A 57,285-nucleotide genomic window follows, 5' to 3' on the forward strand; every position below is an offset into this window, starting at 1 on the left:
AGGATCAGAAAGCTTGTTTGAATCGATGTATTTCATCCGCAGATTATGCACGAATGCTAAGAAATCCGGAGTGCAAATATTAACCAAAAAGAAGATCGTTTTTTGATTTATGAAAGAGATCTATTGATCTTCACGATTTGATCAAAGACACCACCATTTTCAAAATGTTTTTTCTGTACTTTGCTCCAACCGCCAAACTCTTTATCAATAGTCACTAATTTTAAAGGTTTAAAAACATTTTTATATTTTGCCAGTACCGCAGCATTACGTGGACGATAATAGTTCTGTGCTGCAATGGTTTGACCTGCAGGTGAGTACAGATAATTTAAATACGCTTTGGCTAAATTTTCATTGCCATCCTTCTTGGCATTTTTTTCTACTATCGCAACAGGCGGCTCGGCCAAGATAGAAAGTGAAGGGGTCACGATCTCAAACTTACCCGGCTGTTCACGAACTGCCAAATGTGCTTCATTTTCCCAAGCCAATAACACGTCACCAATACCACGTTCAGCGAATGTAGTTGTTGCACCACGTGCGCCTGAGTCGAGGACTTTGGTTTGCTTATAGATTTGGCGGACAAATTCTTGGGCTTTTGTATCATTACCACCTGCTTGATGTTTGGCCCAAGCCCACGCTGCTAAATAGTTCCAACGCGCACCGCCCGATGTTTTTGGGTTCGGGGTAATAATGTCGACACCTGGTTTAATTAAATCGCCCCAGTCTTTAATGCCTTTCGGGTTGCCTTTATGCACTAAGAACACAATGGTCGATGTATATGGCGTTGAGTTTTGTGGGAATTTCTTTTGCCAGTCTTTTGCAACTAAACCACGTGCAGCAATTTCATCAATATCTGCAGCCAAGGCCAAAGTGACGACATCGGCATCTAGACCATCAATAACTGCACGAGCCTGTTTACCTGATCCACCATGAGATTGTTTAAAGTTAATGTCTTGGCCTGTGGTTTTTTTCCAGTAAACACTAAAGTCTTTATTGAAGTTGTCATACAATTCACGGGTTGGATCATATGACACATTTAAGAAATCTTTGGCAGATGCACTGAATGCTGTGGCAGAAATGAATGCAGCCAAAACTCCAAGTTTTAATTTAGATAGATTCATGTTGTCCTCAATTTTTATACATGTTTTGTTGGATGAGGCAAGAATATCTGTAGTTTTTATGCAGAAAAAATAATTAAAAAAGAATTTAATATGAACAAAAAAGAAATATATGCTGAACGATTATTTTTTAAAATAAAGAGATGTAATTGGGATGACGACGTATGCAGTGTTTTAAAAATGCGCAGCAAATAGAACAAGTTGATTTACTTGATCGAGCCTTTCACTATGGCGATGGCTGTTTTAGCACGGCACGTATTCGCCAAGGACAAATAGAACTTTTAGCTTTGCATATTGCACGATTAAAACTGAGTAATGAGCGATTAAAGCTAAATGCAGATTTAAGCCTCATTGAAGACACTCTAAAATTGTTACGTAAACAAGATGTCGTCAATGGCACTTTGAAAATCGTGTTGAGTCGTGGTATCGGTCAGCGTGGCTATAGTTTACCTGAGCATCCAGCAGATGTTTGGGTGTTTTATTACCCCAAAGCTGTTGCAGATTTTGAGTACGAAAATGTCGAAAGTGGTGTATTACATCAAGCCATTGGGTTAACCATGCCAAGTTTGGTGGGCTTGAAGTCCTTAAATCGATTAGAACAAGTCATGCTCAAAGCAGAGTTGGATCAAACCCCATGGGGGGAAGCTTTGGTGACGGATGTGCAAGGTACAGTTGTCGAAGGTGTGAGCAGTAATTGTTTTATTCGTACAAATGAAGGATGGATTACGCCCGAACTTCGTTATAATGGCGTGCATGGTGTCATGCGTGCAGAAATTTTAAAACGGATGCAGCAGCATCAGATTCCATGTACTCAACGTCACGTCAATATGGATGAAATTACGCATTTTCAGAGTGTTTTTTTCTGCAATGCTTTAAGTCCCATGAAAATTGCATCAACTCTGAATGGAGTTGAGTTAGATGTTCAAGCTTGTATTGAACTTTTCCGAACACTTCAATTAAGTCAGATTCGTTAATATGTCCACCGCGTCTAAAAAAACAAATAAGAAAAAATCTGCCAAAGCAGGTTTTCCATTTAAAGCATGTTTGGTTGTGCTACTTGGTATCGTTGTACTTGCGGCGATCTTACTGTGGTCGAGTTTATTTAAAGCCTATCCTGTGGAAGGCAAAAAGCAAATGTTGGCGATTGGTGCAGGGGATACCTATTCAGGATTTATTGACCGACTGGCCAAAGAGAAACAAGTTCATTTTCCTATTATTTTGAAGTTGTACCAAAAATTCATGATCAATGACACCTTGAAAGCGGGTGTATATGAAATCCATGAAGGCATGAGCGTACGTGAAGTCATGAAACTGATTTCTAACTCTGAAAATGCGCAAATGAATCGAATTTTAGTGATCGAAGGGACGACATTTAAGCAACTCATTGATGCTTTAAAAAATGACCCATTGGTAACGCATGACATTAGCAATCTGCCTTATTCAAAGATTTTGCAGGAACTAGGTATTCCTTATTCACACCCAGAAGGTTTATTTGCTCCGAATACTTATTTCTTTGCAAAAGGCGAGTCTGATCGCAAAATTTTGAAGGATTTGTATAACCGACAAATCAAAGCATTAGATCAGGCTTGGAATAATCGAGCTCAAAATTTACCTTATAAAGATAAATATGAAGCCTTGATCATGGCATCGATTATTGAAAAAGAAACCAGTCTTGATCGTGAGTTAGAGCAAGTATCAGGTGTGTTTGTCCGTCGTTTACAACAAGGCATGCGTTTACAAACAGACCCTACGGTTATTTATGGCATGGGCGATAAATACCAAGGTAATATCACTCGCCAAGATCTACGTACACCTACAGCGTATAATACGTATACGATCAACGGCTTACCGCCTACACCGATTGCTTTGCCAAGTCAAAAAGCTATTGAAGCCGCGATGCATCCAGATGCGTCAAATAACATCTATTTCGTGGCTACAGGTAACGGTGGTCATAAATTTAGCAGTAATTTGTCAGACCATAACCGAGCGGTACAAGAGTATTTATCTGTAATTCGTGCGAAAAACTAAGGAGTGAGCATGTTTATTAGTTTTGAAGGCACGGAAGGTGTGGGTAAAACTACACTCATTCGTAAATTACATGATCATTTCCAAAATTTGGGTAAAAATGTCGTACTTACACGTGAGCCGGGTGGTACACCTATGGCTGAACAAATTCGTGCATTACTTCTGGCCGTCAATCATGATGAAGCAATGAGTGATGATACAGAGTTGTTACTTATGTATGCTGCACGCGCACAGCATTTGGCGCGCGTGATTTTACCTGCATTGGCAGAAGGTAAAATCGTTTTATGTGATCGTTTTGCCGATTCGAGTTTTGCTTATCAATGTGCAGGACGTGGTTTAGATCGTGACAAGCTCAATGTCTTAAATGCAAGTTTTGTTGCGCGTATACCGGATATTACTTTTTGGCTTGATGCACCGATTGAAACAGGAATGTTAAGAGCAAGAGAGCGTGGTGCTTTAGACCGTTTTGAACAAGAGAAAGCAACTTTCTTTGAGAAAGTAAGATCAGGTTTTGCTGAGATTCATCAAACGCACCCTGAACGAATGAAACGCCTTGACGCAACCCAAACACCTGAGCATGTTTTCCAACAGGCATTATCGCATCTACAGCAGATCTAAAATGCCATAGTATTTGTTAGGCAATTGATTTAAAAATCATTCATAGCAAAAGTTATGGATGATTTTTTATGCATGCTACAAAACAGGAGATTATCAATTTCCTTAAGACTGAATTTGCGCCAAGCTTAAAGCATTGCACTATCGTTGAAGTTGGTGAAAAGGCTGCCACTTTAATTTGGCATGTGACTGAAAAAGATTTGCGGCCTGGCAATACTGTTTCAGGCCCGACTATGATGACTTTGGCGGACTTTGCGCTATATGTGGCTATATTGGGGGAGATCGGGATTGTAGGACTGGCGGTCACGACCAATATGAATATTAATTTTTTAAGAAAACCCGAAGCCAATCAAGATTTAATAGGCGAGTGTCGATTGCTGAAAGTGGGCAAAAGTATAATTTATGGTGAGGTGTTGGTGTATTCAGCAGGTGTGGGTGAGCCTGTTGCACATATAACAGGGAGTTATTCGATTCCTCCGCAGCGACATTGAACTGAAAATATGCAGTTGATCCATTAGATTGGATTAAAATGCAGCAGTCTGTCTAAATAAATTGTGCATTGGTTGGTGAATTTTCTGCGTAGTGTATTTTTATTTGCATAATTTCAAGAGCTTAGTGGAAATCAATCAACTCATAAGTGTTATTTTAAATCTATAATTGAATCACAGATTTGATTGGTTAAATACATGACTGCTACTGCACATGAAGTTGTTCGGCTCTTTCAGGAGCATGCATATCCTTTGTCAGAAAAATTGACAGAAATGTTGAATGAGCATTACTCACATCAAACTGAACGACGTGGCTGTGGCTATACCCAAGCCACACGTGTGTTAGCTGAATATATTAATGTGCCGCGTGCATCACATGAATTTCAAGATCTCAAACTTTTTGATCAATATGACACGCATGGTTTACGCAAAATTTTAGATCATAGTCGTGCTTATCATTTAGATTTGTCTAGTTGGCGTCATCTAGATTTAAATCAAAATTTAAATCAAAATATTCAGCAATTGAAACAATCCCCAGGCTTTTACGAGGTTTTACAGAAAGAATTACATCTTCAAAAAAGTTTGCGTCAAATCCAGCAACATGCAAATTTGGAAGAAAGTCAGCTTATTTGTTCCTTGATTGAAGATGTGATTTTGCCAAAATCCTCGATTGAAAACCAAATTGTTGAAGTGCAAGCACTGGTTGATAAGCCAAAAGTTGGCTCATGTCCAATGGCTGAAAATTTCTTTTTGAAAATTGCACATCGACGTGTATTACGTAGCGGTGAAATTAATATTTTTGTAGATGAATACGGTCAGCCCTTATTTATGGAAAAGTTAAATATGGGGGATAACCATTCTTGTATCAGCTTGAAACCTGTACTCATGAATGGTGTTCGTATTCCAGCGGGTTCACTTTTTTCCGTCGATTATGATCCAGAACAATTAGTTGAAAAACGACAAAATCGTGAGTTTAAAGGTTTTGTGATTCCTTATCAGGCCATTTCTGGTTGGTGGTTTTTACGCTTAACGACTTTGGCTGTGTCGCCACAAAATCGAAAACGTGCATTCAGTACGCATTTTCAGCAGCAAGTGGATAATGGTCTGTATAGTCCAGGTACGACTGAGCTTCAGCAATTAATAGATGTGGCAATAGCGCAACTTTGAGTGTTTCCATCATGTTAGATGTATGCTTTTCGCCAAAATATTTTGCTCATACCCATACCAATAGTATGGAAAAATTATTAGCAGTTGGAACAGCTTTAGAACAATGGCAGAACATCCGAATACACGAACCTGAGTGTATTGACGCTGAAATTTTAAGCCAAGTGCATGATCCTGCTTATGTGGACGCATTTATGACAGGGCAGCCCACTAAGCTTGCGACCTTTTCAGGTTTTAAGCCTTGGAATACTCAGCTTCGAGATGCCGTGCTGAGAATAAATGCAGGGCAGTTGATGGCAGCAGAAATGGCTTTGCAAAAAGGCATTGCAGCAAATGTTGCACAGGGTTTTCATCATGCAGTGTATGAATATGGCGGATCATTTTGCACATTCAATGGTTTGGCTTTGGTGGCACAGCAGAATCCGAATAAAAAAATCTTTGTACTCGATTGCGATCAACATGGGGGGAATGGCACAGCTGAGTTTACTAGACGGTTAGATAACCTTTTTAATTTTAGTATTTATGGGCTACATTTTGGTTGTCCTACTTATGAACGTTCTTTAACTCGGCATGTGCATAAAGATCGTGGAAATTTCGCACAATATACTTTGGCTATACATGAAGGAATACAGCAAGCTAAAGCATGGGGTGCAGATTTAATTATTTATCAAGCAGGGATGGATTGTCATCAAGCTGACCCTTTTGGTTCATCATGGTTTAGCACCGCTTTGATACAGAAACGCGAAGAAATGGTCTTCAATTTGGCTAAACGTGCAGATATTCCGCTGATGTTTGTATTGGCTGGGGGCTATCAAAATATGAATGATCTTGTAAATCTGCACTTAGAAACTTTCAAAGCGGCATTACATATTTATGGGTAGTAAAATCAAAAAAAAGCCGACATCATGTGCGGCTTCTTTTTTAATTTAAAAGTTTTAAGAGACTAACTCAGTATTAACTACAGGGCAATCAACCGTGAAATCGGGTGGACTTAACACCGTTTTACGTAGTTCGTCTGCTTGTTCAGGATAGTCTAAAGTGAAATGCAGACCACGAGACTCTTTACGTTCCATTGCACAGCGCACAATCATTTCTGATACCAATACTAAGTTACGGAGTTCAATCAGATTTTTACTGACTTGGTAATCTTGGTAATACTCGGTGATTTCACGCTTAAGCATTTCAATGCGGTGTAGGGCACGTTGGAGGCGCTTGGTTGTTCTGACAATACCCACGTAGTTCCACATGGTTTGGCGAAGCTCGTCCCAATTTTGCAAAATTACCACGTCTTCATCAGGGTTGGTCACTTGCGAGTCATCCCATTCTGGGACATGAGGCGCCTGATAAGTTCCTTGATGCTGTGCTGTGATATGTGCTGAAGCACTCATACCATAGACAAAACATTCCAGTAAGGAGTTACTCGCCATACGGTTTGCACCATGTAGGCCGGTATAAGAGGTTTCCCCAATGGCATATAGGCCTGGAACATCGGTCTGACTGTTTTCATCGACCACAACGCCACCACAGGTGTAGTGTGCTGCCGGAACCACCGGAATCATTTCTTTGGTAATATCAATACCGAGTTCCATTAAGCGTGCATACAATGTTGGAAAATGTTCTTTGACAAATTCTGCAGGTTTATGGGTGATATCAAGCCAAACATGACGGATTCCTAGACGTTTGATTTCATAATCAATCGCGCGCGCTACGATATCGCGTGGTGCTAATTCGGCACGCTCATCAAAGCGCAGCATAAAGCGTTCACCATCTGGAAGACGTAAATAGGCACCTTCGCCACGCATCGCTTCGGTAATTAAGAAAGAGCGAGCTTGAGGATGATATAAGCAGGTTGGATGGAATTGGTTAAACTCCATATTGGCAACACGGCAGCCTGCACGATACGCCATGGCAATACCATCACCCGTCGCAATGTCGGGATTTGATGTATATAAATATGCTTTCATGGCACCACCACAGGCAAGGGTAGTGAAGGGTGCTAAAAAGGTATGTACTTTTTCGGTTTTTTCATCTAAAGCATACAGACCGAGAGCACGGTTTTCAGTTTCAGGATTTAATTTTTGTGCGGTGATTAAATCGATTGCAATAAAATTTTCAAAAATATGAATATTGGCTTTTTCTTGCGCACGTTCAACCAATGTTGTGGAAATAGCACGACCTGTGGCATCTGCTGCATGGATAATCCGCCGTTGAGAGTGACCACCTTCACGTGTCAGATGTAACTGTTCTTGTTCGTCTAAAGTAAATTGCACACCCTGATTCAGTAGAAAATCGACAGAAGATTTACCACCTTCAACGGTTTGTTTTACCGCCGCCATTTCACATAAATGCGCACCGGCAATCATGGTGTCATTGATATGCTGTTCAATGGAATCTGTTTTATCGAGGACGGCAGCAACACCACCTTGGGCATAATATGTGCTGGCATCCGTCAGCGTCGATTTAGCTAAAACAGCAATATTAAAATGATCTGGTAGCGATAGGGCTAAACTTAGGCCTGCACCGCCACTTCCCACAATAATTACATCAAATTGATGTATCGTGTTTAAATTAGACATGTCCATCAGCTAATTTTAAAAATGTCCGATCATCACAACTGTTTTTGCCTAAAAACGCAATGACTATAAATTAACTAAATAATGAAAAATATTCATAGATCTGTAATATTTAAGGAATGTTTAAGATTGTTTATCATAAATAATCATCAAACATTTTATTACGAAGCTTAGACTTGCATTGTGATAAAAACTAACGTATTTCAAATGATAAGCACAATTGAGTGAATGCTAACAATGAATAAATCGTATTTACAAAAGGGACTCTATGCAGCTGTGTTTACGGTTGCTAGCGTGCAGACTCAGGCAGCGGGTCCTGTTGATTTTTCCAATTTGGTTGAACAAGTCAGCCCAGCTGTCGTAAGCGTGAATGTGGTTAAAAAGCTTAGTCAAGAAGAGCTTTTGCAGCAACAAGTCCCAGAAATATTACGACGCTTTTTTGGTAATCAGGTCGTTATCCCGCAGCAAAAAATGCCGCAAGAAAAGACCGGTTATGGAAGCGCATTCTTTATTAGTAAAGATGGTTATCTATTAACTAATCACCATGTGGTAGAAGATGCATCGAAAGTCACCATCGTATTGAATGACCGCCGTGAAATTGATGCCACCGTTGTGGGTAGTGATGAGCGGACTGATGTGGCTTTGCTAAAGGTGAAAGGTTCAAATTTTCCAGAGCTACGCACAGGTAATGTTGACCGTTTACGTGTAGGTGAGCCAGTGTTGGCTATTGGTTCACCATTTGGTTTTGACTATTCAGCTTCGGCAGGGATTGTCAGTGCGAAAATGCGCAATATGATGGGAGAAACCTCGGTTCCATTTATTCAAACCGATGTGGCATTGAACCCCGGAAACTCAGGCGGCCCTTTATTTAACCAGTCTGGTGAAGTGGTTGGGGTGAACTCTCGTATCTTTAGTGGTACGGGTGGTTATATGGGTTTATCGTTCTCGATTCCTATTGATGTGGCGATGGATGTTGCAGACCAATTAAAGAAAAACGGCAAGGTGACACGTGCTTACTTAGGTGTTATGCTGCAAGATATCGATCGGAATCTTGCTGAATCCTATAACCTTTCAAAACCTGAGGGCTCATTGATTACTCAAGTTGCACCGAATTCACCCGCAGCAAAAGCTGGCTTTAAAGCGGGTGATGTCATTTTGAAATTTAATGGCACACCAATTTCACGTACAGGCGAACTGCTGAATTATCTCAATCGTACAGGTCCTAATCAAAGTATTCAGCTTGAAGTATTACGTGATGATAAACGCCAAAACATTTCAGCAACCTTGATCACTGCACCAGATGATACGCCTGCAAAAGCTGAAATTGCACCTGTGAAAAAAGGCCCGGTGATTGGGGTGTCAATTCGTAATTTAACTGCAGATGAATTAAAACAACTGAGTCTAAAAGGCGGTGTCTTAATTCAAGATGTACGTGCAGGAGGTATAGCTTCACAAGCAAGAATTCAGCCGGGGGATGTTGTCACCCAAGTTAATAATAAAGTCGTAAACAATGCTGAAGATTTTGTGAAAGTTATTTCTGAGTTGAAAAATGGTAGCATTGCACGTGTTTCTTTGATTCGTCAGGGACAGCGTGCGATTGTGGGCATGCGTATTCAGTAATGAGTTACTAAATGAAAACCACTCCAAGCGAGTGGTTTTTTAACTTTAGCGTTTTTGCAATTCACCCTTAGATAAAAATGGGTAGACTGTGGGCCACAATTTAAAATTTGCAGGACGCTATGAGCGATATCTTTGATTTAAAAATTACAGTTCAAGCTGAACATATCGACACATTAAATCATGTGAATAACGTGGTGTACGTCAGTTGGATGCAAGATGTCGCGACAGCACATATTGAAGCTTTGGGTTTAGGCTTAAAAGAATATATTGAATTGAAGCATGCCATGGTCGCTGTTGAGCATCATGTGCAATATCGTAAAGCAGCGCTCGAAGGTGAGGAGATTATTTTACGAACTTGGCTAAATGATATCAATGCATTGTATTCGTTTCGGCAGTATGTATTTTATCGCCCTAAAGACAAAGCGATATTATTTACAGGCAATACACAGTGGGCATGCATTGAAATTGCTACAGGCCGTCCAAAGCGCATGTCGCCAACATTTACCCAAGCTTATCAACCCATCGCAGATAGCATAAATCCGCTTGATTTTAGTGCTTATGATTTCTGATTTTTAATTGAAACCTCATATTAAAGCGAAGACTAGTTAAGTTCTACACGCAGGATAAGTGCTTAGCATAAAAGCAATGCATTATTTTCGATACTTTGAAAAATCCATCTGCTATAATCCTCGGCAATTTCTATTCGGCTTTTGCTATGCATAAAGAATTGCATGCATAGCGCTTTTATTTTTCCAAGGTAGCCCATGGCGCAAGCTAAAAAATCTGTTGATATAAAAAACATTCGTAACTTCTCGATCATTGCGCATATCGACCATGGTAAGTCGACGCTTGCCGACCGATTTATTCAAACTTGTGGTGGCCTGCAAGATCGTGAAATGCAGGCACAGGTTCTAGATTCTATGGAATTAGAACGTGAGCGTGGTATTACGATTAAAGCTACGTCTGTGACTTTGTATTACACTCATCCTAACGGTGAAGAATACCAGCTTAACTTTATTGACACACCTGGGCACGTTGACTTTTCTTATGAAGTTTCACGTTCACTTGCTGCATGTGAAGGCGCATTATTGGTTGTCGATGCTGCACAAGGTGTAGAAGCCCAGTCTGTTGCTAACTGCTATACAGCAATTGAACAAGGCTTAGAAGTCCTACCTGTTTTAAATAAAATCGATTTGCCGCAAGCAGAGCCAGAGCGTGTTATTCAAGAAATTGAAGACATTATTGGTATCGAAGCGACTGAAGCACCTACATGTTCAGCTAAAACCGGTCTAGGCATTGAGGGGGTGCTTGAAACACTAGTCAATGTCATTCCTGCACCCGAAGGCGATCGTAATGCACCATTACAAGCCTTAATTGTTGACTCTTGGTTCGACAACTATTTGGGCGTGGTTTCTTTAGTTCGTATTAAAGAAGGTCGTGTGCGTAAAGGCGATAAAATGTTGATGAAATCAACTGGTCAAACGCACATCATCACCTCAGTAGGTATTTTTAATCCTAAACATACAGAAACTGACATGCTCGAAGCAGGTGAAGTTGGTTTCGTGATCGCGGGTATTAAAGATATTTTTGGTGCTCCAGTTGGTGATACGATTACCTTGGCAACTACACCAGAAGTTCAAAGCTTACCGGGTTTCAAAAAAGTGAAACCACAGGTCTATGCAGGTTTATTTCCAATCGATTCAAGTGAATTTGAACCGTTCCGTGAGGCGCTGCACAAACTGCAAATTAATGACTCAGCGTTGTTCTTTGAACCTGAAAGTTCAGATGCACTTGGTTTTGGCTTCCGTTGTGGCTTCTTGGGTATGCTGCACATGGAAATTGTACAAGAACGTTTAGAACGTGAGTATGATCTGGACCTGATTTCTTCAGCACCAACCGTAATTTATGAAGCGGTGATGAAAAATGGTCAAACCATTTACATCGATAGTCCTTCTAAAATGCCGGATGGTTCAACAGTTGAAGATTTACGTGAGCCAATTGCTGAATGTCACATTTTAGTACCGCAAGAATACTTGGGTAATGTGATGACTTTATGTGTTGAACGTCGCGGCGTTCAAAAGAATATGAAGTTTATGGCGAACCAAGTGGCCATTACGTTTGAAATCCCAATGGCTGAAGTAGTTATGGATTTCTTTGATAAATTGAAATCATGTTCACGCGGTTTTGCATCGTTAGACTATAACTTTGTGCGTTTTGAGAGTTCATCTCTAGTTAAGGTAGATGTGTTAATCAACGGTGAAAAGGTTGATGCCTTGGCCATGATTTGCCACCGACAAGATGCTCGCCATCGTGGTATTGCACTTGTGGAAAAAATGAAAGATTTAATTCCACGTCAAATGTTCGATGTGGCTATTCAAGCAGCGATTGGTGCACAAATCATTGCACGTTCAACTGTAAAAGCGATGCGTAAAAACGTTTTGGCTAAATGTTATGGTGGTGACGTGTCGCGTAAGAAGAAACTTCTTGCGAAACAAAAAGAAGGTAAGAAACGTATGAAACAAGTGGGCAGCGTCGAAATCCCACAAGAAGCGTTCCTTGCTGTATTGAAAGTAGAAAGATAATAAATAGAGGTTTATGAGCTCATGGATTTTGACTTTAATTTGATCCTTGTTCCTGCCACAGTCATTTTTTTCTTAATTTGGTTGTTGGATAAGTTTGTCTGGAAGCAACGGCAGACCAAAGGTAAGGGGAATGAAAATGTCGTTATCGCATGGGCTTATGATTTCTGGCCGATTCTAGCGATAGTTTTGGTGATGCGTTCATTCTTATATGAGCCATTTAATATTCCATCAGACTCTATGGTTCCAACTTTAGAGACAGGTGATTTTATTGTGGTGAATAAATATCAGTATGGCGTACGATTACCTATTATTAATAAAAAAATTATTGATGTCGGTGAACCTGAGCGTGGTGATGTCATTGTATTTCGTTATCCACCACAACCAACCATCAGCTATATTAAACGAGTGGTCGGTTTACCAGGTGATCATATTATTTACGATCATGGTCAACTGAGTGTGAATGGTCAAAAGGTGGCAAAAGTTCCTGTAGAATTTAGCCGTGAAAAAGATCAACTTGATACACCTACATCGATTTATCATAAAGAAACCATGGGTAAGCATACGTTTACTATGCGTGAGCTTGAAGGCGTCAATGTTGCGCGCCAAGCACCATTTATCAACTATGTTGAAAATGGTAAATATTCAACAGAAAATGGTTTATATTGGGAGGTTAAGGTTCCTGAAGGTCACTATTTCGCGATGGGGGATAATCGTGATCAAAGTGCGGACAGTCGTTTTTGGGGCTTTGTGCCTGAAGAAAACCTCACTGGACGTGCTTTTTACAAGTGGATGCATAAGGAACCTGGTTTAAAACTGCCTTCATTTAGTCGTAATGGCAGTATTGATTAGTCTTACATCAGGAAAATAAAATGAGACATCAACGGGGAACGTCTTATATCGCAATTTTAATTGCTGTGATTGGTTTTGCTTTTTTAGCTAAAGTTGTTATTGCGGTTTGGGGACCGTATCTCGATAACAAAATGATTAATGGGTTAATCGAGGAGCAGTTAAAAAGTGGACCTGCGAATATTAGTCCAAGTAAATTTGTTCAAGAAATGGATAAAAGATTTTCAATGAACAGTATTCGCGATGTTAGTTTTAAAGATATTGCTCAAGTCTCTAATGAAAAGGGGCTTGAAGTAAAAACGGATTATGAAATAAGAAAACCTTTCTTATTGAATATTGATATTGTGTTGAAGTTCGAGAAAAGTTTTGATCAAAGCTCAGTCCAAGCTAAATGAAGCTCGTTTAGCAAGTCGTATCGGTTATCAGTTTAAACAACCTGAATTGTTACAACTGGCCTTGACCCACCGATCGGTGAGCCATAAATACAATTATGAACGCCTAGAATATCTGGGCGATTCATTGTTGGGTATGATAATTGCCAATTATCTGTACCATGCCTACCCGCATGAAAATGAAGGGCGTCTAACGCGTATGCGTGCGACACTGGTTCGTCAGGAAGCGCTAGGAAAAATTGCCAATGACTTAAAACTCAGTCAAGAATTAATCTTGAGTACAGGTGAGTTGAAATCTGGCGGTCATCATCGTGAGTCTATACTTGCGGATACCGTTGAATCGATCATTGGTGCAATCTATGTCGATTGTCAGGATTTAAAAATTCTGGAACCGATTGTTCTTAAATGGTATGTGCCATATTTAGATCATATTGAACCAACTGATCAACTGAAAGATCCTAAATCACGTTTGCAAGAGTATTTACAAGCACGTAAAAAACCTCTCCCGGTTTACGAGGTTGTAGATATTCAGGGTGATGCTCCGAACCAACATTTTAAAGTTGAATGTACAGTTGAAGGGCTCCCTGTTAAATACGGTGAAGGTTCAAGCCGTCGCTTTGCTGAACAAGCTGTAGCGGCAGAAATATTAGAAATTTTGGAGAAAAAGTCTTAATGACTACTCATTCCGATCACGTAGATGCTGATCACGAGTCGCAAGGCGACAGTAACGATTTAATTAGTCAGTTTTTTAGTGCACAAGGAACTGAAATTCCTGCCGATTTTAAAAGTGGTTTTGTGGCGATTGTTGGTCGTCCAAACGTGGGTAAATCAACGTTAATGAACCATATTTTGGGTCAAAAACTTTCAATTACGTCTCGTAAACCACAAACGACTCGTCATAAAATTGTAGGTATCGACTCACGAGAAAAGTCTCAAGCGGTATTCGTGGATACGCCAGGGATGCACAAAAAAGAAGTCCGTGCCATCAATAAAATGATGAACCGTGCGGCGCATTCTGCACTTCGTGATGTGAACTTGGTTTTGTTTGTGATTGATGCAGACAAATGGACACAGAATGATGATTTAGTGTTAGAAAAGCTAAAAAATGCCGATATGCCAGTGATTCTTGTGATCAATAAAATTGATACACTAGAGAATAAAAACCATGCATTACCATTGATACAAGAGCGTGCAAAATTAATGAATTTTGCAGAAATTGTTCCTGTATCAGCATTACGTGGTGCAAATTTAGATCATTTGCGCAGCACGATTGAGAAATATTTACCATTCCAACCACCACTGTATTCACTTGAGCAATTGACTGATCGTTCAGAGCGTTTCCTTGCCTCTGAAATTATCCGTGAAAAAATCATGCGTCAATTGGGGGAAGAGCTTCCTTATGATCTAACCGTTCAAATTGAGTCGTTTAAAACAGAAGAAGCAACAGTTAATCCAAAAACTGGTCGTCCTAAAGCGGCGTGTACCTATATTGATGCGACGATTTTTGTCGATCGCTCTGGCCAAAAAGCCATTGTTATTGGTGAGAAGGGTGCCAAACTGAAGAAAATCGGTATGGATGCACGTGTAGATATGGAAAAAATGTTCGAGCAAAAGATCATGTTGACGCTTTGGGTGAAAGTCAAAGGCGGTTGGTCTGATGATGAGCGTGCATTGAAAAGCTTAGGTTATAGCGATATCTAATCGTTAAATAACAAACTTTGAGGGAAGAGTAATGATGAAAGTATTAGCTGTAGTGGCATGTGTTTTGTTTCTACAAGGGTGTATTCATAAAATCGTTACTGTTCCTGTCAAAGTGGCTTATAAAACCACAAAAGGCGTGGTCAAAGGGACCGCTGCAGTTGTAGGTGCAGTCATTCCAGATGGGGGTGATGATGAAGAAGACGAAAAGAAAAAGAAAGACAAGGATTAATATCTTAAATCATGCGTAATGAGATACTGCATGGTTATTTAATTCACCATCGTAAATATCGTGAAAAAAGTCATATCGTGCACTTGTTTACGCAGGAGCATGGCCGAGTTGATGGTATTCTCAGGCAAACACCTCCGCCTCAGTATCAACCGATCTGCTTGCAAGCCTCCGGCAAGTCTGAGCTTAAAAATTTCAGTAAACTTGAAATTGTAAATCAACCCATATTCTTTTATGGGGATGCTTTTTTTTCAGGTTTTTATTTGAATGAAGTCTTATTGAGGTTATGTCCCTTAGAGGTCGAGATGCCAGAGACATTTGCTCAATATGCGCATACCTTAGAACAACTCCAATGCATGTCTGCGCAAGAAAATCCTGACCTGTTTTTGCGACAAATCCTTAGACAGTTTGAGCATGAGCTACTTGAAGAGTTGGGTTATGCGCTGGATTATTCAACTGATGCAAATCAACAGCAAATTCAGCTTCATGAAAATTATCAATTTCATTTAAATGAAGGTTTTCAACCTGTCATTAAAGCCTCACGCGCAACATTGTCAGGTCAACATATTTTAAGTATGTGTGATTATGAAAAAGGTGGGGAATTTAATTCTGAACAGTTACAATTACTGTCTAAGTTGTACCGACAAATGATTACTTCCTTGCTTGGCGATCGTCCATTAAAAAGTCGTCAATTGTGGATACAGAATTCTCAAACTCAACGTCATTAGGAAAGAATTATGGCAGCTTTGCTTGGTGTAAATATTGACCATGTGGCAACACTACGAAATGCACGTGGGACAACTTATCCAGATCCTGTGAATGCCGCAATTATTTGTGAGCAAGCGGGGGCGGAAGGGATTACGCTACATTTACGTGAAGATCGTCGCCATATTAAAGATGATGATGTTCGTCGTATGCGTTCTGTATTAAAAACCCATATGAATCTTGAAATGGCAGTGACCAATGAAATGGTTGAATTTGCCAAAGAGATTCAGCCGCATCATGTATGCTTTGTTCCTGAAAAGCGTGAAGAAGTCACGACTGAAGGCGGTCTAGATGTTGTTGGGCATTTTGAAGATGTAAAAAATGCGACTCAAGCACTCGCAGCGATTGGTTGCGAAGTTTCATTATTTATTGATGCTGACTTTGCTCAAATTGATGCGGCGATTGCCTGTGGCGCGCCAACGATTGAGTTGCATACAGGTGCATATGCAGATGCTGAAACACCTGAAGCGCAGAAAGCAGAGCTGGAGCGTATCATTCAAGGTGCTGAATATGCGGCATCTAAAGGATTGATTGTGAATGCTGGTCATGGCTTAAATATTGAAAATGTCACTCCGATTGCGCGCATTGCGCAAATTCATGAATTGAATATTGGTCACTCGATTATTGCTGATGCTCTATTTATTGGATTGGCACAGTCTGTGAAACAAATGAAAGCTGCGATTAAAGCCGCACGTTAATTTTTTAAGTAAAGTATATGTCAAATATTGATTATGATGCCCTAATGAAGCCAGTCATTGGCTTCTTGGGGTGTGAAACACCAAAAGCATGGCTAGATGAAGCTTTAAATAATTTGGATATCCTAATGCAGGATCATGCCAATTGTGAAAAGAAAGCTGCAAGTACAGCAATGAATTTGATGTTTCGTTATAGTTTTTTCTCTGATTTACAAATCAAACTAGCACAGCTAGTTCGTGAAGAAATGCTGCACTATGAGCAAGTGCTGGAACTGATGGCAAAACGTGGTCAGGAATGGACTGCAATCAGTGCTGGTCGGTATGCAGGTGGTCTACGCAAAGAAGTACGGACTTATGAGCCAGAAGCGTTAATTGATATCTTGGTGATTGGTGCATTCGTTGAGGCACGGTCATGCGAGCGTTTCTATGCGCTTGCACCACATGTGGATGAAGAGTTGGGGCGTTACTACCGCTATTTGCTAAAGTCTGAATCACGCCATTATGAGGACTATTTAGCATTAGCTATGGACGTAGCGACGACCAATAAGCTAAAGAACCCGAAAGAAGATATTCAGATGCGTATTGAGCATATTCGTGAAGTTGAAAAAAATCTGATTAGCAGCCCAGATGAATTATTTCGCTTTCATAGTGGTGTGCCCGTTAAAGCAGCCTGATAAAAGAGTCCTCCAGAATGGGGGATTTTTTATGCATATAAATCAAGTGATAATAAGAATTATTTACAATATGCTTGGGTGAATCTAAAATGAAACGATCTCTATGAATCAAACAATTTAAGCTCTCTTATTCAATATGAAATTACAATTCACTTTACTCTGTTTCGCTTTGTGTGCGGTTGGTCAGGCTGAAGCGCATTATCCTTATGTTGCGCCTCTAAACTATCAAACATTTAATAATCACAGTGCCATTCTTTCAGGTTTTTATGACAATCCATTTGTTTCTGAAATAGCTATTAAAAACTTTAATTTCCATGTGCATACACCGTCAGGTGATAAGCTACATTTAACGGAAACTGATTGGGCAAAAACGCAAACAGTCAGCAGCTATAGTTTAGAAAATAAGCAAGATGGCACGTATCGTATTCGCGGTGAAAAGCAGGGAAGTACAGCGCGTTTTGCTTATGATCAAAAGCAGTGGAAAGCGTTAATCAATGGTGTGCGTGATCCTCAAAAAACTGCGAATGCAAATGTCATTTATACAGCCGAGTTGACTAAAAAGTCGCAAATCAAAAGTATTCAAACGCAGGAAATCATTGAAACTTTTGTATCACGCCGTGCAACCTCTACACATGTGGTGAATCATTTACATGATGGCTTTGATGTGCAATTTAAAACCCATCCAAATGCTATAAAGCATAATGAGCCTGTGCAACTGAAAGTGCTAGATCAGAAAAAAGCGGTTGCGGGTTTACAGGTTGAAATTTTGCAGCAAACCACGGATTACAGCCGTGAAGGAAAAGTTTATAAAACGCTTAAAACTGATCAAGATGGAAATTTGAATTTTAACCTATCAGATCGTGGTCAGTATTTGCTGAAAATGGATTATCAACAGCCTTTTGAAATGAAGGAACACGCATTAAAACGATATAAATATACTTTGAGTTTTAATGTGATTTAAAGAGAAAAAGCTCTGCGATTTGCGGAGCTTTTTTATGAAAATGATTTAGCTATCTTTAGGTTCAAGATAAAACATCGATAAACCTATCAATAAAATTAAACTGGTTTGAGTGAAAAAGTGTTTATTAAAACCACCATAATATTGCTGCGAATAGCCTGCAATCAGTAAACAACCCGTTAAATAAAGCAATCGATAATATCGGCTCTCAAAACAATAACAGACACTTGCAAAACATAAAATCAGGCAGCCAATCACCATATAATGGATATCCCAAATGATGGTGTTGATTGCAAATAAAAGTGCTGAAAGTGCGCCGATAGATAAATTACGCAGGCTTTCAAACCCTTGAAAAATGTGCATCAAAGCTAATATGAAGAATGGCAATAGAGCAAGTGCATATTTTATTCTTATACTGTTTTGCGTCATGAGCATAAAATTTTGCTGTTTCTCAACAATGGGGCTAGTACTGATGCTTAGCCTAAGCCATTGCAGGGTTAAGTGTTCAGGGATGTTGGCTTTAACTAAAAATTTGAGAGTGGCTTGTGGTGGAATAATATAATTTTCTTGGAATTCATGGCCATAAAACATCCATGACTTATTGGTCTCTAGTGTGTGATATTGCGTATTTTTTTGAGTTGAGATGTTAAAAAGTTGTCCAGTTGCATTTAACCCAGCTTTCATACATGGTGTTTCTTTCTCGTGAACAATACATAACGGCAGTACCGAAATTTCAAGATCTTTTCGAGTTTGTTGCTGACCTGCAAAATCGATATGAACATATAACTGATCAGATTGGTTTTGCAGCGTAATCGGTGTGCTTGACCAATATAGTCCTTCTGTCATCTCGTTCAATACAGATTCAGATATTTCGGGAATAGTATTGTGATTTTGAAACTGCTGAGGTGGAATCAACCATTGTAGCTTGCTGTCAAGAAGGGTGTTCGATTCACTATTATATAAATTGGGTGGTGTTTTGAAATGTTGCTCAATTTCACTTTCGGGTGTGCAGCTCACCAAATAAATTGCAAATGGGCTGATAAAAATTAAAAGAAAAATGAATGCAGTGAGATAGTGTTTTAAGGCAGTTTTATTTGATTCAGCATCAACTTGAATGAACATTTTTTTATTTTAATGACAATGACTTATAGATTATATGTAAATCATAGTCATTAAAAAAGCCCATTTAAATAAATGGGCTTTAGAATTTGGCTCTCCAACCTGGGCTCGAACCAGGGACCTGCGGATTAACAGTCCGTCGCTCTACCGACTGAGCTATTGGAGAATCTGAATGCGATTATAAGCAGATTTTGAAGAGGGTCAAGCTAAAAATACCAATATGAGGAGAAATGCGTGATAGATGTTTTTTATTTGAACAAAAAGAAGGATTTTTTAGAAAAAATGAATCTTAGGCTTGCAAAGAAAAAATTCAATTGATAGTCTGAATGCAACAACAGAGCGTTTAAACATATGTTTAAACAGTGTGGATTTAAACCCAACTTGCCAGCACTAAAATGGCTAAACAGGAGAAAGCGAATGAATACGCTGACTATTTCTCAGATTTTTTCAAATTTTTCTTTTTACCAAGAAAACTATCTTTCCATTATTAGTAATCAAGAGCAATATCAAACACCTGTCGAAGGTGCGTACGTTGACGTTTGGCCTTTGGGTCGACGTGACTTGGCATTGGGTGATTTATTACAACTGTGGTTTAGTGAAAAATGGTTGATCAACACGCCATGTCATTTACGTTTTGAACATCAAGATGATGGCCGTCGTGTGCCTTTGCAACGCAAGCAAGATTTGTATTTATACCAATTGGCCGGTAATGCGTTATCAGGCTCAAATCGTTCTAAAGTATGGTCTATTTCAGAACAACAAGAACTTCGTGTTGAGTTAGATAGTGCTTTAAAATATTACTGCTTTCAAAAGGGCAGTAATCGCATTGATCTAAGCGAAGGCCAATTAATTCGCGCCTTACATTCAGCAATTTAAGTTTGAATCATCATCTGCTCGCATTGAATTGCGAGCAGAAAAATAAAATATTAAGGACGTATAATCATGCAGGTTGCAGTTGCATGTGCATAAAGTTTGCCATTGTCATCAATAATTTTCCCTTCAGAAATCCCTAAATTTTTACTGATATTAATGACTGTTCCTATAGCAGTAAGTTCAACATTCTTTGGGATTGGGCGACACATTTTTATATTTAAGTCGATGGTGCCATAACCTACACCTGCCTCTAATAGCGTGTGAATGGCACAACCTGTCACCGAGTCGAGTACCGTAGCAGTAAAGCCACCATGCACGCTGCCTAGCGGATTTATGTGTCGTGCATCTGCTTTAGCCTTAAAGCTAATACTGCCCTCAGATACTTCATAAGGCTGCATAGGAATAGTTTCGCTAATACTTGCTGGAGGAATTTGGCCTTGCATCATTGCCTTTAAAATTTCTAGTCCAGTCATTTCTTTGATGTTCATTGGTAGATCTCTGGATAGGTTAGTTTTGTGGTTGTTCTGGGTTCTAAAATGAAACTTATTTAAATAACATAGCTGAAAATGTAAAAAGAATGCAAACCAAGGATTTGAATATGAAGGTTAGTTTTAGGTTTTATCGTTTGGTTTTTTAATATTTAAGTCGATTTGAAGGAAGTCAAATGGGCTGGATGAGCTTTGTTATTTAGTTTGAACCGCGAAAAAAATTGATCAAAAGCGTGTTGAAGTGAAGAGTATTAATTTATTCTTTTGATGAGTATAAAAAACCCGCGATATTCGCGGGTTTTTTTTTTGATTTGATCTTTAGATCAAATTATTTTTCAGCAGCAATTGAAGCAATCGCAGCGTCTACGCCTTCGATTGAATCAGCAGCTTTCTTGATACGTGCAAGCGCATCTACAAGAACTTCGTCTGCAGTTGCATAAGAAATACGCATATAACCACCTAGACCGAACGCATCACCAGGAACTACTGCAACACCAGTTTCTTCCAATAACCATGCAGAGAATTCTGTGCAAGATTTTAAACCTTTTGCACGAATCAATGGACGGATGTTTGCGTATGCATAGAATGCACCATCAGCAGGAAGGCAAGTAATACCGTTGATGTCGTTCAAGCCTTTCACAACTAGGTCGTGACGGCGTTTGAATGCTTCAATCATTGGCTCAAGAACGTCTTGAGGGCCATTCAATGCAGCTTCAGCAGCAACTTGTGAAATAGAAGTTGGGTTTGAAGTTGATTGAGATTGGATTTTTTTCATCGCACCAATAAGTTTAGCAGGGCCCGCTGCGTAGCCAATACGCCAGCCAGTCATTGCATAAGCTTTAGATACACCGTTAAGAACGATTACGCGATCGTAAAGGTCTGGTGCAACTGTTGCGATGTTGTAGAATTCGTCGTCCCAACGGATTGGTTCGTACATATCATCAGAAGCAACTAAAACTTCTGGGTATTTACGTAGAACGTCAGCTAAAGCAAGTAATTCTTCTTTAGTGTAGATCATACCTGTTGGGTTAGAAGGGCTGTTTAGAACCACTAAACGAGTTTTGTCAGTGATTGCAGCTTCTAATTGAGCAGGCGTAATTTTGAAACGTTGGTCTTCACCACATTTCACGATTACAGGAGTACCTTCAGCAATGATCACCATGTCTGGGTAGCTTACCCAGTAAGGAGCAGGGATAATTACTTCGTCACCTTTGTTTAACAAAGCAAGTGCCAAGTTAAAGAAAGATTGTTTACCACCACAAGAAACCAAGATTTGGTTTGCAGCGTAATCAAGGTTATTGTCGCGTTTTAATTTAGCAATAATTGCTTTTTTAAGACCTGGAGTACCGTCAACAGCTGTATATTTAGTGAAGCCATTGTTGATAGCAGCAATTGCAGCATCTTTGATGTGTTGTGGGGTATCGAAATCCGGTTCACCTGCGCCTAAACCAATTACGTTTTTACCAGCAGCTTTTAATTCAGCAGCTTTGTTAGTAACAGCAAGTGTAGGGGACGGTTTGATGCTATTTACACGATCAGACAGACGTACGTCCACGGCAGTATTCCTTCTTATAGGGATTAAAAAATAAAAAGCACACTATCTTAGCTTAAATGCACAGTAATGGGGAGTGGCAAAATCAACAATGTGCAAAAAAGTGTGATATTCCATCCTAACCCTATAATTGAGAAAATTTACATTGAGTTACTTAAATTTTTAATCAAATTTTATGGCAAATTCTTAAAGTCACGGACAAAAATAAGGCCTAAAAAAGGCCACAACATGTGTGACCATTTTTAATAAAATTTTGTGCTTCAAATACTTTGCTTATTGAACAAAACGCGATAAATCTTCTTCAGGACGAGCAGTTAGCACTTCTACACCATTTTTTGTTACAAGTAGCGTATGTTCGTACTGTGCAGACAAGCTATGATCTTTAGTAACGACAGTCCATTTGTCGCCAAGAAGTTTGGTTTTCCAGTCACCACCGTTCACCATTGGTTCGATGGTAAAGGTCATGCCTTCTTCTAAGATCATGCCTGTATTGGGTTGACCGTAGTGTAAAACTTGTGGTTCGTCATGGAAAACGGTACCAATACCATGACCACAATATTCACGTACAACGCCAAAACGTTCTGACTCAACATATTGTTGAATAGCATGGCCGATATCACCCATGGTTGCGCCTGGTTTTACCACCGCCATACCACGGTACATGGCTTCTTGGGCAACTTTGCATAAACGGTTCGCTAAAATAGTGGTTTCACCACCGACGATATACATCATGTTGGTATCACCGTGGTAACCATCTTTAATCACAGTGACATCGATGTTTAAAATGTCACCTTTTTTTAACTTTTTGCTTTCAGATGGAATACCGTGACACACCACATGGTTCACTGAAGTACAGATCACGTGCTGGAACGCTGGACGACCCGGCGCAGCACCATAACCTAAACATGCAGGAATAGCTTCTTGTTTGTTGACAATATAGTCATGACAAATCGTATCAAGTTCGAGGGTAGTCACACCTGGAACAATATGCGGTTTGATCATATCCAAAACTTCTGCCGCCAGTCGACCCGCGACGCGCATTTTTTCAATTTCGTCAGGCGTTTTAATTAATCGACGTGGAGCTTCGTAAGTACTGTTCATGATCTCTAAAAACTTTTGGAAATTTGTATGTGACTATGGTATAAATAGCCGCCCATTTTATCAAATGCTTTTTCGTGAATATCTTTCACGAGCTTTGTGCGATGGGGCAATAAAATCCGCACATATATCGACACATTTCTCTGGGTGCCTTTTTAGGTGGAGAATGCGGGTATATGGAGGCCTAACCCAAACTTTAAGGTAAAGAAAATGGCAGATTACAACGTAAGCATGCGCGACCTTCTTCAAGCAGGCGCACACTTCGGTCACCAAACACGTTTTTGGAATCCAAAAATGCGCGAATACATCTTCGGCGCGCGCAACAAAATTCACATCATCAACCTTGAGCACACTGTTCCTGCGTTAAATGATGCTTTGAACTTTGCTAACAACTTGGCTAGCAAAAAGAACAAAGTTTTGTTCGTTGGTACAAAACGTGCAGCTTCTGCAATCATCCGTGAACAAGCTCAACGTGCGGGTCAACCATATGTTGATCACCGCTGGTTGGGTGGTATGTTGACTAACTGGAAAACTCTTCGCCAGTCAATCAACCGTCTAAAAGACCTTCAAACTCAATCTACTGACGGTACTTTCGCTAAACTTACTAAACGTGAAGCTTTAGAACGTACTCGTGAGATGGAAAAACTTGAACGCGCTCTTGGCGGCGTTAAAAACATGGGTGGTTTACCTGACGCATTATTCGTAATCGATGTTGATCACGAAGCAATTGCAATTAAAGAAGCTAAAAACCTTGGTATTCCTGTTATCGGTATCGTTGATACAAACTCTAACCCAGACAACGTAGACTACGTTATCCCTGGTAACGACGATGCGATCCGTGCAGTTACTCTTTACGCTTCTGCTATGGCTGATGCGATTCTTGCTGGTAAAGAATATGCTCAATCACAAGCAAATGCACAAGCTAAAGGCGAAGAAGCTCCTGCTTCTGAGGCTTAATGCGTTTGACGTAAGCTTGTCATTTTTGCGACACGTGATGGTGGCAAAGTAAGCGTCATGTATGCAGACGGCCCAAGAGACAGCTCTGGGCCGTTTCTGTTCTAAAAAGAATTCATTTTCTACCGTATTTAGGAGATTAACATGACTGCAGTTACAGCAAGCATGGTTAAAGAATTGCGCGATCGTACTGGTCTTGCAATGATGGAATGTAAAAAAGCATTAACAGAAGCGGGCGGTGACATCGAATTAGCGATCGACAACCTTCGTAAATCTGGTCAAGCTAAAGCTGCTAAAAAAGCGGGTAACATTGCAGCTGACGGCGCGATCACTATCGCTCAAGAAGGCAACAAAGCAATCCTTGTAGAAGTTAACTGTCAAACTGACTTCGTTGCTAAAGACGAAAACTTTGCTGGTTTCTCTGCTAAAGTTGCTGCTGCTGCGCTTGCTGCTGGTGTAACTGACGTTGCTCAAATTGCTGAATTGAAACTTGAAGATGGTGCTACTGTTGAAGAAGCTCGTATCGCGCTTGTTCAAAAAATCGGTGAAAACATCCAAGTACGTCGTGCTCAAATCGTTGAAGGCGACAACCTTGCAGTTTACAAACACGGTTTAAAAATCGGTGTTGTAGTTGCATACGCTGGTGATGCTGAAACTGGTAAAGGTTTGGCTATGCACATCGCTGCATTCAACCCAGTTGCTGTAAACGAAGCTGGCGTTTCTGCTGAACTTATCGCTAAAGAAAAAGAAATTGCTGAAGCGAAAGCAATTGAATCTGGTAAACCAGCAAACATCGTTGAAAAAATGGTAACTGGTTCAGTTCAGAAATACTTGAACGAAGTTGTTCTTGAGAACCAAATGTACGTTATCGACAACGATAAGAAAGTTGCAGAAGTTCTTAAAGCAACTGGTACTACTGTTGCTAACTTCGTACGTTTCGAAGTTGGTGAAGGTATTGAGAAAAAAGCTGAACTTTCTTTCGCTGAAGAAGTTGCTGCTGCTCAAGCTGCTGCAAAATAATCTCTGATTATTTGTAGAAAAAAGCCCTCGTTTTTGAGGGCTTTTTTTATGGCTGTAGCTTTACTGATTTCAAAGCTATTCTGACTTTAAATTGTGTGCATTGTTGTTCACAGATCCTATTTTTATCCATATTAATGACTATAATGAGTTGAAAATTTAGATTTAAACTATCTTATGGCAAACAAAACAAACTTAACCATCGGCGGAATTATTGTTGCGCTTACAGCCGCTTATTTCGGAATCGATTTACAACAACAAAAATCTGCACCAGTTCAGACGACAGCGGAACAAAACGCACAGCCACAAATAGAATCAGTACAACCTGTAGATGCTCAACAAAAAGGGCAGAGTGCTGAAGATGTTATTGCGCATGCATTTAAAAATAAACTCAGTAATGTTCAGGTTGAGGGTGCAGGTCAAGTCAAAGCGGTACTACGAGATGATAATGAAGGTAGTCGCCATCAAAAGTTCATTTTGACCTTAAATAATGGTCAAACGCTTTTGGTCGCGCATAATATCGATCTAGCCCCACGAATTGATAACTTGCAAAAAGGCGATACAGTTCAATTTTACGGTGAATATGAATATTCAGATCAGGGGGGTGTGATGCACTGGACACATCACGATCCGAATGGACGTCATCAGGATGGTTGGTTAAAGCATCAAGGTAAAACCTATCAATAAAAATCACGTAGTCATTTTTAACTTTAGTCATTTAAATGATCATGATTCAGATGAAGCTATCAACATAAAATTGGATTAACCATATTGAGTAAAAGCCAGTGTTTAAACACTGACTTTTTGGTCGTATAAATAGAAAAAATGATTGGAAATACCAGAGATAAATACACCTATAAACAATAGGGTTTTAAGCATCGAATATGAAGAAAACCGATCTGGAATAACTGAAAAAGAGATCCATGAAATTAATCGTGCTCTAAATGCTCTTTATTTGCGATTTATGGTGTGTTTTCCAATTACTAAGTACTTTTCCTGCAAATGTATCTAAACACCAAATAGGGCCAATGAGGAGGAATTGGAGATCTTTGAAAAAAGAGGGCTTTTTACCTTCAATTTTATGGCCATAAAATTGACCAATCCATGCGAATATAAAGAGCGCGATATAAAAGCCATATCCAACTGGTAACACCCAAATTAGCCATGCCATGATTAATGTTAACGCGGCCATTGCAACAGCAAGCACAATGTCTAAACGTGCGTAAAAGATAAATGCTAAGGCAAGTAAGACAGCAGTAAGTAGCGCGCTAAAATGTGCCAATATGCCAACGATTGAAAAATAAATCGTGGGTACGCAAATCCAGTGAATCATTTTATTGGTTTTATTTTGATGACTTTCGCTGTATTCATCAAACCATTCGTTGATTGTTTTCATGATAGTCCTTAATCATGGGGAAGGACTTCAATATAAACAAGAATGCGGGAAGGGTCAAAATCAGGATTACTGATGATTTGAAAGGCTAAGAGGCTTCAAATAAAAAACCACGCTAGGCGTGGTCTGTTAAATGCAGTCACTTCATTGGAGAATTAAGAATTTGGACCGTCTACGCGCTCAATGCTCACATTTGCAGTACCCGCACTGGTAATACCCAATTGCTTAGCAGCACCATAAGATAAATCAAGAACACGGTTACCATGGAATGGACCACGGTCATTTACTTTCACCACGACGCTTTTACCATTATTGCGATTCGTAACACGGATAAAGCAATTAAGTGGCAGGCTACGATGTGCTGCTGTAAGTGCGTTCATGTCAAACGTTTCACCGCTTGCTGTTTTACGACCGTGGAATTGACGACCGTACCAAGAAGCAGTACCTGTTTGAGTGAACTTACGAACAGTATTCGATGCAACAGTATTTAACTTTTCAATCACTGAAGGCTCATCTTCAGGAATTTCGATTTTAGCAGCGATTGTTTGACGACGAATTTTATCGCCAGAACGCTCAGTGATTGAAAGGCTACTTAAATTCGTAAAGTTTGAATTGAAGCTTTGAGCTTCTTTATTCAATACACGAGCTGCAAGACGCGAGTTGTCATTATCATGATTGAATGATGATGACTGAACCATCTCAGCTTGTGACTGACTTAGCGCAACTGCCGTGGCAAGCGCTAAGGCATATTTAATAATTGATGACTGCATTGTTTATCTCCCAATGGCATATTTACTGGTTCAACTAAGTCGCTGATATCCATGTAAACACGTCTGATATTTCACTTTTGCAACTATATTTAACGAGATGGATAATATTCATGCCATCAATAGGCTGTCTAGTGTTTAATTAAAATACTTTGAAAATGTCTAAAAAATTAACAATATTTGGTTAAAAAATAATCAATAATGTAACAAGGTGTGTAAAATGTCGAATAAATGCTCATTTTGGTGAAAATATTTGTTGACTTTTTTGCTCTATAAGAAAAAACCAGTCTTATCGACTGGTAACTTCAGTGCCTAAAAGCCATAGTGCAGTCGCATACATACGGCTTTTGTTATAGGTTGTAATGACCTGAAAATTTGGATAAGTGATGTAATAAATTGGTCCATAACTATCTTGCAATTGGATGACATTGACTAAATCGAGATCATCGATTTTTACCAATGGATTCATAGGGGTTACACCTTGAGCCTTGAGTACACCATAGGGTGTTGGCTGGTTTAAATCCTTTGCAATAATGGCATCTGGGTTGTTTCCGCTATAGCGAGCAGCAAAAGCAATCGGTTGATTACGCTGCCAACCATAATTTGCTAGATAATTTGCAATTGAACCAATGGCATCGACAGCCGAATTACGTAGGTCAACATGACCATTGCCATCGTAGTCCACACCAAATTTTGGAATGTTACTTGGCATAAATTGAGGATAACCCACAGCACCTGCATATGAACCGACGACAGAGTTGGTTGGAACACCATCTTTATATGACCAAGCAATCAGTGCAGCAAGTTCATCTTGGAAATATTGCGCACGACGTTCATAGCCAAAACCAAGGGTCGCCAAAGCATCACGGGTAATAAAATTACCTTTATTGCTGCCGTAGCCTGTTTCAACACCCAAAATGCCTAAAATCACGGATTGAGGCACACCAAATTGTTGTTCTGCACGATTTAAAGTGTCGGCATATTGATTTTTGAAGCGAACGCCGCGTTGAATTGTACTTTCAGCTAAAAAATTGGTTTTGTATTGGTACCAAGGCTTTGATTCACCAGGTCTATTCATAATACTAATAATGTTGGGTAGGTTTTTACTGCCTTGCATTGCCCAATCAATTTGATTTTCACTCAGACCATAGGTTTGCATTGCATTTTGTTTAAAGCTTGCATATGCAGGATGAGATTGGAAGTCGTTAGCCTGACAAAAACTGGTCAGTGAAATTGAACCGGCCATAATGGCAATATGTGATAGTTTTTTATAAAAATTTCGATTTAGCATAAATAAAAAATTTCCAGTTGCTTTAGCGATGAGTATGAACAAAATTTCGAGGGGAAAAGATCCTGAAAATTGTGATGACCTTCTGGTTTCATAGCTCATTAAAGGTAAACGTTACCAATAGCAACTAAGATACCACTGACAGCGCATGCTTTCATAAATAGATATACAAAAAAAGACAAAGCAAAGGGTTTTTTCGCAGTTAACATATTGAAAAGTGACATATTCATTTACATAACTTGCAAATATTCACAAATCATTTGAAATAAAGATGACTCTAAAACTCATGCGTCATAAAAACGCAGAACGAGTAAACTTTATCGCGTTGCGAAATACTGTTTAGAAGCTACAAAAGTTGCAATGTTATATCTAAAAATAAAGGGACAGGATTAAAAAGGTACCGGTCTAAAACACCCATATGCAAGCAGTGGTTTATTCATTACATAGTTTTTGTTCGCCAGCCCTTCAATGCTGTTGAAAACGTCGCTATATATAGTAGAAATATAGACTGAATGATAAAAAAGAAAGAGATTGAATATTAAAATGGACGCATTGAAATTTAAGCCAAAATGACAGCTAACATTAAAATATGATCTGTAATCAGGTTCTTTCTTTTCTGTGTGTATTTTTAAAAATAGTACATTAAATGCACTGTCTTTTAATAAAAATCTGTTCAATTCTAGAACTGTGTTTGCATGACTATATATAGTCATTGTATCGGGATTCGATTTTATGCGTTTAGCCATAAAAAAACCTAGCGGAAGCTAGGTTTTGACGAGTAATGCGATTTATTTGTTAAACATCGCATCATGTGCTTCTGCAAGGGCACCTAGCTCTTCTTTGGTTAGATTTGGGAAAATCTTATCAATTGCAATATGAATAGCTTTAATCACGGCAGAAGAACCGATATCGGCTGCTTTACGCTTAATCATGCCTAAATCGAGTGTTTTATTAAAGTCATTCATAAAATGACGCACTGCAGCTTCAGCAAACTGTTTATACAGTTCACCAAAAGCAGCTTTATTGATATCTACACCCGATTTAATTTCGGCATAACTGTTCTTAAGGTTAGTGACCAATCCCGCATCTAAGTTCAGACCTACACGATAAGTGCCAGTCGCGTCTTGAAATAAACTTCGTTCTGAAAATTCAATGGATTGTTTCACCACATCATTCGGAGATTTACCCAATAGCTGCTTTAACAATACAGCGACTGTTGATTTGACATAGCCAGCCAGTTTTTCTGCTGTGTCGCGCTTGTCGCTTGCAGGAAACAGATGAACAGGAGCTAATATAGTTGCACCAATGATTTCTTCATTAATCAGCAAAGCTGTTTTATCACGTAAAGGATAAAGTGGTTCACTCGAATTTTTTTTCGCATGACCAGTTTGGATACTGCTTAGAAGTTCCTCAGAAGGAATAAAACCAAAAAATGGCATCACTAACCTCAATTTTTTTATTGTCGCGCCAATCGAATGGGGCGAGGCATCCATGTTAAATCCGATACACGACAAGGGTTGATATCCAATCCACCACGGCGTGTATAGGCAGCATATACCATCAGCTGACTTGGTTTTAAATGTTGCCAAATATCGGCAAACATTTGCTCCACACATTGTTCGTGGAAACCATTATGCTGACGGTAAGAAATAATATAAGCCAGAATACTACGATAACAAGGCTTAGTACCTTTATACCTTATAAATACCGTTCCCCAATCAGGTTGACCCGTGACTGGGCAGTTACTTCTTAATAAATGTGAATAAAGTTGAATTTCAACTTCTTCTTGCGCTGCAGCTTCATCTAAAGAGAGTAAATCTGCATTTGGATGATTTTCTAACTGAGTGGGTTCTAAGTCATCAATACAGATGCCTTGTGGTTTTGAAATTTCAACATCATCGACATGAAATAGATCAATAGTCACAGCGGCATTGGCTGCTGCTGATAAGTCTTTTTCAACGGTTGCTTTAAACGCTGCCTGAGAATCAAATTTGGTAAAGTTCATACTATTAAAGTAGAGCTTTAAAGATTTGGATTCGATGAGGTTGTCTGAACTTGCAGGCAAAGTTAAACGGCCAATAGCGACTTGAGGCACACCAGAAGCATTTAACCAAGAAATTTCAAAAACATGCCACCAGTCTGTACCTTGGCGGATGCCTTCCACATGGGCATATTGTTCACGTGCAGTGGCACGTGCAATCGGAAACAGAATATCGGGTTGATATTCTGTTGGGTAGTTGGTGTCTTTACCTAAAAGGGATTGTTCTACACTCATTATTCACGCATTCCTGAACCACGAGAAAGTAAATGATACGCCACGCCATAAAGTACAACGCAACATGCAGTAATTACTGTCAGTGAAATGCCGACATTCACATCGCTATGGCCCAAAATACCGTAGCGGAATGCATTTACCATATACACGACAGGGTTGATTAAAGAGAGATTTTGCCAAAAAGGACTCAGTGATGAGATGGCATAGAAAACACCGCCTAAATAAGTCAGCGGAGTCAGGACGAAAGTCGGGATAATCGAAATGTCGTCAAAAGATTTTGCATAAACAGCATTAATAAATCCGCCAAGAGAAAACAGCAGCGAAGTAATGAGAACTGTATATATAGTTACGAAGATATTGGTCAGGTGTAATTCAGTAAAAAATAGGCTCATCACAGTGACAATAAAGCCGACTAAAACACCACGGCAAACACCACCGATCACATAACCCCAAAGCACCAAGTGTAACGGCACTGGACTCATGATTAATTCTTCGATGCTTTTTTGAAATTTTGCACTAAAGAAACTTGATGACACATTGGCATAGCTGTTGGTGATGACCGCCATCATAATTAAGCCGGGCACGATGAACTGCATATAGCTAAAACCGCCCATTTGCCCAATGCGTGAACCGACTAAATTACCGAAAATCACAAAGTACAAACTCATGGTGATCGCAGGTGGGAGAAGAGTTTGCGGCCAAATACGCATGAAACGGCGAATTTCTTTATACACTAAGGTGTAGAGGGCGATACACAGTTGGTTAAAATTCATTGTGCTGCACCTTCAAGATTTTTTTCTACCATACGGACAAACAGTTCTTCTAGTCGGTTAGATTTATTACGCATACTACGAACCTGAATACCTTGAGATTCCATGAGTTGGAATAGATCATTTAAGGTATGGGCTTTATCCATAGTGACCTCTAAAGTGACGGGGTCAACTAAGTTGAAACGAACACCAATAATTTCAATATGGATCGGTTCAATGGGTTCGGCTAAATCGAAAATAAAGGTTTCTTCATTTAACTGACTGAGAAAACCTTTCATGCTGGTGTCTTCTTTAATCACACCACGGTCAATAATTGCGATTCGACGGCACAACATTTCTGCTTCTTCTAAATAGTGTGTCGTTAAAATAATAGACGTACCTTTTTCGTTCATTTCTGTGAGGAAATCCCACATCGAACGGCGTAGTTCAATATCAACACCAGCAGTCGGCTCATCTAAAATCAGCAGTTTAGGTTCATGCATCATGGCACGAGCGATCATTAAACGGCGTTTCATACCGCCCGATAACATACGTGCTTGGGTACTGCGTTTTTCCCAAAGACCAAGCTTTTCTAAATATTCCTCTGCACGTTTCTCTGCTATCTTTTTAGAAATACCGTAATAACCAGCTTGAGTCACCAAAATATCAAATGTTTTTTCAAATTGACCAAAGTTAAATTCTTGAGGGACAACGCCCAAACACTGCTTTGCATGCGAGGGATGGGTATCTAAATTGTGCCCAAAAATTTCGACAGTACCTGAAGTTTTACGGGTTAGTGAACTGATAATACTAATCGTGGTAGATTTTCCTGCACCATTGGGACCTAAAAGTGCATAAAATTCACCTTCGGGTACTGTTAAATCAATACCTTTAAGCGCCTGAAACCCATTTTTATAGGTTTTTGACAGCTGCTTTAACGTTAGTGCATCAGTCATAAATAATTCACTCTATAAATAGTGTGAGTATTGTGCGATATCGGGGCAAATAAACCAAGTAAATCGTATGGAATTCTGCATTTTAAAAATAGAACGTTGTATAAAGCTTAAGCAGAAAAATACCTAACATCTATATAGTTGCTTTACCTTACAGTTTTTTTTGTTATGATGTGCGCAATCCAAAATAAGCGCTCATAGCTCAACTGGATAGAGTACAGGTCTCCGAAGCCTGTGGCGTGGGTTCGAGTCCCGCTGAGCGCACCATTTTTTAGTTTTGATTGTTGAACTAAATTTTGCGAATCAATAGCTTTTATTATTACTACTTTTCTATTCAACCCGATCAATCTCAAAGCCCAATATTGCTTTAGCCATCATTGATGTATCTTTTTCTATATATAAAATTCAAAATATTTCTCAGTTCTTTTTATTCTAAGTTCAAAGTCATACAAAACATCTAAATTGAAAGCTTATAAAGAGTGAAAATAGAAAGTTCACTGTATTTATATCTGCATCTAAATGAAAAGAATCTATTGAAAACACGATTATAAAAGTCATGCACCAAAATAGTGGAGCTTGGAAACTTAATAGAACATTTATCCTTTTGTACTGGCTAAATAAAATAGGCAAATGATTGATAAAATATATTAAGATATTGAAAAATAAATAATAATTAGAGTTGGCATGATGTGTGCAACACAGTATTCAAACTTGGATACAAGAATGAGCACATCAATGAACTCAATAAAAACTTTAGGCTGGACCTTAGCGGAATGGAAAGCGGCCTACACGAATAACACAATTCAACTTGAAGACTTATATGCCTTGGTCGAGCAATTTGATCGCGTAGACCCAGCATGGATTTCCATTGCATCTATAGAGCAATTAACTTCTCAGATTAAAGCTTTAAAACAAATTGAAAATGCTACGGCCTTACCTTTATTTGGTGTGCCTATTGCAGTGAAAGATAATATTGATGTGGTGGGCTTTGCATCGACGGCTGCGTTTAAATTATTTACGGACATTAAAACTGATGATGCCTATGTGGTGCAGCGCTTAAAACAAGCAGGTGCCATCATTGTAGGTAAAACCAATTTAGATCAATTCGCTACTGGTTTAGTCGGTACGCGTTCGCCATTTGGTGCCGTGCCGAATACTGTTAATCCTGACTATGTAAGCGGTGGTTCAAGCTCTGGTTCAGGCAGTGTGGTGGCGCGTGGTTTAGTGCCGATTGCACTCGGTACAGATACCGCAGGTTCAGGACGAATCCCCGCAGCTTTTAATAATATTGTCGGTTTAAAGCCAACCAAAGGTCGCTTTTCAAATACAGGCTTATTGCCTGCCTGTAAGAGCTTAGATTGTATTTCAATTTTTGCCTTAACCGTCGCTGATGCAACTGCAGTGGCAGAAGTTATGGAAGGTTTTGATGTAACCGACAGCTATTCACGTGTGAACCCAGCAACAGCGCCTGCAAAGTTCAGCGCACAATTAAAGTTAGCCATTCCAAAACAGTTAGAATTTTTTGGCGATGCTCAATCTGCTGATGCATTTCAGCAAGCACTAACTGAATTAAAAAACTTAGGTGCAGTACTAACTGAAATTGATTTCAGTCCTTTTGCAAAATTGGCTGCACAACTGTATCAAGGGTCATGGGTAGCAGAGCGTACGGCAGCCGTAGCTGAAATTTTAGACAGCCATGCAGATGACTTTGATCCAACAGTTTTAGAAATTATTCAAAAAGGGCAGCAGTACACTGCGGTGGATGCTTATAACGCCGAATATTTAAAGCAAGATTTGGCACGCCAAATTCAGCAAACCTTAGCGCAATTTGATGCTTTAGTGGTGCCAAGTTCGCCAACCATTCACACACTGGCTGAAATGGCAGAAGCGCCAATTGAAAATAATAGCCACTTTGGCACCTATACCAACTTTACTAATTTAGCTGACCTCAGTGCCATCGCTGTACCTACAGGCTTTCGTGCCGACGGGCTGCCTTTTGGAATCACATTCATTGCACCGGCTTGGCACGATACGGCTCTAGCAGACTTTGCAGAAAAATGGCAAAAGCATTTGAAATTACCACTCGGTGCAGTAGCGAAAACATTGCCTGAAGCAAATTCAGTCATGTCTGCACCATCCGCACAACATTTTCGAGTTGCAGTCGTAGGCGCACATCTCACAGGTATGCCACTCAATTTCCAACTGACAACACGCCAAGCCGTGCATGTTGAAACCACAACCACTTCTGCCGATTACGCCCTCTATGCACTGCCGGGCACAGTACCTCCGAAACCAGGTTTAGCGCGTCAGGAAGCGGGTCAAAAAATTATTGTCGAGCTTTGGGATATTCCAAAAGCACGCTTTGGTGAATTTGTCGCCGAAATTCCAACACCACTGGGTATGGGCAATATCGAGCTTGCCGATGGACGTTGGGTGAAAGGCTTTATTTGTGAACCTTATGGCCTAAACGGTGCAAAAAATATCAGTGAATTTGGCGGCTGGTGCGCCTATATCCAATCACTGCAAGCAACAACAGCAAAATCAAATTAAAAAAATTCGGGGAAATAATCATGTTTAAAACAGTTTTAATTGCAAACCGTGGTGAAATTGCTGTTCGTGCAATTCGTACATTAAAGAAACTCGGTGTTCAGTCAGTTGCCGTGTATTCAGAGACAGACCGTTATGCACAGCATGTGTTAGATGCAGATGTGGCGGTGTCGCTTGAAGGTGTTAAGCCTGCAGAGACTTATTTAAGTATTGAAAAATTGATTCAAGTAGCCAAACAAACCGGCGCTGAAGCAATATTTCCCGGTTATGGCTTTTTGTCTGAGAGTGCCGACTTTGCCCGTGCATGTGAAGAAAATAACATTGCCTTTATGGGGCCAACGGCTGAACAAATTTTAGAATTTGGTTTGAAGCATCGTGCACGTGAATTGGCTGCGGCAGCCAATGTGCCCATGACACCGGGTACAGGTTTATTGGCAAGTTTAGATGAAGCACTCGCATCTGCGGCAGAGATTGGCTATCCCATCATGCTGAAAAGCACCGCGGGTGGTGGCGGGATTGGTTTAACCCGCTGTGATGATGAACAATCATTAAAAGATGCGTATGAAAGTGTAAAGCGTCTAGGCGAACAGTTCTTTAAAGATGCAGGGGTGTTTCTCGAACGTTTTGTCGATAAAGCCCGCCACGTAGAAGTACAAATTTTTGGTGATGGTTTAGGTCAAGTCGTTGCTTTTGGTGAGCGTGATTGTTCATTGCAGCGCCGTAACCAAAAAGTCGTGGAGGAAACGCCGGCACCACATTTGCCTGAAGCGACCCGTCAAAAATTGCATCGTGCTGCCGTAGAGCTCGGTCAATTGGTGAAATACCGCAGCGCAGGCACGGTTGAGTTTATCTATGATGCTGCCCGTGATGAAGTGTATTTCCTTGAAGTGAATACCCGTTTACAGGTTGAACATCCTGTAACTGAAATGGTGACGGGTTTAGATCTGATTGAATGCATGCTGAAAGTGGCGGCAGGTGATGCTTTGGACTGGGAAAAACTTAGCAATATTCAGCCCAATGGCGCTGCCATTGAAGTGCGCATTTATGCGGAAGACCCAGTGAAAAACTTCCAGCCAAGTCCGGGTGTACTCACTGATGTGTATTTCCCTGAAGATATTCGCGTGGATACGTGGGTATCTACAGGGACTGAAATTTCACAATATTTTGACCCGATGATTGCCAAAATTATTGTGCATGCGACAGACCGAGACAGTGCGATTGCCAAGCTAAAAACAGCCTTGGCTGAAACTCGCCTGAATGGCATCAGCACCAACTTAGATTATGCGCATACCGTAGTATCAGATGCACGCTTTGAAAATATGCAAATCTGGACGCGTCTGTTGGATGATTTTAAATACGTGCCAAATGTAATTGAAGTGCTGCAACCGGGCACGCAAAGTACGATTCAAGACTATCCGGGGCGTGTGGGCTATTGGGATATTGGTGTACCGCCATCAGGCCCGATGGATGATTATGCATTTCAATTGGCCAATCAAGTTGTGGGTAATCCAAAATCGGCAGCAGGCTTTGAGTTTACCTTACAAGGACCAAGTCTTAAATTTCATGCCGATAGCATCGTAGCCTTAGCAGGTGCGCCATGTAGCGCGACTCTAGATGGGGTGAATGTCGATTTTTGGCAGCCGATCAGTATTAAAGCCGGGCAAACTTTGGCACTCGGACAAGTTGAATCGGGTTGCCGTACTTATCTTGCGATCCGCAACGGATTAAATGTACCTGAATATCTAGGCAGCCGTTCGACCTTTGCATTGGGTAATTTTGGTGGTCATGCAGGGCGAGTACTGCGTGCAGGTGACATGATTAAGATGGTCAATCCAAGCCTGCCTTTAGATGGATTGGAAATTGCAACAGCAGTACCGCAAGCTTTGGCAGCAGAGCGTATTCCAAGCTATGGCAAAGAATGGAAAATTGGTGTGCTCTATGGCCCGCATGGCGCACCAGATTTCTTTAAACCTGAATATATTGAAGAATTCTTTGCTTCAACATGGAATGTACACTTTAACTCAAACCGTTTAGGTATTCGCCTAACAGGCCCGACACCAAGCTGGGCGCGTGAAAATGGCGGTGAAGCAGGTTTGCATCCATCCAATGTGCATGACTGTGAATATGCCATTGGGGCGATTAACTTCACTGGTGATTTTCCAGTGATTTTGGCGAAAGATGGCCCAAGCCTTGGTGGCTTTGTTTGCCCAGTGACCATTGCCAAAGCGGAACTTTGGAAGATTGGTCAACTGAAGGCAGATGACAGCATCAGTTTCTATCCAATGAGTGTGGAACAAGCCAATGCCTTGGAAGTTCAGCAAATTGCCGATATTCAAAATTTTGCTCAAGCGCCTGAAAATTCAGAGGCGGCAAATTTTGAATGCAAGCCTGAAGGGATATTGGCTGTGCGTGAAGCAGATTCCCATGCGCCAAAAGCGGTGTATCGTCAGGCGGGTGACAGTTACATCTTGCTGGAATATGGCGAAAATGTCCTCGACCTTGCATTACGCTTACGTGTTTATCGACTGATGCAGCTCATTCGTGAAGCGAACATTGAGGGCATTTTAGAGCTTTCTCCGGGTGTACGTTCACTGCAAATTAAATATGATGGATTGCGTTTCAGCCAAGCGAATTTAATCCAGTTCTTATTGGGTCTGGAAAATGAGATGGGGGATTTGAGCCAAATCAAAATTCCATCCCGTATTATTCACTTGCCGATGGCATTTGAGGATTCGGCAACTTTAGGTGCTGTAGAACGTTATCAAGAAAGTGTCTGTTCCAAAGCGCCGTGGTTGCCAAATAACGTCGATTTCATTCAGCGCATTAATGGCTTAGACAGCCCTGAGCAAGTCAAAGACATCATTTTTGATGCCAATTACCTGATTTTAGGTTTAGGCGATGTGTATTTAACCGCACCTTGTGCCGTTCCAATTGATCCGCGTCATCGTTTGCTCAGCTCGAAATATAACCCTGCACGTACCTTTACTGCCGAAGGTACAGTCGGTATTGGCGGTATGTACATGTGTATCTATGGCATGGACTCACCGGGCGGTTATCAATTGATAGGCCGTACCTTGCCCATTTGGAATAAGTTTAAAAAGAACAAGCAGTTTGGTGATCAGCAATGGTTCTTACGCTTCTTTGATCAAATTAAATATTACGAAGTAACCGAAGCTGAACTCGATCAATTCCGTGCCGACTTTGCCAATGGTGTGGCTGAAATCAAAATTGAAGAAACTGAATTTGATTTTGCAGCTTATCAAGCCTTTTTGGAAACAGAGAAGGACAGTATTGCCGAGTTTAAAGCGCAGCAGCAGCAGGCATTTACAACTGAAGTTGAACGCTGGAAAGATGAGTTCGATGCACCTGCGGAAATGGAAATCCTGCAAGATGATACCGACTATAGCCAGTTTGCAGCCTTAAATGCGTCGATGACCGGCAACATTTGGAAAATTTTTGTCGAAGCTGGACAGTCTGTGAAGAAAGGCGATACTGTAGCCATTATTGAAGCGATGAAAATGGAGCTTCCAGTCTATGCCGATGATGACGGCATAGTGAAAGCGATTATCTGCCGTGCAGGACAAACGGTACATAGCGGTGAACCGCTGGTTTATATGGAATAAACATGACCACAACCACCATTGTTGGGAAAAGCTCAGACAACTTGTCTGAGCTGGTTTTCCAAAAAATAAAAAACGATATTTTTGATTTTCAGCTCAAACCAGGTGCACGTTTTACCGAATCTGTAATTGCCGAATTGTATGAAGTCAGCCGTACACCCGTACGGCAGGCTTTATATCGTTTACAGCAAGATGGCTATGTAAGAGTACATTTTCGTAGCGGTTGGGAGGTGAAGCCGCTGAACTTTAAAGCTTATGAAGAACTGTATGATTTAAGGATTTTGCTGGAGTGCTATGCCATTGAGCAACTTTGCAAAATGGAATCAACTCAGCTTAAACAGGCTTTACAAGACTTAGTAAATGTGTGGTGTATTCCGCCTGAGCAGTATCTGCATGATTTAAAGACTTTATCGATGCAAGATGAAGCATTTCACTGCCAATTGGTTGAGGCAATCGGTAATAGTGAAATGGCGAAGGTGCATCGAGATGTCAGTGAGAAAATCCGTATTATTCGCCGTTTAGACTTTTCTAAAGATTATCGAATTGAAGCCACTTATGCAGAGCATCAACAGATTTTACAATTGATCCTTGGACATAATGTGATAGCGGCATTGGAGAAAATGCGCAGCCATATTCAGCAAAGTAAAAAAGAGGTGAAAAAAATTACTTTGGAAATGTTGGCACGAATGGCATAGAAGTATTTTCAAAAGATCTACCTCACGATAAGCCACGGTAGATATGTATTTTACGAGTCAATCTGTGTCGTTAGGGGCGTGCTTAGAGCTATAAATAGATGTATTCATTGGTTAATATGATGGAGAAAAATAAAAAAGACCACGAAGGGGAGATTCTTTATTTCAACTTTAGAAAACGCGATTTCTTTGGCGACTGAACGCCATTTCGGACAAGTCGATAAAGCGGGACAAGCCTATATTCAGCATCCACTTCGTGTGATGCAAAATGTGCAACATCCCGATGCTAAAATCGTCGCTGTATTACATGACATTTTAGAAGATACAGAGACAACGACGGATGAGCTTCGCGCTATGGGTTTTCAAACGCATATTATTGATGCGATACAGGCACTGACAAAAGCAGCAGGTGAGAACCGATTTCAAGCTGCGCAGCGTACCGCTAAAAATGCAATTGCTTGTGAAGTAAAACTCAGTGATTTGTATGACAATATGGATTTATCGCGCTTAACTTCGGTCACAGCAAAAGATCGACGTCGGTATCAACAATATGTCAAAGTTAAACGTAGATTAGAGCGTGCTCGGAGCGTCCATTTACATCTGATCGATTTAAATCTAACAACAGATTATCCGAGATTTCAATTTCAAAGTTCACAGCAAAATTTTCAGTATCTGCTCAATGCGATGTTTGATCTAGAGCATTCATTAGGTGGCGTTCAGATTGGAAGTCCACAGGAGTGGTGGATTTTATTTGAAGATGTCAGCGCATATTTTGCATATTGCCAAAGAAAGGGAGTGGTTCCCAAGCAGGCAACATTCTTAAATTTAATTTTAACCATAGATCGAGACTATTTCGGGGGTATCTTTCAAACTGAACAAGATCGGCAATTATTTTTCTCTATGTTTAACGTGTTTATGCAAAATCATTTTTATCGCGTGGAAGCTGAAGGCTGATTAGATAGATTGCATCAGCAATAGAATAAAAACACCTTTGATTGATGAATTTTATCTAAATGTTGAGCTACTGAGCGTCATTTAAAAACATCTCAAAATGCTTGATTTCGAGATGTTTAAAGTGATTCCATCCATTGACATCTCCAATGAAACATGTGGCCATGCTTGCTGAACCTTATGCCTCAATCCTACATGGCATCATGGTGGCTGCTGGATTTATTATTCCGTCTTTAGTGTTGATGTGGTTATATAAACGCAGTGAACGCCTTAGCCAAGCTGCATAAAAAAAGCCCCCACATTTGAGGGCTTTTTCGTTATTTTACTTCGGGTAAATCAAACCAAATCACTTGAGCATCTTCAAGCGCTTCAATTTGGCTATCTTCTAAGAACGCAATTGCACCACCAGCTTCAACTTTATGTTCAGCAATTTGCACTGAACCTGAAATAACATGGATATAATTGATATGCTGCGTTGCATGGATGTCTAAAGATTGACCTTTCGTCAAAAATGCAGATTTAACTTCCGCCTGCTGACGAATATGCATAGCTGCATTGTCATTTGGACCGACAATTAAATGCCATTGATTGGGTTGATCACGTGGATCACATTTAATTTGTTGATAGGTCGGTTCAGCATCACGTTCATTTGGAACGATCCAAATTTGTAGTAAATGCACATCTTCATCACCTTGGTTCATTTCGCTATGGCGCACACCTGTACCTGCGCTCATGAGCTGCCATTCACCCGCAGAAATGCCACCATGGTTGCCCATGCTGTCTTTATGCGTAATGGTGCCTTTTAACACACACGTTAAAATTTCCATGTTGTCATGTGGGTGTTGACCAAAACCTTCATGGGCTGCAATTAAGTCATCATTAATTACACGAAGCGCACTAACGCCCATGTATTTCGGGTCATACCAGTTACCAAAAGAAAAGCTGTGTTTAGACTCAAGCCAGCCCATTTTTACGTGACCGCGGTTTTCACTTGGATGTAAAAAAGCATTCATGGCATTCATCCTTATCTTAATTATTGAACATGTGTCTATTTTAAGATTGAACTAAATCGGGATATATAGTTTTTTAGCGACAATTCATCCTATTTTTGCAACGATCATTCATGATTGAGTCTTTTGTTATGCATGAATGCACAGCTATAAAAAAAGCCTGCACGATGCAGGCTTTTTTAAATGTGACTAAAATTATTCTAAGAATTTAACAGTCACACCAGATTTCACTTTCTTACCTAAGTCATTTGCATCCCAGTTGGTCAAACGAATACAACCGTGTGACGCAGTTTTAGAGATAGCAGATGGGTTAGGTGTACCGTGAATACCAAATGATTTTTTGCTCAAACCAATCCAGATATTACCAACAGGGCCATTTGGACCAGGTGGTAAAGACAATGGTTTTTTGTTGTTGCCTTGAACAAAGTTAGATGGTGAGTAGCTGTACCAAGGGTTTGGTGCAACACCTGTGACTTTATATGTACCTGTAGGCGATGGAGTATCTGAACTACCAATCGTTGCAGGGAATGAACCGATCATTTGGTTGCGGCTATTAAACAAGTAAAGTTGCTTCGCGCCTTTATGTGCAACGATCAGGTGAATATCTTCAGGAACTTCGTTACGAATATTCGCTACTAAGATTTTTTCACCAGCTTTTTTAAATGTCGCTTTTGGATTCAACTTTTTCAAAAAGTCTTCATCCATGTGGAATTTTTCACCCAACATTTCAGTCACACGTGTGTAGTACAAGCCTTTCATTTTTGCTTGTAATGCATAGTCGTGTGGAATCGATGCTGCATATGGACCTTTCAAGTCTGCGTCAGTCAACGTATATTCAATAAATGCAGGTTTAGAACCTTGTTTCGCAATCAGCGCATCCCAAGTTTCTTTGGTTAAAGTCCCTGTAGGTTTCAAGCTATTCATTTGTTGGAATGAAGCGATCGCCTTTAAGGTATTTTTACCACTAGTACCATCAATTGCACCTGGTGAAGCATGTGCATTATTGAGCATGACATGCGCACGTGCATAAACAGGGAACTGACCTTTACCGATATTGTCATACCACTGAGCATTATTTAGGTCATTTAAACCCCAAGCAACTTTGGCAGCAGGCGAAGTTGATGTTGGAGTTGTAGCAGTCGATGTAGCAGGGGCTGCACCGATGTCGGCTTTAACATCTTCTGATTGTTGCAGGCTGTCTAAAGTTTGCGATGCTTGGTTCAGATCTTCTTGTTCTTGAGCGCTAATCTGGCTAGTTGCAGATGAAGCTTCAGTCGCTAACGGATCAATGGGATCCTGAACTGCAACATTAGTCACTTTTTTTGGCGTTAATGGTTGTTCAGCAGTAGATGCGGCAATAGCTGTACCAGCAAATATGCAACTTAGGCTCAGTGCGAGCATGGTGCGAACGAACATGTAATTCAACCTTAAGAATTATTCATTTACTGTGTATTAAAAACTGGCTAAGTATTACAGAAAAAAAGTGGAGATGCAGTAGTTGTTTTGTGTAAATATCATTTTTGGCACTCAACATGATCGGTTTTTAAATGCTTGAGAAGTTATTATATTTACAACCTTTTTGATATGATGATGCCAATATCGAATTAAGTTGGGAAAGTGAATGACGACCTTAAAAAATGATCGTTTCTTGCGTGCCTTATTACGTGAACCGGTAGATGCAACTCCGGTTTGGATGATGCGTCAGGCTGGCCGTTATTTACCAGAGTATCGTGAAACACGTGCACAAGCGGGTGATTTCCTATCCCTTTGTAAAAATACAGAATTTGCTTGTGAAGTTACTTTACAACCTTTGCGTCGTTATGACTTAGACGCAGCCATTTTATTTTCTGACATTTTGACTGTACCTGATGCGTTGGGTTTGGGACTGTATTTTGAAGCTGGTGAAGGTCCGAAGTTTCATAAAACTGTGCGTACCGAACAAGATGTACTGAATTTACCTAAGTTTAATGCCAAATCTGACTTAGATTATGTCATGAATGCAGTGACTACGATTCGTTCAGCCTTGGGCGGACAAGTCCCATTGATTGGCTTCTCAGGCAGTCCTTGGACACTGGCAACCTATATGGTGGAAGGCGGTTCAAGCAAAGATTTCCGTTTTACGAAACAAATGATGTATGCACAACCTGAAGTGCTGCATGCCTTATTAGACCGTTTAGCTGTGGCAGTGACTGAATATCTCAATGCGCAGATTGATGCAGGTGCCCAAGCTGTACAAATCTTTGATAGTTGGGGTGGGGCATTAGCACACCGTGAATACATTGAATTTTCACTAAACTACATGCAAAAAATCGTGGCAGGTTTACAGCGTGAAAAAGATGGACGCAAAGTTCCTGTGATTTTGTTTACCAAAGGTGGTGGTCAATGGTTAGAGCCAATGATTGCAACGGGTGCAGATGCCTTTGGTTTAGATTGGACTACGCCATTAAATGAGGCGCGTCAAACAGTTGCAGGCCGTGCAGCATTGCAAGGCAACTTAGATCCAGCAACATTATATGGTTCGCCTGAAGCGATTGCGAAAGCGACGCGTGCCATGTTAGATGACGCATATGCCAACGGTGAAAAAACCGGTTATGTGGCGAACTTAGGTCATGGTATTACTCAGTGGGTAGATCCAGCCAATCCAAAAGCCTTTATTGATACGGTACACGAATATAGTGCCAAGTATTTATAAGGCTTCAAGGAAAGAGGTTTAGGATTCAACCGTGGTCAAGATGATAAAATCATGTTTTGAGTTCTCTTATAAGGCAGCTTCGGCTGCCTTATTTGGGATATTACTGCTGATCGCTTTTGCATTAACAGCAGCAATGGGAAGTCAGGAATATTTTGGCTTTTTCCGTTATGACTATTTATTGTTTTATGCACTGATCATTCAAGTGTGTTTACTCTGCTTAAAACTCGAGTCTTGGGCGGAAGCCAAAGTCATAGCACTGTTTCATCTGCTGGCTATGGGGATGGAAATATTTCTGACCCATCCACACATTGCCTCATGGCAATATCCGCAGCCTGCGATTTTTAAACTACTGACCGTACCATTGTTTGCAGGTTTCATGTATTCGGCAGTAGGAAGTTTCTTTGCACGTTCGCTACGTCTATATCAGGTGTCGTTCAGTAACTTACCGCGTTTTGGCAATATGCTGTGCTTAGCCGTTTTGTCATATCTTAATTTTATGACCAAATTTTTTGTGCCAGATATTCGTATGTTTTTGTTTGCTTGGAGTGTGGTGATCTTTTGGAAAACCAAGCTCAGTTTTCAATTACAAAATCATGTGATTCAGTTGCCCATGTTACCAGTACTGTTGATTTTGGCATTCTTGATTTGGATCGCAGAAAATATCAGTACCTTCTATCAAATTTGGTTATATCCAAGTCAGGTCGATGCATGGCATATGGTCGGTTGGGGGAAACTCGGTTCTTGGTATTTGTTGCTATTACTCAGTCTGGTTTTAGTGCTCAAAATCCTTGGAAAATGTGATGAAAATGGTACTTGGTTGCTCAAAAAATCGTGAAAAAGAACGTATTATTTTTAGCCAAAAGTTTTAGATGAAAATGTTTTGCCTTATCTGAAAGATCAAGTTAATCTACAGGTGTGTAATCAAAATTACACATGTTTTAATAATTAAAAACAATGGAATAAAATTCCCTGGAGAAGTGCTATGTTAAAAAAATTAGCTTTAGTTGCAGTCGTTGCACTAGGTTCTACAGCTGCTTTTGCTGACCGTGACGTAGGTTGTGGTGTTGGTTCTCAAGTTTGGGCTGGTCAATCAGGTAAAATTCCTAAAATTTTAGCTGCGACTACCAACGGTATTTTTACTAACCAGTTACTTGGTATTACCTTTGGTACTTTAGGTTGTAGCGGTACAGGTACAGTGACTGCTCAAGCGGTAACATTTACCAATGAAAATGCTGAATCACTTGCTCGTGATATGGCAGTTGGTCAAGGTGAGAGCCTGAATGTTTTGGCTGAGCTTTTAAACATCCAATCAACAGATAAAGCACGTTTCTTTGCTGTGTCTAAAGCAAATTTTGCTGAAATCTATTCAGCTGAAAACCAGTCTTCTCTACAAGTACTTGCTTCATTACAAAGCGTAATGGCGAAAGATGAAGTACTTAAAGCATACGTTTAATCGATGCTTTCAAAACCCTGTCTCTTGGCAGGGTTTTTTATTATCTAAAATATATAAAAATGGATTTGAATATAACTGAATGAAATCAATTGCTTTATTTTGTACCTTTATGATTCCGAGCATCTTATATGCTCAGCAAGTTGTAGATCGAAACCTCTCTAAAACTGTAGAGGTGCAGCGATATATTGAACTTGCACAATCAAAAAAACTGTCTGAACACATCAGTTGGCAACGACTTTTATATACAGATCATAAAGGACAAAGTGAAGTTGCCTATACAGGTTATTTTTTAGCTGAAAATGGCCGCCAAAGTGCTCAAGCTGAATTAGAGGCAGATGTCGCTGCACTGTTTCAACCCGCCGAACCTAATCAAGCCTTTCGTTGTCGTTTCCCTGCGCGTAGTCAGTGGCTGATGCAAGAATTATCCATCCGTTCAGAGCAGTTACCAGTGGTGAGTTGCCCTGAGTTTGATGAATGGTTTGGGAAAATTAAGCCGTATAAAGCGACATTAATTTACGCCACAGACTTTATGGGTAATCCAAGTTCTATGTTTGGACATACCTTATTGCGTCTCGATCCGAAAGATCAAAAAGAGCTAAATTTGGTGTCCTATGCCATTAACTATGCAGCGACAGTTGCAGGTGAAGATAACTGGTCTTATGCATGGAAAGGCTTAACAGGACAGTATCCTGGTGAATATTCCTTGATGCCGTACTACCGAAAGGTGAAAGAATATGGTGATTTTGAAAGTCGTGATTTGTGGGAATATGAGCTAGCACTGACCGAGCAAGAAACCAGTTATTTGGTTAAACATCTTTGGGAAATGCAAAATGTCAGTTTTCCCTATTATTTTGCCAGTGATAACTGTGCATATCGATTATTGGGCCTAATGGATTTGGTTCGCCCGACACTGAATTTAACCGAAAAATTTAAAGTCGCTTCCATTCCTGTTGAAACGATTAAAGCGATCAATGATGAACAACTGATTCAAGCAGCGGTGTATCGTCCTGCATTAGAAACGCAGCTTTTATCACAAGCGCAGCAACATGGATATCGTTTAGCACGTGAAGCGCATAAGCTCGCTGAAATTGAACCTGCGATGATGTCGACAGCACTCGCTCAGTTTAATGAAGCAGAGCAAGCGAAAATATTAGAAATGGCGTATGACCATCTGTATTTATTGCTGATTGGTCGAAAAGTGAGTGCGGAAGAAACGCAGCCTAAATTGCGTCAAATCTTGGCCTTACGTAGCCAATCTTCACAACCCAAACAACGGACTGAACCTAAGCAGCCAAGTCTAGATCCAGTCAATGGACATCATGCGCGAAATTTTTCAGCCGCAGTAGGCGAAGTTCAAGGTGAAAAGTATATCGAACTTGGTCATCGTCAGGCTTATCATGATTTGATCGATCCGCAAGGTGGCTTTCGGATTGGTACGCAGCTGATGTTTTGGGATGGCTCGATCCAATATCTAGACGACCAATTCAAACTCAATCATTTTGATTTTTTATCAGTCAATTCTTACAACCCGATCACGCCATTTAAAACACCGCTAACTTGGGGTTTTAATTTTGGCTGGCAGCAAGTGTCAGTAGATGCAGGTCAATTTAGCGAAACGAAACAACATGGTGTAGCTGAATTAAAAGCGCAATCTGGATATAGCTGGGCCAATCAGGAACGCACACATTTGTGTTATGTGCAGTCTCAAATGCAGGTGCAGGGCGGCAAGTCACTAGATGATGGATGGCGAGTGAGCCTTGGGCCGACATTGGGTTGCCAAAATATTTGGTCGGAAAAATTCAATAGTTTGGTTCAGGCAGAGCTTCTGTATTGGGAAGATGCGCATCAATGGAATCTGAAACTCGATGCTGAATTACAATATATCGTCAACCAACAAAATGCTTTAAGACTAGGCTATGAATACCAGCAGCAAGATGATCAAGATTGGAATAAATTGAAATTGAGTTATGTATTTTTCTATTAATTTTTAAGATAGATAAAATATGAAATATCAAATAAATTTGTTTTTTTATGTAAGTAAAGCAAGGTATGATTGCTAGCTTTGTAATAGCTGTGGTTTGTGTCACCGAATGAATCAAGAATGTATTACAGGTCTAAGTCAGGCTTGGAAAGATATTTGTGATCAATATACTGAAAATGAACATCTTGCAGCATTGCAATTTATCCAAAGGCATGTTGAACATTTAGTTACTGTTTTTTATGAACAAATGTCACGTGAGCCAGAGTCAGCTGAATTTTTTAAAGACGATATCATTCAAAAAAGGCTCATCGACACTTTAAGAAAATGGTTGTTAGAAACGTTTAATGTCGCACTGAATGGTGAATTTGAAAGCTCAGTCAAAAGACAGCAGAAAGTTGGAATGGTACACGCGCGGGTTGGTATTCCGTCATGGTTCATCATGCGTGGTGTACGTGAAATAGAACGTAAAATATTTGAAATTTTAGAGTTAAACCAAACGCAAAATATTCTCCATATGTGCAGTTATATTGTACAAATTATGGGGTTCAGCACAGAAATTATGTGCCGATCTTATGAGATCAATACGGAAAAAAACCAAGAAACAAAACACAATTATCGCTTATTTTCAGCAATGCAAGATGTAGCAGTGCATAAAGATAAACAACGGGGTTCATTACTCGACTGGGAAAATGAACTGATGTTTAAAATCTTTTCGGGTAATGTTGGTTTTTATCATCCCTTATTTTCAAAATCAGAGTTTGGGCTATGGTTCATTCATAAAGCGGCATATGCTTTTTCAGGTTCAGATCAGGTTCAATTAATTATTGATCGAATTTATCAAGTGGATGAGCTAACGCAGCAAACCACACAAATAACGGATAAAGATCAACTGCAACATTTGATTCAACAGATTCGAGACTTAAATCGTGAAATTCAGCATTTAGTCGATCAATTATTTCAGGTGGCTGAATATATTGAGTCAGGCAATGATTCTTTGACGCAACTCCTAAACCGTCGTTATCTTAGTACTATTATTTCACGTGAAATTACTTTTGCACGTCAAAATGAAACGCCATTGTCTTTGCTCGCCTTTGACGCGGATTATTTTAAAATGATCAATGATAAGTTTGGTCATGCAGCAGGTGATCTCGCACTCAAATTTATTGCTGAAGCCTTGCAGCGTTATAGTCAAGGTAGCGATTATGCATTCCGTATCGGTGGTGAAGAGTTCTTATTACTCTTGGTCGATACTGGTGTAAACCGTGCGATGAAAATTGCAGAAAATATTCGCCAATATATTGAAAAGGGCTTGATCCGAACGGCACAAGGTCAGCAATTTAGTTTTACCGTAAGCATTGGTTGTGTGCAGTATGATGGCCATCCTGATTATCAGCGTTTCTTAGATGCCGCAGATCATGCGCTGTATGCGGCAAAAAATAATGGTCGAAACTGTATACAAGTCACAAAGCATTTGTCGTATATCTAATTTATCCTGAGAATAAAAAACTCCCATATGTGGGAGTTTTTTTATGGGTAAATATGTTTTATGGCGAGATGTGCCGTAATTTAAACTTCGACAACTACATAGTATTTTTTGACGGCTTCGACAACTTCAAACTTGCCCTGAAAAGATGGGGGAATAATGCCCGCATGGCCAGCGGAAACCTCGATATATCCACCTTGTTGATCATGAATACGTACTAAACCTTCAAGGATTGTAAAAAATTCTTGTTTATTGGGTGCAAAGACAATATTCCATGCGCCAATTTCACATTGCCAAATCCCGCAGTCCATATTGGGGTGTACATACAGGCTTGCAGTTTCACGTTTAGGATTGCCCTGAACCAAACGGTCTGGGCGAGGGAAGTCTATGCTGTGTTTGGCTTGCGCTAAACCCTGACCGGCAATATATACATCTGACATGATTCATCCTGAAAATAGTGCTTTGCTATCAAAGCAAACGATTTGCGATATTAAAACACAAATAAAAAAAGCCTCAAAAGTTTGAGGCTTTTTTAAAGAGCTGACGCTGAATGTTCTATTAATAGCTTTCAGGCACAGCACTTAAGAATTCACGGCGTTCTTCTTTATTGGTTTTAAAGTCACCGACAAAAGAAACGGTACGGGTTGTAGACTCTTGTTTACCTACACCACGCATCATCATACACATGTGAGCTGAATCAATCACCACAGCTACACCACGTGCACCAGTCACTTCAGCCACAGCTTCAGCGATCTGCTGAGTGAGGTTTTCCTGAATTTGTAAGCGACGGGCAAACATTTCTGTAATACGTGCGAATTTTGATAAACCTAAAACATTGCCTTCTGGGAGATAAGCAATATGTACGCGACCATAAAAAGGTAATAAATGGTGCTCACACAAAGAATAGAATTCGATATTCTTAACTAAGACCATTTCACGGTTATCGGATGGGAAAACCGCATTGTTGGTCACTTCTTCAAGTGTCTGGCTATAACCAGAAGTAAGATATGAAAAAGCTTTAGCAGCACGCATAGGCGTATCTTTAAGACCCGGGCGATTCAGATCTTCACCAACGGCAGTTAGGATATTTGCGTAGGATTGCTGCATAGACATAAGACGTGTTCACTTACACTGAGAGATTGAACAAGGACGGCATTGTAGCAGAAAACTATTACAATGCCTTCTTTTGGAGTTAAATCCGATTATTGTTTAAACTGTGGGTTTTTTTCTGCACGTTTAAGCAGAACCAGTACAGCACCTGTGCCGCCTTGTTTTTCTGGGGCGCTCACAAATGCCAATACATCACGATGTTGACGTAACCAACTATTTACATAAGTTTTTAAAATTGCTTCTGGACCTTTGCCATGCACAATTTTAATGACGTTTTGATTGTCATCTTTCGCCATTTGAATAATTTGCAGCACGGCAGAACGGGCTTCTTCAACAGTGCAACCGTGTAAGTCGACAGCTTCAAACCAACGTAGATTACCAGCTTTCAAATCTTCAAAAACTTTATGTTGTAAGGTTGCAATGCGATAGCTTAAAGCAGCTTGACTGGCAACAGGGTTGAGCATCGCTTGCGTATCAGAAAGTAATGCATCATCTGTTTCCATAGGACCAATTGCAGCAGCACGTTTAGCCAACGTTTGCGCATCAGGTTTTTTACGACCCACTTTTTCCATTTTTGCAATATTTCCTGCATTCATTTTTTGAACACCTTGCATTTGCTTTTGGAAAAGCGCGAAGTCTTCTTCCTGCTCTTGTTCAACAGTCTTTGGCGTTGGCTCAGGCTGTTTAGCAATCGTTGAGGAATGTGGATTCGTAATTTGCTTTTTAAAAGATTTCAGTAGGTTGTACTGATCTTTTGAAAGCGAAGAATCGTGTTTGCTCATAATGAAAAAACGGGAAATATACAAAAATTTAGTGCAATTATAGCCTTAAATGGCACTGATTTGAACTGGAAAGACTTTATATAAAGAAGATCTCTTAATTCATTACAAGTCCTATTTGGGCTTCAAAGTTGAATTAATTAATTTAATAACTTTTTTATTTTTATATTGTTCTGCAAGAGCTAATGCTGATTGTTCTTCATTAAATTTAGAAATACACACGATTTCGGTTGAAGCGCCTTTTTCAAGTAAATAAGAAATTATCTGATATTGATTTAGGCGGATAGCTTTACCTAATGGGGAGCATCTAGTGAAATAATATGTTTGTGGTTCAACTTCATCTACTACAAGTTCATTTATTTTTCTAAGCTTCATTTTTTTGATGAAAGAAATATCTGTGTGCTCGATTGCCGCCATAATTAAGGTGGTATCATAAAATTCATTGTTTTCACCAAAAGTTAAATATTCAAGATACAAATTTTTGGCTTTTTCATAATTATCAATATCATTTTTCTGTGTCAGGTTCTTTATCGCATTTTGGAAAAAATCATTCATATCATCAAAATCATTTATTGCTGCATGGAACATGAATAGATTTATTAAATATGGCTCATCAGCTAAATTCTTTTTCAATAAATGAGGGTTATCTTTATAAAAAATCTGTTCAAAATAATTTAATTTTTCCATGGAAATAGGGTGAGATTTAATATTGATTGGTTTTGATAAAGAATTTTTATGTTCTTTAGAAATAGAAAAATAGGTTGAATTTTCAATATTCTTGTTTTTAGTATTGATTGAGTAATTAATGACTATTGGTAAGCCTTGATAACTAACGATTTCAATTTGATTCTTATTGAAATCATAATTTTTGCCCTTTAGCACGTTAGTATTTATATTTGGAAAAATTTGATTTAGGTCAATCTGCACAGCAATGATGCCTTCGGGCATAGTGGAAATATTAAAGTAGAGGATATGATTTTGGTCAATAAGATACGGTGAGCCTGTATACAGAGTTATATTTTTTGCCCAACTCATCTGGTGTAGTGAAACCAAGATTAATGAAATGAATAGAAGAGTAGAAGAAATAATCGACTTCATTATTTTTAATTCTCAAATGAATAAAAATTATAAAAAGGATGTGTAATTTTTTTAATATGGATGCAAAGGAGAAAAAGGGTGAGCGAACTCACCCTACATATTTCATTTATATTTTATCAGGCACACCAAACAGCTCTTTAAACGCCTGATCAGGGCGTGGCTGCTTCATAAAACTTTCACCGACCAAGAATGCATGAATATCATGTTCTTGCATCATGGCAACATCTGTGGGTGTGGCAATACCGCTTTCTGTCACGAGTAGGCGAGAAGGTTCAAGTAACTTTTTCAAACGTAATGATGTGTTGAGGTCAACATCAAAGGTTTTTAAATTACGATTATTGACGCCAAGTATACAGTTGTCAGAAAGACGCATTGCACGCTCAAGTTCTTCTTCGTCATGTACTTCAACCAACACGTCGAGATTGTGTTCAAAAGCAGTTTTCGACATTTCTTCGAGTTGTTGATCAGACAAACAAGCCACGATTAATAAAATACAGTCCGCATGTAAAGCGCGTGCTTCAATTACGCCATAAGGGTCAATTAAAAAATCTTTACGAAGCGCAGGTAAGTCACAGTTCGTACGTGCAATCTGAATGTTTTCATCTGCGCCTTGGAAAAAATCCGCATCGGTGAGAACAGACAAACATGCTGCACCAGCATCTTGATACTGCTGCGCAATTTCAGAAGGGTTAAAGTTTTCACGAATGATGCCTTTCGATGGTGATGCCTTTTTAATTTCAGCAATCACCCCCGGACGTTTAGAGCCGAGGTTTTGTGCAAAACCTCGAACGGGTGTAGCTGCTTGGGCTAGCTCTTCGACATCTTTATAGCTACGTTGTTTAAGACGGGCTGCAAATTCTTCTTTTTTACGGTCAACAATTTTACCTAAAATTGTATTGGCGATATCTACCATGATTTGAGTCCTAATCTTAAGCTTCGTATTCTTTTAAAGTTTTCGTAAATTCAGACAAAATGCCCATTTTCTCTAGTGCTTGACCGCCATAAATAATGTCATGTGCTAATGCAACACCTTGTTTATAGCTATTGGTTAAGCCTGAAACATAGATACCGGCACCTGCATTTAGGGCAATCATATTCGCGGCTTTATCACCGAGCGCAGATTTGTTTTTACCTAAAGCATCTTTAATTAATTTTAGACTTTCCGCAGCACTATCTACAGATAGACCTGTTAAGGTTTGCGATTCGATATCTACAGCTTCCGGTTGAATTTCCCATTCAGTGACTTCGCCATCCTTGAGTTCAGCAACATAAGTACTTGATGCAAGGCTAATTTCATCTAAACCATCTTTAGAATGCACCACCAAGACATGTTCTGCACCAAGCTGTTTTAAAACTTCAGCCATAGGACGACATAATTCTGTAGAGAAAACACCAATCACAAAACGTTTTACGCCGGCCGGATTCGTAAGCGGGCCAAGTAGGTTGAAAATACTACGGAAGCCCAATTCTTTACGTGGACCAGCAGCATATTTCATGGCTTTATGATGATTAGGTGCAAAGAGGAAACCCACGCCCATTTCACGAATACAGCGTTCAGTTTGCTGCATGTTCAGGTCAAGGTTAATTCCTGCCTGTTCTAAAAGATCAGAAGAGCCTGATTTGGATGAAACACCACGACCACCATGTTTAGCAATAGTTGCACCTGCTGCTGCAATAACAAAACTAGACGCAGTAGAGACGTTAAATAAGTTTTGACCATCACCACCTGTACCAACGATATCCACCAAATGTGGTAAATCACTGACATCGATTTTGATTGCAAACTCACGCATTACACGTGCTGCGGCAGTGATTTCATCAATACTTTCACCTTTTTGGCGTAAGCCCATCATCAGTGCGCCAATTTGAGCATCGGTCGCTTCACCTTGCATGATGGTACGCATCACTTCTTCCATTTGAGGTTGAGTGAGTTCAATATTTTTAGTGATGTTATTTAAAGCTTGTTGAATATTCATAATATTTTTTGCACTCGATTAAGCGTAAATTTCTAAGAAGTTTTTAAAGATTTGATGGCCATGTTCACTAAGAATTGATTCAGGGTGAAACTGCACGCCTTCGACAGGCAATGTCTTATGTTTGACTCCCATGATTTCTTCCATCGTGCCATCTTCTTCATTGGTCCAGCAGGTCACTTCTAAACATTCTGGCAAAGTCGCTTGATCAATCACCAAAGAGTGATAGCGAGTAGCGGCAAAAGGAGAAGGGAGGTTGCTGAAAATGCCTTGATCGCTGTGATACATGTCAGATAAACGTCCGTGCATCACTTTTTTAGCGCGAATAATATCGCCGCCAAAAGCTTGTCCTATGGCTTGGTGGCCTAAACACACACCCAGTAAGGGAATTTTTCCCGCAAAGTGTTGAATCGCAGGAATTGAAATACCTGCTTCACTTGGCGAACAAGGGCCAGGACCAATGACTAAATACTTCGGTTGCCATCGCTCGATATCTTCCAATGTCACGGCATCGTTACGTACAACTTTTACTTCCTGATTTAACTCGCCAAAATATTGGACGATGTTGTAGGTAAAAGAGTCATAATTGTCGATCATTAGAAGCATTTTGGATGTAAACCTCTGATTTTTATTGTGGTAATAATTAATTAATATAATTGTTACTCACAATGTTACTCACATTAGAATTTTTGCTTAAATTTAGCGCAATTAAAAAAGCCGCTAATTTAAGCGGCTACTTTATCAGAGTTTGAGGGTTGTGTGACAACTTCATTTACATAGCTATTCAGCCAATAACTTAGTTTTCCATCCTTATTTGGTTTTTGAATCACACCATCATTAATACGAGAATAAAGAGAGGGGATTGAGATATTTAATCGCTGGGAAAACTCCCGCACATTTACTCGACGCTCATCCTTTTTTTGAATAGCTTTTTTTAGCTCTTGCATTTCATTAAAGATAGCTTGAAGCAATTCATGCTCAGCATTAGTTTTCATCAGGACACCTCCTTCAAACTTTCCATCACATTTCTAGGCAACCCACTCAAATAACAACTAAACAAGTGGTATAGCTCATCCGCATTCATTTCATTTACTTCGATCATTCCGCCTGTGCCATTTACTACACGCTGACGAGACCAACCACGCATATTGAAAGTAAACTCATTGTCGTAATCGACTGCATTAACAATCGCATTAAATAGTTCAACTTCCTGAGCATCCCAATTTTCAAAGTAAGGCATGTCTTTAGATGTGAGGTTGTCAATTTGGAGCTGGGCGAATTGGGGTTTTGTTAATCGAATTTCAATCATTGGCTGGCTCTCCACGAATAATTTTCACAGTAGCCGATCTACCATCAACGCAATTAAGGGTAATGTTTAGATCATTTTTTCCGTCATCCTCCCAGGTGAAAGTTTTAATTTCAGCACCCGTTGGCTCTATGCCCAAGGCTTCCAGTCCAGCCTTAAATTCAGCCATGTGATCAGCCATTTCCTGCAAGCAAACATGGATGCGATCAGATGGGATTTTCAAAAAGTCGCCAATCGACTCAATTTTGTAGATGTTAGTCATTGGCTGGCTCCATCTCAATAACCTCATCTGTGAATTCATGAGATCCAGGAGTTGCAAACTTTTCGGTTGCTCCATATTCTTCCTGCAGATAAGCATTAAAGAATTCAGATTTATCCATCACGCGAAAGCCTTCAGGTAGAGCATCTTGAGCTTGCTTAAAGGTAGACTCTAATGTTGCTCGAGTAGGGTATTGGCCCAAAGGAAGCGACATAGTTACAAATGCTTGCTGCCCAGACTCTTCTTCAACCGCATAAACCTTCATTTCAATTTTAATTGGTGCATTCATTTTCATTTGGCTGGCTCCTGTGCTTCGATCATGGCTTTATTCTTTTCAACTATAGCTATGCATTCCTCATGAGTGCCAACAAAGAAATTAGCTTTCTCTGATGGGTCAATCGCTTCAGCAAACCAAGTGCCGGAAAGTTTTTCAGTTTGGATATGTGCTTGGGTGTGCTTATTGATTTCCATAATGTCACCAAGCTCAATACAGTCACCAAGGTCGTCAAAATCGGATTCAGATGAACAAAAGTTTTCAGGTTCATCACTATCCTGCCAAAACACTGAAAGATTATCTTTCGACACCAAAACAAACCCTTCCGGCACTGCTTGGGCTTTGGCTTTCTCCCACATTAGCCACATTTGGCGTGTTTGCTCTTTAAACCAAAGCACCGCATCACCATCCACCACACGCTCAAATAGTTGTTCATCAGAAAGCGTTTGAGAAAGAATGTCGTAGACAAATGTTTTCTTAAATTCAGCTATAAAATTTTGAATATCCATCACGCCACCTTTCCAATATTCTGACTTTGCACATAAAGCTTTGCTAAAAGCGCAACGGTTTCCTTTGTTTCAGGTCGCTGCAATTCTTTAAATTTACGATTCATTGCAAGCAATTCCGCACGGCTCACCAACATCAAGTTATCCAAGCGACAATCGGTTTTAATGCCGTTTTTAAAGATTAATGCGTGACCACTTGGAATAGGACCATTATCCTTCTCCCACAGATACTTATGCTTGAGCTTCATTTGACGCTCACCCTCAAACTTGCGCTCGATGTAGCCATCTTTCGTGATGTACTCATAACCAACTGGTGCTGAAGTGTGGGGAATATTGCCTTTTTTCCACAATGTTTCTGGACTTGGTTTATAGCCTTTCATGCCTTTATTCCAAGTAACATGACCCTTTTCCAGGCGACCAGTACGGCCGGTTTTTGCACCAATCCTGAGGCAGTGAGCCTTAATCTGATCCACATTGACACTCACACCAAACTTAGCATTAAAAAGCTCGGTTAATTCCTTGCGAGGCAGGATTGTGTGCTTAATCAAAAAGGCATCCATTTCAGGTGTGTATTTAACTTTCATTT

General features: G+C 39.9%; 60 protein-coding genes, 2 tRNA genes and 1 pseudogene (1 of these 63 only partly in view). 33 read left to right on the top strand and 30 right to left on the bottom strand.

The window, feature by feature from the left end:
- Positions 1-107: 107 nt before the first annotated feature.
- Complete coding sequence (locus FTU06_RS10775) at positions 108-1,118, bottom strand: sulfate ABC transporter substrate-binding protein (protein WP_180146559.1); 1,011 nt, start codon at positions 1,116-1,118, stop codon at positions 108-110.
- A 161-nt stretch (positions 1,119-1,279) separates the two neighbouring features.
- Here FTU06_RS10775 and pabC point away from each other — a divergent pair, with 161 nt between their 5' ends.
- The 6 genes from pabC to FTU06_RS10805 all read left to right on the top strand — a co-directional run bounded on the left by pabC (position 1,280) and on the right by FTU06_RS10805 (position 6,288).
- The gene (gene pabC, locus FTU06_RS10780; protein ID WP_180026881.1) at positions 1,280-2,089 is read left to right on the top strand and encodes an aminodeoxychorismate lyase; all 810 of its coding nucleotides are present in this window, start codon (positions 1,280-1,282) and stop codon (positions 2,087-2,089) included.
- A 1-nt stretch (position 2,090) separates the two neighbouring features.
- A complete protein-coding gene (gene mltG / locus FTU06_RS10785; protein WP_180146562.1) occupies positions 2,091-3,143 on the top strand; it encodes an endolytic transglycosylase MltG in 1,053 nt (350 codons plus the stop codon).
- 9 nt (positions 3,144-3,152) lie between these two features.
- On the top strand, positions 3,153-3,758 hold the full coding sequence (gene tmk, locus FTU06_RS10790; RefSeq protein ID WP_180040130.1) for a dTMP kinase: 606 nt from the start codon (positions 3,153-3,155) through the stop codon (positions 3,756-3,758).
- A gap of 68 nt (positions 3,759-3,826) precedes the next feature.
- Positions 3,827-4,246, top strand: coding sequence for a PaaI family thioesterase (locus tag FTU06_RS10795; RefSeq protein WP_180146565.1), 420 nt, complete (start codon positions 3,827-3,829; stop codon positions 4,244-4,246).
- A 195-nt stretch (positions 4,247-4,441) separates the two neighbouring features.
- Entirely contained in the window at positions 4,442-5,410 is a 969-nt protein-coding gene (locus FTU06_RS10800) for a hypothetical protein (RefSeq protein WP_180101972.1), read from the top strand.
- A gap of 11 nt (positions 5,411-5,421) precedes the next feature.
- Positions 5,422-6,288: a histone deacetylase gene (locus FTU06_RS10805; RefSeq protein ID WP_180101971.1), complete on the top strand. Its 867-nt coding sequence runs from the start codon at positions 5,422-5,424 to the stop codon at positions 6,286-6,288.
- A 54-nt stretch (positions 6,289-6,342) separates the two neighbouring features.
- Here FTU06_RS10805 and nadB read toward each other — a convergent pair whose 3' ends face one another.
- Entirely contained in the window at positions 6,343-7,989 is a 1,647-nt protein-coding gene (nadB, locus tag FTU06_RS10810) for an L-aspartate oxidase (RefSeq protein ID WP_180146567.1), read from the bottom strand.
- Between the two features lie 228 nt (positions 7,990-8,217).
- Here nadB and FTU06_RS10815 point away from each other — a divergent pair, with 228 nt between their 5' ends.
- The 12 genes from FTU06_RS10815 (at position 8,218) to FTU06_RS10870 (ending at position 18,442) form a co-directional block, all read left to right on the top strand.
- Positions 8,218-9,600: a Do family serine endopeptidase gene (locus FTU06_RS10815; RefSeq protein WP_180146570.1), complete on the top strand. Its 1,383-nt coding sequence runs from the start codon at positions 8,218-8,220 to the stop codon at positions 9,598-9,600.
- Between the two features lie 119 nt (positions 9,601-9,719).
- Positions 9,720-10,169, top strand: coding sequence for a thioesterase family protein (locus FTU06_RS10820; protein WP_180003252.1), 450 nt, complete (start codon positions 9,720-9,722; stop codon positions 10,167-10,169).
- Between the two features lie 195 nt (positions 10,170-10,364).
- Positions 10,365-12,182, top strand: a complete 1,818-nt coding sequence (lepA, locus tag FTU06_RS10825; protein ID WP_078192005.1) for a translation elongation factor 4 — start codon at positions 10,365-10,367, stop codon at positions 12,180-12,182.
- 21 nt (positions 12,183-12,203) lie between these two features.
- Positions 12,204-13,031 (top strand): signal peptidase I, encoded by an 828-nt coding sequence (gene lepB, locus FTU06_RS10830; RefSeq protein ID WP_168378032.1) that lies wholly within the window; start codon positions 12,204-12,206, stop codon positions 13,029-13,031.
- 20 nt (positions 13,032-13,051) lie between these two features.
- Entirely contained in the window at positions 13,052-13,423 is a 372-nt protein-coding gene (locus FTU06_RS10835; RefSeq protein WP_180040120.1) for a DUF4845 domain-containing protein, read from the top strand.
- A complete protein-coding gene (rnc, locus tag FTU06_RS10840; RefSeq protein ID WP_111883979.1) occupies positions 13,395-14,093 on the top strand; it encodes a ribonuclease III in 699 nt (232 codons plus the stop codon). Before FTU06_RS10835 ends, rnc begins: the two co-directional genes overlap by 29 nt.
- A complete protein-coding gene (gene era, locus FTU06_RS10845) occupies positions 14,093-15,121 on the top strand; it encodes a GTPase Era (RefSeq protein WP_067765139.1) in 1,029 nt (342 codons plus the stop codon). Before rnc ends, era begins: the two co-directional genes overlap by 1 nt.
- Before the next feature lie 31 nt (positions 15,122-15,152).
- A complete protein-coding gene (locus FTU06_RS10850) occupies positions 15,153-15,350 on the top strand; it encodes an NF038104 family lipoprotein (protein ID WP_180009944.1) in 198 nt (65 codons plus the stop codon).
- A gap of 8 nt (positions 15,351-15,358) precedes the next feature.
- Positions 15,359-16,075 carry a DNA repair protein RecO gene (gene recO / locus FTU06_RS10855; RefSeq protein WP_180010013.1) on the top strand — a complete coding sequence of 239 codons (717 nt, stop codon included), beginning with the start codon at positions 15,359-15,361 and terminating at the stop codon, positions 16,073-16,075.
- 9 nt (positions 16,076-16,084) lie between these two features.
- Positions 16,085-16,810: a pyridoxine 5'-phosphate synthase gene (pdxJ, locus tag FTU06_RS10860; protein ID WP_180009943.1), complete on the top strand. Its 726-nt coding sequence runs from the start codon at positions 16,085-16,087 to the stop codon at positions 16,808-16,810.
- Positions 16,811-16,827: 17 nt separating this feature from the next.
- On the top strand, positions 16,828-17,481 hold the full coding sequence (locus tag FTU06_RS10865) for a tRNA-(ms[2]io[6]A)-hydroxylase (protein ID WP_078190322.1): 654 nt from the start codon (positions 16,828-16,830) through the stop codon (positions 17,479-17,481).
- A gap of 136 nt (positions 17,482-17,617) precedes the next feature.
- Positions 17,618-18,442 carry a DUF4198 domain-containing protein gene (locus FTU06_RS10870; RefSeq protein ID WP_180009942.1) on the top strand — a complete coding sequence of 275 codons (825 nt, stop codon included), beginning with the start codon at positions 17,618-17,620 and terminating at the stop codon, positions 18,440-18,442.
- Positions 18,443-18,487: 45 nt separating this feature from the next.
- Here the strand turns inward: FTU06_RS10870 and FTU06_RS10875 are convergent, their stop codons facing one another.
- Both FTU06_RS10875 and FTU06_RS10880 read right to left on the bottom strand, forming a co-directional pair.
- Entirely contained in the window at positions 18,488-19,561 is a 1,074-nt protein-coding gene (locus FTU06_RS10875) for a hypothetical protein (protein ID WP_180009941.1), read from the bottom strand.
- Positions 19,562-19,648: 87 nt separating this feature from the next.
- Positions 19,649-19,724 (bottom strand) — tRNA-Asn (locus FTU06_RS10880).
- A gap of 251 nt (positions 19,725-19,975) precedes the next feature.
- Here FTU06_RS10880 and FTU06_RS10885 point away from each other — a divergent pair.
- On the top strand, positions 19,976-20,434 hold the full coding sequence (locus FTU06_RS10885) for a hypothetical protein (RefSeq protein ID WP_180007643.1): 459 nt from the start codon (positions 19,976-19,978) through the stop codon (positions 20,432-20,434).
- 50 nt (positions 20,435-20,484) lie between these two features.
- Here FTU06_RS10885 and FTU06_RS10890 read toward each other — a convergent pair whose 3' ends face one another.
- From FTU06_RS10890 to map, 3 genes are all read right to left on the bottom strand, one after another.
- Positions 20,485-20,919 carry a PaaI family thioesterase gene (locus tag FTU06_RS10890; protein ID WP_180146573.1) on the bottom strand — a complete coding sequence of 145 codons (435 nt, stop codon included), beginning with the start codon at positions 20,917-20,919 and terminating at the stop codon, positions 20,485-20,487.
- A gap of 328 nt (positions 20,920-21,247) precedes the next feature.
- Positions 21,248-22,474, bottom strand: a complete 1,227-nt coding sequence (locus FTU06_RS10895) for a pyridoxal phosphate-dependent aminotransferase (RefSeq protein WP_111883988.1) — start codon at positions 22,472-22,474, stop codon at positions 21,248-21,250.
- Positions 22,475-22,744: 270 nt separating this feature from the next.
- Entirely contained in the window at positions 22,745-23,572 is an 828-nt protein-coding gene (gene map / locus FTU06_RS10900; protein ID WP_180003232.1) for a type I methionyl aminopeptidase, read from the bottom strand.
- A gap of 207 nt (positions 23,573-23,779) precedes the next feature.
- Between map and rpsB the strand changes: the two genes are divergently transcribed.
- From rpsB to FTU06_RS10915, 3 genes are all read left to right on the top strand, one after another.
- Complete coding sequence (gene rpsB, locus FTU06_RS10905) at positions 23,780-24,526, top strand: 30S ribosomal protein S2 (RefSeq protein WP_078190314.1); 747 nt, start codon at positions 23,780-23,782, stop codon at positions 24,524-24,526.
- Between the two features lie 141 nt (positions 24,527-24,667).
- Positions 24,668-25,543, top strand: coding sequence for a translation elongation factor Ts (gene tsf, locus FTU06_RS10910; protein ID WP_078190313.1), 876 nt, complete (start codon positions 24,668-24,670; stop codon positions 25,541-25,543).
- A 174-nt stretch (positions 25,544-25,717) separates the two neighbouring features.
- On the top strand, positions 25,718-26,227 hold the full coding sequence (locus FTU06_RS10915; protein ID WP_180083966.1) for a DUF3465 domain-containing protein: 510 nt from the start codon (positions 25,718-25,720) through the stop codon (positions 26,225-26,227).
- A gap of 253 nt (positions 26,228-26,480) precedes the next feature.
- On the opposite strand, the gene FTU06_RS10920 is transcribed toward FTU06_RS10915, so the two are convergent.
- The 7 genes from FTU06_RS10920 to FTU06_RS10950 all read right to left on the bottom strand — a co-directional run bounded on the left by FTU06_RS10920 (position 26,481) and on the right by FTU06_RS10950 (position 32,968).
- The gene (locus tag FTU06_RS10920; RefSeq protein WP_180083968.1) at positions 26,481-26,936 is read right to left on the bottom strand and encodes a DUF962 domain-containing protein; all 456 of its coding nucleotides are present in this window, start codon (positions 26,934-26,936) and stop codon (positions 26,481-26,483) included.
- A gap of 152 nt (positions 26,937-27,088) precedes the next feature.
- A complete protein-coding gene (locus FTU06_RS10925) occupies positions 27,089-27,703 on the bottom strand; it encodes a septal ring lytic transglycosylase RlpA family protein (RefSeq protein ID WP_180007647.1) in 615 nt (204 codons plus the stop codon).
- 286 nt (positions 27,704-27,989) lie between these two features.
- Positions 27,990-28,991, bottom strand: a complete 1,002-nt coding sequence (gene mltB, locus FTU06_RS10930) for a lytic murein transglycosylase B (protein ID WP_078191987.1) — start codon at positions 28,989-28,991, stop codon at positions 27,990-27,992.
- Positions 28,992-29,776: 785 nt separating this feature from the next.
- Complete coding sequence (locus FTU06_RS10935) at positions 29,777-30,427, bottom strand: hypothetical protein (RefSeq protein ID WP_180146576.1); 651 nt, start codon at positions 30,425-30,427, stop codon at positions 29,777-29,779.
- 17 nt (positions 30,428-30,444) lie between these two features.
- Positions 30,445-31,263, bottom strand: coding sequence for an NADPH-dependent 7-cyano-7-deazaguanine reductase QueF (gene queF / locus FTU06_RS10940; protein WP_180146579.1), 819 nt, complete (start codon positions 31,261-31,263; stop codon positions 30,445-30,447).
- Positions 31,263-32,036, bottom strand: a complete 774-nt coding sequence (locus FTU06_RS10945) for an ABC transporter permease (RefSeq protein WP_180076837.1) — start codon at positions 32,034-32,036, stop codon at positions 31,263-31,265. The genes queF and FTU06_RS10945 overlap by 1 nt, the downstream gene beginning before the upstream one ends.
- On the bottom strand, positions 32,033-32,968 hold the full coding sequence (locus FTU06_RS10950; protein WP_111883996.1) for an ABC transporter ATP-binding protein: 936 nt from the start codon (positions 32,966-32,968) through the stop codon (positions 32,033-32,035). Before FTU06_RS10950 ends, FTU06_RS10945 begins: the two co-directional genes overlap by 4 nt.
- 188 nt (positions 32,969-33,156) lie before the next feature.
- Here FTU06_RS10950 and FTU06_RS10955 point away from each other — a divergent pair.
- The 6 genes and pseudogenes from FTU06_RS10955 (at position 33,157) to FTU06_RS10980 (ending at position 41,062) form a co-directional block, all read left to right on the top strand.
- A tRNA-Arg gene (locus FTU06_RS10955) sits at positions 33,157-33,232 on the top strand.
- Positions 33,233-33,700: 468 nt separating this feature from the next.
- Entirely contained in the window at positions 33,701-35,515 is a 1,815-nt protein-coding gene (gene atzF, locus FTU06_RS10960) for an allophanate hydrolase (RefSeq protein ID WP_180146582.1), read from the top strand.
- 20 nt (positions 35,516-35,535) lie between these two features.
- Complete coding sequence (gene uca / locus FTU06_RS10965; RefSeq protein WP_180146585.1) at positions 35,536-39,135, top strand: urea carboxylase; 3,600 nt, start codon at positions 35,536-35,538, stop codon at positions 39,133-39,135.
- Positions 39,136-39,137: 2 nt separating this feature from the next.
- A complete protein-coding gene (locus tag FTU06_RS10970) occupies positions 39,138-39,827 on the top strand; it encodes a GntR family transcriptional regulator (RefSeq protein WP_180146588.1) in 690 nt (229 codons plus the stop codon).
- A 159-nt stretch (positions 39,828-39,986) separates the two neighbouring features.
- Positions 39,987-40,388: pseudogene (locus FTU06_RS16880) on the top strand (guanosine-3',5'-bis(diphosphate) 3'-pyrophosphohydrolase); the annotation flags it as partial.
- Between the two features lie 536 nt (positions 40,389-40,924).
- Positions 40,925-41,062: a hypothetical protein gene (locus FTU06_RS10980; RefSeq protein ID WP_180040818.1), complete on the top strand. Its 138-nt coding sequence runs from the start codon at positions 40,925-40,927 to the stop codon at positions 41,060-41,062.
- Positions 41,063-41,092: 30 nt separating this feature from the next.
- On the opposite strand, the gene FTU06_RS10985 is transcribed toward FTU06_RS10980, so the two are convergent.
- Positions 41,093-41,788, bottom strand: a complete 696-nt coding sequence (locus tag FTU06_RS10985) for a pirin-like bicupin family protein (RefSeq protein WP_168379153.1) — start codon at positions 41,786-41,788, stop codon at positions 41,093-41,095.
- A gap of 192 nt (positions 41,789-41,980) precedes the next feature.
- Positions 41,981-43,201 (bottom strand): L,D-transpeptidase, encoded by a 1,221-nt coding sequence (locus FTU06_RS10990; RefSeq protein WP_180048626.1) that lies wholly within the window; start codon positions 43,199-43,201, stop codon positions 41,981-41,983.
- 205 nt (positions 43,202-43,406) lie between these two features.
- Here FTU06_RS10990 and hemE point away from each other — a divergent pair, with 205 nt between their 5' ends.
- The 5 genes from hemE (at position 43,407) to FTU06_RS11015 (ending at position 49,397) form a co-directional block, all read left to right on the top strand.
- Positions 43,407-44,477: a uroporphyrinogen decarboxylase gene (gene hemE / locus FTU06_RS10995; RefSeq protein ID WP_180146591.1), complete on the top strand. Its 1,071-nt coding sequence runs from the start codon at positions 43,407-43,409 to the stop codon at positions 44,475-44,477.
- A 40-nt stretch (positions 44,478-44,517) separates the two neighbouring features.
- Entirely contained in the window at positions 44,518-45,312 is a 795-nt protein-coding gene (locus FTU06_RS11000) for a DUF817 domain-containing protein (RefSeq protein ID WP_180146749.1), read from the top strand.
- 147 nt (positions 45,313-45,459) lie between these two features.
- Positions 45,460-45,930: a DUF3015 family protein gene (locus tag FTU06_RS11005; RefSeq protein ID WP_078190276.1), complete on the top strand. Its 471-nt coding sequence runs from the start codon at positions 45,460-45,462 to the stop codon at positions 45,928-45,930.
- A 79-nt stretch (positions 45,931-46,009) separates the two neighbouring features.
- The gene (locus FTU06_RS11010; RefSeq protein WP_180146594.1) at positions 46,010-47,914 is read left to right on the top strand and encodes a DUF4105 domain-containing protein; all 1,905 of its coding nucleotides are present in this window, start codon (positions 46,010-46,012) and stop codon (positions 47,912-47,914) included.
- A gap of 106 nt (positions 47,915-48,020) precedes the next feature.
- The gene (locus tag FTU06_RS11015; protein WP_180146596.1) at positions 48,021-49,397 is read left to right on the top strand and encodes a diguanylate cyclase; all 1,377 of its coding nucleotides are present in this window, start codon (positions 48,021-48,023) and stop codon (positions 49,395-49,397) included.
- A gap of 80 nt (positions 49,398-49,477) precedes the next feature.
- Here FTU06_RS11015 and FTU06_RS11020 read toward each other — a convergent pair whose 3' ends face one another.
- The 14 genes from FTU06_RS11020 to FTU06_RS11085 all read right to left on the bottom strand — a co-directional run.
- The gene (locus FTU06_RS11020; protein WP_180003198.1) at positions 49,478-49,834 is read right to left on the bottom strand and encodes a cupin domain-containing protein; all 357 of its coding nucleotides are present in this window, start codon (positions 49,832-49,834) and stop codon (positions 49,478-49,480) included.
- Between the two features lie 118 nt (positions 49,835-49,952).
- Positions 49,953-50,501, bottom strand: a complete 549-nt coding sequence (gene folE, locus FTU06_RS11025; RefSeq protein WP_171262632.1) for a GTP cyclohydrolase I FolE — start codon at positions 50,499-50,501, stop codon at positions 49,953-49,955.
- 95 nt (positions 50,502-50,596) lie between these two features.
- Positions 50,597-51,286 (bottom strand): Smr/MutS family protein, encoded by a 690-nt coding sequence (locus tag FTU06_RS11030; RefSeq protein WP_078191970.1) that lies wholly within the window; start codon positions 51,284-51,286, stop codon positions 50,597-50,599.
- A gap of 111 nt (positions 51,287-51,397) precedes the next feature.
- Positions 51,398-52,318, bottom strand: a complete 921-nt coding sequence (locus FTU06_RS11035; RefSeq protein WP_257234398.1) for a hypothetical protein — start codon at positions 52,316-52,318, stop codon at positions 51,398-51,400.
- A 169-nt stretch (positions 52,319-52,487) separates the two neighbouring features.
- Entirely contained in the window at positions 52,488-53,294 is an 807-nt protein-coding gene (gene trpC, locus FTU06_RS11040) for an indole-3-glycerol phosphate synthase TrpC (RefSeq protein ID WP_180135021.1), read from the bottom strand.
- A 16-nt stretch (positions 53,295-53,310) separates the two neighbouring features.
- On the bottom strand, positions 53,311-54,357 hold the full coding sequence (trpD, locus tag FTU06_RS11045) for an anthranilate phosphoribosyltransferase (protein WP_078191968.1): 1,047 nt from the start codon (positions 54,355-54,357) through the stop codon (positions 53,311-53,313).
- Between the two features lie 18 nt (positions 54,358-54,375).
- A complete protein-coding gene (locus FTU06_RS11050; RefSeq protein WP_218945341.1) occupies positions 54,376-54,960 on the bottom strand; it encodes an aminodeoxychorismate/anthranilate synthase component II in 585 nt (194 codons plus the stop codon).
- A gap of 119 nt (positions 54,961-55,079) precedes the next feature.
- Positions 55,080-55,349, bottom strand: coding sequence for a hypothetical protein (locus FTU06_RS11055; protein ID WP_178962664.1), 270 nt, complete (start codon positions 55,347-55,349; stop codon positions 55,080-55,082).
- On the bottom strand, positions 55,349-55,663 hold the full coding sequence (locus FTU06_RS11060) for a hypothetical protein (RefSeq protein ID WP_180146602.1): 315 nt from the start codon (positions 55,661-55,663) through the stop codon (positions 55,349-55,351). Before FTU06_RS11060 ends, FTU06_RS11055 begins: the two co-directional genes overlap by 1 nt.
- Positions 55,656-55,922, bottom strand: coding sequence for a hypothetical protein (locus FTU06_RS11065; RefSeq protein ID WP_005266597.1), 267 nt, complete (start codon positions 55,920-55,922; stop codon positions 55,656-55,658). The genes FTU06_RS11060 and FTU06_RS11065 overlap by 8 nt, the downstream gene beginning before the upstream one ends.
- Complete coding sequence (locus FTU06_RS11070) at positions 55,915-56,214, bottom strand: hypothetical protein (RefSeq protein ID WP_180146605.1); 300 nt, start codon at positions 56,212-56,214, stop codon at positions 55,915-55,917. The genes FTU06_RS11065 and FTU06_RS11070 overlap by 8 nt, the downstream gene beginning before the upstream one ends.
- The gene (locus FTU06_RS11075) at positions 56,211-56,702 is read right to left on the bottom strand and encodes a hypothetical protein (protein WP_180146608.1); all 492 of its coding nucleotides are present in this window, start codon (positions 56,700-56,702) and stop codon (positions 56,211-56,213) included. Before FTU06_RS11075 ends, FTU06_RS11070 begins: the two co-directional genes overlap by 4 nt.
- Positions 56,702-57,283 carry an HNH endonuclease signature motif containing protein gene (locus FTU06_RS11080; RefSeq protein WP_180146611.1) on the bottom strand — a complete coding sequence of 194 codons (582 nt, stop codon included), beginning with the start codon at positions 57,281-57,283 and terminating at the stop codon, positions 56,702-56,704. Before FTU06_RS11080 ends, FTU06_RS11075 begins: the two co-directional genes overlap by 1 nt.
- A protein-coding gene (locus FTU06_RS11085; RefSeq protein ID WP_180076876.1) for a hypothetical protein crosses the window boundary here: on the bottom strand, positions 57,284-57,285 show a 2-nt sliver of it. 244 nt of this gene lie beyond the right edge of the window; only 2 of the gene's 246 nt are visible here; its start codon lies beyond the right edge, outside the window; the stop codon is cut by the window's right edge — 2 of its three bases fall inside, at positions 57,284-57,285.

This window comes from Acinetobacter sp. YH12052, assembly GCF_013419835.1.
GTDB lineage: Bacteria > Pseudomonadota > Gammaproteobacteria > Pseudomonadales > Moraxellaceae > Acinetobacter > Acinetobacter amyesii.

What these genes read in the sequence shown, in the direction of transcription:
- FTU06_RS10875 (WP_180009941.1), bottom strand. Translation starts at nt 19,561, where the DNA reads ATGTTCATTCAAGTTGATGCTGAATCAAATAAAACTGCCTTAAAACAC.
- FTU06_RS11020 (WP_180003198.1), bottom strand. Translation starts at nt 49,834, where the DNA reads ATGTCAGATGTATATATTGCCGGTCAGGGTTTAGCGCAAGCCAAACAC.
- queF (WP_180146579.1), bottom strand. Translation starts at nt 31,263, where the DNA reads ATGAGTGTAGAACAATCCCTTTTAGGTAAAGACACCAACTACCCAACA.
- tsf (WP_078190313.1), top strand. Translation starts at nt 24,668, where the DNA reads ATGACTGCAGTTACAGCAAGCATGGTTAAAGAATTGCGCGATCGTACT.
- FTU06_RS10865 (WP_078190322.1), top strand. Translation starts at nt 16,828, where the DNA reads ATGTCAAATATTGATTATGATGCCCTAATGAAGCCAGTCATTGGCTTC.
- folE (WP_171262632.1), bottom strand. Translation starts at nt 50,501, where the DNA reads ATGCAGCAATCCTACGCAAATATCCTAACTGCCGTTGGTGAAGATCTG.
- FTU06_RS11080 (WP_180146611.1), bottom strand. Translation starts at nt 57,283, where the DNA reads ATGAAAGTTAAATACACACCTGAAATGGATGCCTTTTTGATTAAGCAC.
- FTU06_RS11010 (WP_180146594.1), top strand. Translation starts at nt 46,010, where the DNA reads ATGAAATCAATTGCTTTATTTTGTACCTTTATGATTCCGAGCATCTTA.
- FTU06_RS10985 (WP_168379153.1), bottom strand. Translation starts at nt 41,788, where the DNA reads ATGAATGCTTTTTTACATCCAAGTGAAAACCGCGGTCACGTAAAAATG.
- uca (WP_180146585.1), top strand. Translation starts at nt 35,536, where the DNA reads ATGTTTAAAACAGTTTTAATTGCAAACCGTGGTGAAATTGCTGTTCGT.
- FTU06_RS10795 (WP_180146565.1), top strand. Translation starts at nt 3,827, where the DNA reads ATGCATGCTACAAAACAGGAGATTATCAATTTCCTTAAGACTGAATTT.
- lepA (WP_078192005.1), top strand. Translation starts at nt 10,365, where the DNA reads ATGGCGCAAGCTAAAAAATCTGTTGATATAAAAAACATTCGTAACTTC.
- mltG (WP_180146562.1), top strand. Translation starts at nt 2,091, where the DNA reads ATGTCCACCGCGTCTAAAAAAACAAATAAGAAAAAATCTGCCAAAGCA.
- pdxJ (WP_180009943.1), top strand. Translation starts at nt 16,085, where the DNA reads ATGGCAGCTTTGCTTGGTGTAAATATTGACCATGTGGCAACACTACGA.
- nadB (WP_180146567.1), bottom strand. Translation starts at nt 7,989, where the DNA reads ATGGACATGTCTAATTTAAACACGATACATCAATTTGATGTAATTATT.
- FTU06_RS11015 (WP_180146596.1), top strand. Translation starts at nt 48,021, where the DNA reads ATGAATCAAGAATGTATTACAGGTCTAAGTCAGGCTTGGAAAGATATT.
- FTU06_RS10915 (WP_180083966.1), top strand. Translation starts at nt 25,718, where the DNA reads ATGGCAAACAAAACAAACTTAACCATCGGCGGAATTATTGTTGCGCTT.
- FTU06_RS10970 (WP_180146588.1), top strand. Translation starts at nt 39,138, where the DNA reads ATGACCACAACCACCATTGTTGGGAAAAGCTCAGACAACTTGTCTGAG.
- FTU06_RS10805 (WP_180101971.1), top strand. Translation starts at nt 5,422, where the DNA reads ATGTTAGATGTATGCTTTTCGCCAAAATATTTTGCTCATACCCATACC.
- map (WP_180003232.1), bottom strand. Translation starts at nt 23,572, where the DNA reads ATGAACAGTACTTACGAAGCTCCACGTCGATTAATTAAAACGCCTGAC.
- FTU06_RS10920 (WP_180083968.1), bottom strand. Translation starts at nt 26,936, where the DNA reads ATGAAAACAATCAACGAATGGTTTGATGAATACAGCGAAAGTCATCAA.
- FTU06_RS11065 (WP_005266597.1), bottom strand. Translation starts at nt 55,922, where the DNA reads ATGACTAACATCTACAAAATTGAGTCGATTGGCGACTTTTTGAAAATC.
- mltB (WP_078191987.1), bottom strand. Translation starts at nt 28,991, where the DNA reads ATGCTAAATCGAAATTTTTATAAAAAACTATCACATATTGCCATTATG.
- FTU06_RS10835 (WP_180040120.1), top strand. Translation starts at nt 13,052, where the DNA reads ATGAGACATCAACGGGGAACGTCTTATATCGCAATTTTAATTGCTGTG.
- FTU06_RS10950 (WP_111883996.1), bottom strand. Translation starts at nt 32,968, where the DNA reads ATGACTGATGCACTAACGTTAAAGCAGCTGTCAAAAACCTATAAAAAT.
- FTU06_RS11000 (WP_180146749.1), top strand. Translation starts at nt 44,518, where the DNA reads ATGATAAAATCATGTTTTGAGTTCTCTTATAAGGCAGCTTCGGCTGCC.
- FTU06_RS10925 (WP_180007647.1), bottom strand. Translation starts at nt 27,703, where the DNA reads ATGCAGTCATCAATTATTAAATATGCCTTAGCGCTTGCCACGGCAGTT.
- FTU06_RS10775 (WP_180146559.1), bottom strand. Translation starts at nt 1,118, where the DNA reads ATGAATCTATCTAAATTAAAACTTGGAGTTTTGGCTGCATTCATTTCT.
- era (WP_067765139.1), top strand. Translation starts at nt 14,093, where the DNA reads ATGACTACTCATTCCGATCACGTAGATGCTGATCACGAGTCGCAAGGC.
- FTU06_RS11005 (WP_078190276.1), top strand. Translation starts at nt 45,460, where the DNA reads ATGTTAAAAAAATTAGCTTTAGTTGCAGTCGTTGCACTAGGTTCTACA.
- FTU06_RS11055 (WP_178962664.1), bottom strand. Translation starts at nt 55,349, where the DNA reads ATGAAAACTAATGCTGAGCATGAATTGCTTCAAGCTATCTTTAATGAA.
- trpC (WP_180135021.1), bottom strand. Translation starts at nt 53,294, where the DNA reads ATGGTAGATATCGCCAATACAATTTTAGGTAAAATTGTTGACCGTAAA.
- atzF (WP_180146582.1), top strand. Translation starts at nt 33,701, where the DNA reads ATGAACTCAATAAAAACTTTAGGCTGGACCTTAGCGGAATGGAAAGCG.
- FTU06_RS10885 (WP_180007643.1), top strand. Translation starts at nt 19,976, where the DNA reads ATGAATACGCTGACTATTTCTCAGATTTTTTCAAATTTTTCTTTTTAC.
- FTU06_RS10890 (WP_180146573.1), bottom strand. Translation starts at nt 20,919, where the DNA reads ATGAACATCAAAGAAATGACTGGACTAGAAATTTTAAAGGCAATGATG.
- FTU06_RS10800 (WP_180101972.1), top strand. Translation starts at nt 4,442, where the DNA reads ATGACTGCTACTGCACATGAAGTTGTTCGGCTCTTTCAGGAGCATGCA.
- FTU06_RS10820 (WP_180003252.1), top strand. Translation starts at nt 9,720, where the DNA reads ATGAGCGATATCTTTGATTTAAAAATTACAGTTCAAGCTGAACATATC.
- FTU06_RS10935 (WP_180146576.1), bottom strand. Translation starts at nt 30,427, where the DNA reads ATGCCATTTTTTGGTTTTATTCCTTCTGAGGAACTTCTAAGCAGTATC.
- FTU06_RS11075 (WP_180146608.1), bottom strand. Translation starts at nt 56,702, where the DNA reads ATGGATATTCAAAATTTTATAGCTGAATTTAAGAAAACATTTGTCTAC.
- FTU06_RS10870 (WP_180009942.1), top strand. Translation starts at nt 17,618, where the DNA reads ATGAAATTACAATTCACTTTACTCTGTTTCGCTTTGTGTGCGGTTGGT.
- rpsB (WP_078190314.1), top strand. Translation starts at nt 23,780, where the DNA reads ATGGCAGATTACAACGTAAGCATGCGCGACCTTCTTCAAGCAGGCGCA.
- hemE (WP_180146591.1), top strand. Translation starts at nt 43,407, where the DNA reads ATGACGACCTTAAAAAATGATCGTTTCTTGCGTGCCTTATTACGTGAA.
- FTU06_RS10815 (WP_180146570.1), top strand. Translation starts at nt 8,218, where the DNA reads ATGAATAAATCGTATTTACAAAAGGGACTCTATGCAGCTGTGTTTACG.
- lepB (WP_168378032.1), top strand. Translation starts at nt 12,204, where the DNA reads ATGGATTTTGACTTTAATTTGATCCTTGTTCCTGCCACAGTCATTTTT.
- FTU06_RS10980 (WP_180040818.1), top strand. Translation starts at nt 40,925, where the DNA reads ATGAAACATGTGGCCATGCTTGCTGAACCTTATGCCTCAATCCTACAT.
- FTU06_RS11035 (WP_257234398.1), bottom strand. Translation starts at nt 52,318, where the DNA reads ATGAGTTGGGCAAAAAATATAACTCTGTATACAGGCTCACCGTATCTT.
- tmk (WP_180040130.1), top strand. Translation starts at nt 3,153, where the DNA reads ATGTTTATTAGTTTTGAAGGCACGGAAGGTGTGGGTAAAACTACACTC.
- FTU06_RS10850 (WP_180009944.1), top strand. Translation starts at nt 15,153, where the DNA reads ATGATGAAAGTATTAGCTGTAGTGGCATGTGTTTTGTTTCTACAAGGG.
- trpD (WP_078191968.1), bottom strand. Translation starts at nt 54,357, where the DNA reads ATGAATATTCAACAAGCTTTAAATAACATCACTAAAAATATTGAACTC.
- FTU06_RS11070 (WP_180146605.1), bottom strand. Translation starts at nt 56,214, where the DNA reads ATGAAAATGAATGCACCAATTAAAATTGAAATGAAGGTTTATGCGGTT.
- FTU06_RS11060 (WP_180146602.1), bottom strand. Translation starts at nt 55,663, where the DNA reads ATGATTGAAATTCGATTAACAAAACCCCAATTCGCCCAGCTCCAAATT.
- FTU06_RS11050 (WP_218945341.1), bottom strand. Translation starts at nt 54,960, where the DNA reads ATGCTTCTAATGATCGACAATTATGACTCTTTTACCTACAACATCGTC.
- FTU06_RS10990 (WP_180048626.1), bottom strand. Translation starts at nt 43,201, where the DNA reads ATGTTCGTTCGCACCATGCTCGCACTGAGCCTAAGTTGCATATTTGCT.
- FTU06_RS10945 (WP_180076837.1), bottom strand. Translation starts at nt 32,036, where the DNA reads ATGAATTTTAACCAACTGTGTATCGCCCTCTACACCTTAGTGTATAAA.
- pabC (WP_180026881.1), top strand. Translation starts at nt 1,280, where the DNA reads ATGCAGTGTTTTAAAAATGCGCAGCAAATAGAACAAGTTGATTTACTT.
- FTU06_RS11030 (WP_078191970.1), bottom strand. Translation starts at nt 51,286, where the DNA reads ATGAGCAAACACGATTCTTCGCTTTCAAAAGATCAGTACAACCTACTG.